The 55,869-nt window shown below is 69.8% G+C and carries 56 protein-coding genes and 3 pseudogenes (2 of these 59 running past the window's edge); 25 read left to right on the top strand and 34 right to left on the bottom strand.

Going from position 1 to position 55,869, the window contains the following annotated elements; genetic code table 11:
• The 4 genes from E1288_RS22075 to E1288_RS22060 all read left to right on the top strand — a co-directional run.
• Positions 1–2,095 carry the 3' portion of a bifunctional salicylyl-CoA 5-hydroxylase/oxidoreductase gene (locus E1288_RS22075; protein WP_132487990.1) on the top strand. 272 nt of this gene lie to the left of the window's left edge, so 2,095 of the gene's 2,367 nt are visible here — the last part of the coding sequence; the start codon falls outside the window, past its left edge; it ends in the stop codon at positions 2,093–2,095.
• Entirely contained in the window at positions 2,092–3,222 is a 1,131-nt protein-coding gene (locus tag E1288_RS22070) for an acyl-CoA dehydrogenase family protein (RefSeq protein WP_132487988.1), read from the top strand. The genes E1288_RS22075 and E1288_RS22070 overlap by 4 nt, the downstream gene beginning before the upstream one ends.
• Before the next feature lie 22 nt (positions 3,223–3,244).
• Positions 3,245–3,445, top strand: coding sequence for a DUF1737 domain-containing protein (locus E1288_RS22065; protein ID WP_132487986.1), 201 nt, complete (start codon positions 3,245–3,247; stop codon positions 3,443–3,445).
• A 149-nt stretch (positions 3,446–3,594) separates the two neighbouring features.
• Positions 3,595–3,939, top strand: a complete 345-nt coding sequence (locus E1288_RS22060) for a hypothetical protein (protein ID WP_132487984.1) — start codon at positions 3,595–3,597, stop codon at positions 3,937–3,939.
• Between the two features lie 227 nt (positions 3,940–4,166).
• Here the strand turns inward: E1288_RS22060 and E1288_RS22055 are convergent, their stop codons facing one another.
• Positions 4,167–4,994 (bottom strand): enoyl-CoA hydratase family protein, encoded by an 828-nt coding sequence (locus E1288_RS22055; protein WP_132487982.1) that lies wholly within the window; start codon positions 4,992–4,994, stop codon positions 4,167–4,169.
• Between the two features lie 175 nt (positions 4,995–5,169).
• On the opposite strand from E1288_RS22055, the gene E1288_RS22050 reads away from it, so the two are divergent.
• Positions 5,170–6,795, top strand: coding sequence for an AMP-binding protein (locus tag E1288_RS22050; protein ID WP_132487980.1), 1,626 nt, complete (start codon positions 5,170–5,172; stop codon positions 6,793–6,795).
• A gap of 119 nt (positions 6,796–6,914) precedes the next feature.
• Here the strand turns inward: E1288_RS22050 and kynU are convergent, their stop codons facing one another.
• From kynU to E1288_RS22020, 6 genes are all read right to left on the bottom strand, one after another.
• Complete coding sequence (kynU, locus tag E1288_RS22045) at positions 6,915–8,156, bottom strand: kynureninase (RefSeq protein WP_132487978.1); 1,242 nt, start codon at positions 8,154–8,156, stop codon at positions 6,915–6,917.
• Between the two features lie 27 nt (positions 8,157–8,183).
• Positions 8,184–8,390 carry a hypothetical protein gene (locus E1288_RS22040; protein ID WP_132487976.1) on the bottom strand — a complete coding sequence of 69 codons (207 nt, stop codon included), beginning with the start codon at positions 8,388–8,390 and terminating at the stop codon, positions 8,184–8,186.
• A gap of 199 nt (positions 8,391–8,589) precedes the next feature.
• The gene (locus tag E1288_RS22035) at positions 8,590–9,444 is read right to left on the bottom strand and encodes a tryptophan 2,3-dioxygenase (RefSeq protein ID WP_132487974.1); all 855 of its coding nucleotides are present in this window, start codon (positions 9,442–9,444) and stop codon (positions 8,590–8,592) included.
• A gap of 216 nt (positions 9,445–9,660) precedes the next feature.
• Positions 9,661–10,929, bottom strand: a complete 1,269-nt coding sequence (locus tag E1288_RS22030) for a multidrug effflux MFS transporter (protein ID WP_132487972.1) — start codon at positions 10,927–10,929, stop codon at positions 9,661–9,663.
• 141 nt (positions 10,930–11,070) lie between these two features.
• Complete coding sequence (locus E1288_RS22025) at positions 11,071–12,078, bottom strand: helix-turn-helix transcriptional regulator (RefSeq protein ID WP_132487970.1); 1,008 nt, start codon at positions 12,076–12,078, stop codon at positions 11,071–11,073.
• 39 nt (positions 12,079–12,117) lie between these two features.
• Entirely contained in the window at positions 12,118–12,621 is a 504-nt protein-coding gene (locus E1288_RS22020) for a nucleoside deaminase (protein WP_132487968.1), read from the bottom strand.
• A 323-nt stretch (positions 12,622–12,944) separates the two neighbouring features.
• Between E1288_RS22020 and E1288_RS22015 the strand changes: the two genes are divergently transcribed.
• Positions 12,945–13,856, top strand: a complete 912-nt coding sequence (locus E1288_RS22015) for a BMP family protein (RefSeq protein WP_207954486.1) — start codon at positions 12,945–12,947, stop codon at positions 13,854–13,856.
• Between the two features lie 97 nt (positions 13,857–13,953).
• Positions 13,954–14,976, top strand: coding sequence for a YncE family protein (locus E1288_RS22010; RefSeq protein WP_132487966.1), 1,023 nt, complete (start codon positions 13,954–13,956; stop codon positions 14,974–14,976).
• Between the two features lie 78 nt (positions 14,977–15,054).
• Here E1288_RS22010 and E1288_RS22005 read toward each other — a convergent pair whose 3' ends face one another.
• Together E1288_RS22005 and tnpA are read right to left on the bottom strand one after the other, a co-directional pair.
• Entirely contained in the window at positions 15,055–15,555 is a 501-nt protein-coding gene (locus tag E1288_RS22005) for a hypothetical protein (RefSeq protein WP_132487964.1), read from the bottom strand.
• 206 nt (positions 15,556–15,761) lie between these two features.
• Positions 15,762–16,180: pseudogene (gene tnpA / locus E1288_RS22000) on the bottom strand (IS200/IS605 family transposase).
• A gap of 24 nt (positions 16,181–16,204) precedes the next feature.
• On the opposite strand from tnpA, the gene E1288_RS48095 reads away from it, so the two are divergent.
• The 4 genes from E1288_RS48095 (at position 16,205) to E1288_RS21985 (ending at position 18,586) form a co-directional block, all read left to right on the top strand.
• Positions 16,205–16,501, top strand: coding sequence for a hypothetical protein (locus tag E1288_RS48095; protein ID WP_207954485.1), 297 nt, complete (start codon positions 16,205–16,207; stop codon positions 16,499–16,501).
• Positions 16,498–17,406, top strand: coding sequence for an RNA-guided endonuclease InsQ/TnpB family protein (locus tag E1288_RS21995; RefSeq protein WP_207954484.1), 909 nt, complete (start codon positions 16,498–16,500; stop codon positions 17,404–17,406). Before E1288_RS48095 ends, E1288_RS21995 begins: the two co-directional genes overlap by 4 nt.
• Before the next feature lie 107 nt (positions 17,407–17,513).
• Positions 17,514–18,062: a TetR/AcrR family transcriptional regulator gene (locus E1288_RS21990; RefSeq protein ID WP_132487962.1), complete on the top strand. Its 549-nt coding sequence runs from the start codon at positions 17,514–17,516 to the stop codon at positions 18,060–18,062.
• 77 nt (positions 18,063–18,139) lie between these two features.
• On the top strand, positions 18,140–18,586 hold the full coding sequence (locus E1288_RS21985; protein ID WP_132487960.1) for a hypothetical protein: 447 nt from the start codon (positions 18,140–18,142) through the stop codon (positions 18,584–18,586).
• A gap of 176 nt (positions 18,587–18,762) precedes the next feature.
• Here the strand turns inward: E1288_RS21985 and E1288_RS21980 are convergent, their stop codons facing one another.
• On the bottom strand, positions 18,763–19,047 hold the full coding sequence (locus E1288_RS21980; protein ID WP_132487958.1) for a hypothetical protein: 285 nt from the start codon (positions 19,045–19,047) through the stop codon (positions 18,763–18,765).
• A gap of 484 nt (positions 19,048–19,531) precedes the next feature.
• On the opposite strand from E1288_RS21980, the gene E1288_RS21975 reads away from it, so the two are divergent.
• Positions 19,532–20,911 (top strand): cryptochrome/photolyase family protein, encoded by a 1,380-nt coding sequence (locus E1288_RS21975; protein WP_328592471.1) that lies wholly within the window; start codon positions 19,532–19,534, stop codon positions 20,909–20,911.
• Between the two features lie 10 nt (positions 20,912–20,921).
• Here the strand turns inward: E1288_RS21975 and E1288_RS21970 are convergent, their stop codons facing one another.
• Positions 20,922–21,923: a LacI family DNA-binding transcriptional regulator gene (locus tag E1288_RS21970; RefSeq protein ID WP_132487956.1), complete on the bottom strand. Its 1,002-nt coding sequence runs from the start codon at positions 21,921–21,923 to the stop codon at positions 20,922–20,924.
• Between the two features lie 110 nt (positions 21,924–22,033).
• Between E1288_RS21970 and hisD the strand changes: the two genes are divergently transcribed.
• From hisD to E1288_RS47105, 3 genes are all read left to right on the top strand, one after another.
• Positions 22,034–23,353 (top strand): histidinol dehydrogenase, encoded by a 1,320-nt coding sequence (gene hisD, locus E1288_RS21965; RefSeq protein ID WP_132487954.1) that lies wholly within the window; start codon positions 22,034–22,036, stop codon positions 23,351–23,353.
• A gap of 27 nt (positions 23,354–23,380) precedes the next feature.
• On the top strand, positions 23,381–24,715 hold the full coding sequence (locus E1288_RS21960) for an MFS transporter (protein ID WP_132487952.1): 1,335 nt from the start codon (positions 23,381–23,383) through the stop codon (positions 24,713–24,715).
• Positions 24,716–25,318: 603 nt separating this feature from the next.
• Entirely contained in the window at positions 25,319–25,480 is a 162-nt protein-coding gene (locus E1288_RS47105) for a hypothetical protein (RefSeq protein ID WP_165968206.1), read from the top strand.
• A 29-nt stretch (positions 25,481–25,509) separates the two neighbouring features.
• On the opposite strand, the gene E1288_RS21955 is transcribed toward E1288_RS47105, so the two are convergent.
• On the bottom strand, positions 25,510–25,920 hold the full coding sequence (locus E1288_RS21955; protein ID WP_132487950.1) for a hypothetical protein: 411 nt from the start codon (positions 25,918–25,920) through the stop codon (positions 25,510–25,512).
• A 339-nt stretch (positions 25,921–26,259) separates the two neighbouring features.
• On the opposite strand from E1288_RS21955, the gene E1288_RS21950 reads away from it, so the two are divergent.
• Positions 26,260–26,673, top strand: coding sequence for a hypothetical protein (locus E1288_RS21950; RefSeq protein ID WP_132487948.1), 414 nt, complete (start codon positions 26,260–26,262; stop codon positions 26,671–26,673).
• 85 nt (positions 26,674–26,758) lie between these two features.
• Here E1288_RS21950 and E1288_RS21945 read toward each other — a convergent pair whose 3' ends face one another.
• From E1288_RS21945 to E1288_RS21935, 3 genes are all read right to left on the bottom strand, one after another.
• The gene (locus tag E1288_RS21945; protein WP_132487946.1) at positions 26,759–29,080 is read right to left on the bottom strand and encodes a heavy metal translocating P-type ATPase; all 2,322 of its coding nucleotides are present in this window, start codon (positions 29,078–29,080) and stop codon (positions 26,759–26,761) included.
• Between the two features lie 32 nt (positions 29,081–29,112).
• Positions 29,113–30,063 carry a hypothetical protein gene (locus E1288_RS21940; protein WP_132487944.1) on the bottom strand — a complete coding sequence of 317 codons (951 nt, stop codon included), beginning with the start codon at positions 30,061–30,063 and terminating at the stop codon, positions 29,113–29,115.
• Between the two features lie 69 nt (positions 30,064–30,132).
• Positions 30,133–30,342, bottom strand: coding sequence for a heavy-metal-associated domain-containing protein (locus E1288_RS21935; RefSeq protein ID WP_132487942.1), 210 nt, complete (start codon positions 30,340–30,342; stop codon positions 30,133–30,135).
• Positions 30,343–30,722: 380 nt separating this feature from the next.
• Here E1288_RS21935 and E1288_RS21930 point away from each other — a divergent pair, with 380 nt between their 5' ends.
• Entirely contained in the window at positions 30,723–31,352 is a 630-nt protein-coding gene (locus E1288_RS21930; RefSeq protein ID WP_132487940.1) for a class I SAM-dependent methyltransferase, read from the top strand.
• Positions 31,353–31,491: 139 nt separating this feature from the next.
• Here E1288_RS21930 and E1288_RS21925 read toward each other — a convergent pair whose 3' ends face one another.
• The 4 genes from E1288_RS21925 to E1288_RS21910 all read right to left on the bottom strand — a co-directional run bounded on the left by E1288_RS21925 (position 31,492) and on the right by E1288_RS21910 (position 34,641).
• Entirely contained in the window at positions 31,492–32,274 is a 783-nt protein-coding gene (locus E1288_RS21925; RefSeq protein ID WP_132487938.1) for a sulfite exporter TauE/SafE family protein, read from the bottom strand.
• Positions 32,275–32,278: 4 nt separating this feature from the next.
• Positions 32,279–32,863 carry a rhodanese-like domain-containing protein gene (locus tag E1288_RS21920; RefSeq protein WP_132487936.1) on the bottom strand — a complete coding sequence of 195 codons (585 nt, stop codon included), beginning with the start codon at positions 32,861–32,863 and terminating at the stop codon, positions 32,279–32,281.
• 26 nt (positions 32,864–32,889) lie between these two features.
• Entirely contained in the window at positions 32,890–34,299 is a 1,410-nt protein-coding gene (locus tag E1288_RS21915) for an MBL fold metallo-hydrolase (protein WP_235883722.1), read from the bottom strand.
• Between the two features lie 72 nt (positions 34,300–34,371).
• Positions 34,372–34,641, bottom strand: coding sequence for a metal-sensitive transcriptional regulator (locus tag E1288_RS21910; protein ID WP_093266475.1), 270 nt, complete (start codon positions 34,639–34,641; stop codon positions 34,372–34,374).
• A gap of 182 nt (positions 34,642–34,823) precedes the next feature.
• Between E1288_RS21910 and E1288_RS21905 the strand changes: the two genes are divergently transcribed.
• Positions 34,824–34,916: a multicopper oxidase domain-containing protein gene (locus tag E1288_RS21905; RefSeq protein ID WP_132487932.1), complete on the top strand. Its 93-nt coding sequence runs from the start codon at positions 34,824–34,826 to the stop codon at positions 34,914–34,916.
• A 26-nt stretch (positions 34,917–34,942) separates the two neighbouring features.
• Here the strand turns inward: E1288_RS21905 and E1288_RS21900 are convergent, their stop codons facing one another.
• The 6 genes from E1288_RS21900 to E1288_RS21875 form a co-directional block, all read right to left on the bottom strand.
• Complete coding sequence (locus E1288_RS21900) at positions 34,943–35,914, bottom strand: M56 family metallopeptidase (protein ID WP_132487930.1); 972 nt, start codon at positions 35,912–35,914, stop codon at positions 34,943–34,945.
• Positions 35,911–36,270, bottom strand: a complete 360-nt coding sequence (locus tag E1288_RS21895) for a BlaI/MecI/CopY family transcriptional regulator (protein WP_132487928.1) — start codon at positions 36,268–36,270, stop codon at positions 35,911–35,913. The genes E1288_RS21900 and E1288_RS21895 overlap by 4 nt, the downstream gene beginning before the upstream one ends.
• Positions 36,271–36,525: 255 nt before the next feature.
• Positions 36,526–37,956: an acyltransferase family protein gene (locus E1288_RS21890; RefSeq protein WP_268951854.1), complete on the bottom strand. Its 1,431-nt coding sequence runs from the start codon at positions 37,954–37,956 to the stop codon at positions 36,526–36,528.
• A 153-nt stretch (positions 37,957–38,109) separates the two neighbouring features.
• Positions 38,110–38,784, bottom strand: a complete 675-nt coding sequence (locus E1288_RS21885) for a response regulator (protein WP_132487926.1) — start codon at positions 38,782–38,784, stop codon at positions 38,110–38,112.
• On the bottom strand, positions 38,781–40,031 hold the full coding sequence (locus E1288_RS21880; RefSeq protein ID WP_132487924.1) for a sensor histidine kinase: 1,251 nt from the start codon (positions 40,029–40,031) through the stop codon (positions 38,781–38,783). Before E1288_RS21880 ends, E1288_RS21885 begins: the two co-directional genes overlap by 4 nt.
• A 213-nt stretch (positions 40,032–40,244) precedes the next feature.
• Positions 40,245–42,047 (bottom strand): FAD-binding dehydrogenase, encoded by a 1,803-nt coding sequence (locus E1288_RS21875; RefSeq protein ID WP_132487922.1) that lies wholly within the window; start codon positions 42,045–42,047, stop codon positions 40,245–40,247.
• A gap of 143 nt (positions 42,048–42,190) precedes the next feature.
• On the opposite strand from E1288_RS21875, the gene E1288_RS21870 reads away from it, so the two are divergent.
• A complete protein-coding gene (locus tag E1288_RS21870; RefSeq protein ID WP_132487920.1) occupies positions 42,191–43,417 on the top strand; it encodes a PucR family transcriptional regulator in 1,227 nt (408 codons plus the stop codon).
• Between the two features lie 84 nt (positions 43,418–43,501).
• Here E1288_RS21870 and E1288_RS21865 read toward each other — a convergent pair whose 3' ends face one another.
• Entirely contained in the window at positions 43,502–43,996 is a 495-nt protein-coding gene (locus E1288_RS21865; protein WP_132487918.1) for a PucR family transcriptional regulator, read from the bottom strand.
• 113 nt (positions 43,997–44,109) lie between these two features.
• On the opposite strand from E1288_RS21865, the pseudogene E1288_RS50400 reads away from it, so the two are divergent.
• The 3 genes and pseudogenes from E1288_RS50400 to E1288_RS48085 form a co-directional block, all read left to right on the top strand.
• A pseudogene (locus tag E1288_RS50400) lies at positions 44,110–44,625 on the top strand (molybdopterin cofactor-binding domain-containing protein); the annotation flags it as partial.
• A gap of 64 nt (positions 44,626–44,689) precedes the next feature.
• Positions 44,690–44,893, top strand: a pseudogene (locus E1288_RS50395) (molybdopterin cofactor-binding domain-containing protein); the annotation flags it as partial.
• Positions 44,894–45,158: 265 nt separating this feature from the next.
• Positions 45,159–46,121: a xanthine dehydrogenase family protein molybdopterin-binding subunit gene (locus E1288_RS48085; RefSeq protein ID WP_328592470.1), complete on the top strand. Its 963-nt coding sequence runs from the start codon at positions 45,159–45,161 to the stop codon at positions 46,119–46,121.
• A gap of 351 nt (positions 46,122–46,472) precedes the next feature.
• On the opposite strand, the gene E1288_RS49870 is transcribed toward E1288_RS48085, so the two are convergent.
• From E1288_RS49870 to E1288_RS21825, 8 genes are all read right to left on the bottom strand, one after another.
• Positions 46,473–46,601, bottom strand: coding sequence for a hypothetical protein (locus E1288_RS49870; protein ID WP_268951853.1), 129 nt, complete (start codon positions 46,599–46,601; stop codon positions 46,473–46,475).
• Positions 46,602–46,645: 44 nt separating this feature from the next.
• On the bottom strand, positions 46,646–47,161 hold the full coding sequence (locus E1288_RS21855; RefSeq protein ID WP_132487916.1) for a nuclear transport factor 2 family protein: 516 nt from the start codon (positions 47,159–47,161) through the stop codon (positions 46,646–46,648).
• Entirely contained in the window at positions 47,158–47,913 is a 756-nt protein-coding gene (locus tag E1288_RS21850; protein WP_132487914.1) for an SDR family NAD(P)-dependent oxidoreductase, read from the bottom strand. Before E1288_RS21850 ends, E1288_RS21855 begins: the two co-directional genes overlap by 4 nt.
• A 27-nt stretch (positions 47,914–47,940) precedes the next feature.
• The gene (locus E1288_RS21845; protein ID WP_132487912.1) at positions 47,941–48,711 is read right to left on the bottom strand and encodes an SDR family NAD(P)-dependent oxidoreductase; all 771 of its coding nucleotides are present in this window, start codon (positions 48,709–48,711) and stop codon (positions 47,941–47,943) included.
• A 210-nt stretch (positions 48,712–48,921) separates the two neighbouring features.
• Positions 48,922–49,740 (bottom strand): SDR family NAD(P)-dependent oxidoreductase, encoded by an 819-nt coding sequence (locus E1288_RS21840; RefSeq protein ID WP_132487910.1) that lies wholly within the window; start codon positions 49,738–49,740, stop codon positions 48,922–48,924.
• A complete protein-coding gene (locus E1288_RS21835; protein WP_207954481.1) occupies positions 49,733–50,239 on the bottom strand; it encodes a nuclear transport factor 2 family protein in 507 nt (168 codons plus the stop codon). Before E1288_RS21835 ends, E1288_RS21840 begins: the two co-directional genes overlap by 8 nt.
• Positions 50,206–51,093, bottom strand: coding sequence for an LLM class F420-dependent oxidoreductase (locus E1288_RS21830; protein WP_132487908.1), 888 nt, complete (start codon positions 51,091–51,093; stop codon positions 50,206–50,208). The genes E1288_RS21835 and E1288_RS21830 overlap by 34 nt, the downstream gene beginning before the upstream one ends.
• Positions 51,094–51,494: 401 nt before the next feature.
• Positions 51,495–53,090, bottom strand: coding sequence for an AMP-binding protein (locus E1288_RS21825; protein ID WP_132487906.1), 1,596 nt, complete (start codon positions 53,088–53,090; stop codon positions 51,495–51,497).
• A gap of 213 nt (positions 53,091–53,303) precedes the next feature.
• Between E1288_RS21825 and E1288_RS21820 the strand changes: the two genes are divergently transcribed.
• The 3 genes from E1288_RS21820 to E1288_RS21810 all read left to right on the top strand — a co-directional run.
• A complete protein-coding gene (locus tag E1288_RS21820) occupies positions 53,304–53,942 on the top strand; it encodes a TetR/AcrR family transcriptional regulator (RefSeq protein WP_132487904.1) in 639 nt (212 codons plus the stop codon).
• Between the two features lie 770 nt (positions 53,943–54,712).
• Positions 54,713–55,453, top strand: coding sequence for an SDR family NAD(P)-dependent oxidoreductase (locus E1288_RS21815; protein WP_132487902.1), 741 nt, complete (start codon positions 54,713–54,715; stop codon positions 55,451–55,453).
• Between the two features lie 10 nt (positions 55,454–55,463).
• Positions 55,464–55,869, top strand: partial view of an alpha/beta hydrolase gene (locus E1288_RS21810; protein ID WP_207954480.1) — the 5' portion only. It continues 539 nt past the right edge of the window; 406 of the gene's 945 nt are visible here — the first part of the coding sequence; it begins with the start codon at positions 55,464–55,466; its stop codon lies off the right edge, out of view.

Here is a 55,869-nt window from a genome sequence, read left to right as displayed (position 1 = left end):
CGCCGCGATGAGCCGCAAGCGGCTGCTGCGCATCCTTCAGGAGCGGTGCCGCGAACTGGGCGTGGCGCTGCACTTCCAGGCCGGGGCGCCGGACGTCGAGCGGCTGTCCGCCGACTACGACCTGGTGGTCGCGGCCGACGGCGCGAACTCGGCGGTGCGCGCCCGGTTCCCGGAGACCTTCCGGCCCAGCGTGGAAACCGGGCGCTGCAAGTACATCTGGCTGGGCACCGACCTGGTCTTCGACGCGTTCAAGTTCGTCGTCCAGGACACGCCCCACGGCATCATGCAGCTGCACGGCTACCCCTACAGCCGCGACGCCAGCACCTTCATCGTCGAGATGCACGAGGACGTCTGGCAGCGCGCCGGATTCGCCGACTTCGCCGCCTCGGCGTCGACCAGGCCCGGCGACAGCGACGAGAAGTCCATCGAGCTGATCCAGGAGCTGTTCGCCGACGCCCTGGCCGGTCACGAGGTCTTCGCCAACAACTCGAAGTGGCTGAACTTCCGGACCGTGCGCTGCGACTCGTGGCGGCGCGGCAACGTCGTGCTGCTCGGCGATGCTGCGCACACCGCGCACTTCTCCATCGGCTCCGGCACGAAGCTGGCCATGGAGGACGCGCTGGCGCTGGTGGCCTGCCTGCACGAGCAGCCCTCGATCGACGCGGCGCTGGAGGCGTACGAGGCGGAGCGACGTGCGGTGGTGACCTCCACGCAGCGTGCGGCGCAGGCCAGCCTGGAGTGGTTCGAGAACATCGGCCAGTACGTGCACCAGGATCCCGAGCAGTTCGCCTTCAACCTGCTCACCCGCAGCCGCCGCGTCACCTACGACAACCTGCGGCTGCGCGACCCGGAGTTCGTCGCCGGGATCGACGCCTGGTTCGCCGGCGCGGGCGAGGTCCGGCCGCCGATGTTCCAGCCGGTGCGGCTCGGCCCGCTGGAGCTGCCCAACCGGGTGGTCGTCTCGCCGATGGACATGTACAGCGCGGTCGACGGGGTGCCGGACGACTTCCACCTCGTGCACCTCGGCAGCAAGGCCCTCGGCGGGGCCGGGCTGGTGATGACCGAGATGGTGTGCGTGTCCGAGCAGGGGCGGATCACGCCGGGCTGCGCCTGCCTGTGCACCCCGGAGCAGGAGGCGGCCTGGCGGAGGGTGGTGGATTTCGTGCACGGGAACACCGCCGCGAAGATCGGCGTCCAGCTGGGGCACTCGGGCCGCAAGGGATCGACGAAGCTGATGTGGGACGGCATCGACGACCCGCTGGACGAGGGGAACTGGGAGGTCGTCGGCCCCTCGCCGCTGCCGTACTCGGCGGCGAACCAGACGCCGCGGGAGCTCACCGCGGCCGAGCTCGCCGACATCAAGCAGCAGTTCGTCGCCGCCGCGCAAGCCGCCGCACGGGCCGGGTTCGACGTGCTCGAACTGCACTGCGCCCACGGCTACCTGCTGTCGTCCTTCATCTCCCCGCTGGCCAACCAGCGCACCGACGAGTACGGCGGATCCCTGGCGGGCAGGCTGCGGTTCCCGCTGGAGGTCTTCGACGCGGTCCGCGAGGTGTGGCCGGCCGACCGGCCGATGACGGTGCGGATCTCGGCAACCGATTGGCACGAGGGCGGGGTGGACGCCGACGAGGCGGTGCGGGTCGCGCGCGCGTTCGCGGAGCACGGCGCGGCGGGCATCGACGTCTCCACCGGACAGGTGGTCAAGGCCGAGCGCCCGGCGTTCGGCCGGAGCTACCAGACGCCGTTCGCCGACCGGATCCGCAACGAGGTCGCGCGCGAGCACGACATCGCGGTGATCGCGGTCGGCGCGATCTCCTCCTACGACGACGTCAACTCGCTGCTCCTGGCGGGCCGGGCCGATCTGTGCGCGGTCGGCCGGACCCACCTCTACGATCCACAATGGACTCTGCATGCGGCGATCGAGCAGGACTACGACGGCCCCGGTGCGGCGTGGCCGAAGCAGTTCCGGGCCGGTCGGCGCAAGCCGCAGACCGGGCGCACCGACGGACCGAAACCCCGCCTGGAGCTGATCCGCAGCGGCGGCCGGGGCACCGCTCATGCCCGCTGGAACCCCGCCGAGGAAGGGACGGAATGAGTACCTTCGCACTCACCGCGCAGCAGCGAGAGTTCGTCGAACAGGTGGGCCGGGTCGCGGCGGAACAGCTGCGGCCCGTGGCCGAGTCCGGCACGCCCGGCTCGGTCAACCGGGACCTGATCAAGGCGATGGGGGAGCAGGGCCTGCTGACGAAGCTCTTCCCCGGCGGCGCGGGATCGCGGGAGGCGGCCTCGCTGGACCTCTGCCTGCTGCGCGAGTCGCTGGGACGTGTGTGCACCGAGGCCGAGACCGCGCTGGCGCTGCAAGGGCTGGGCAGCTACCCGGTGCTGCAGTCCGGCCAGGACGAGCAGGTGCGGCGCTGGATCCCGGCGGTCGCGGCCGGGGACGCGGTCGCGGCGTTCGCGCTCACCGAGCCGGACGCCGGGTCCGACGCCGCCGCGCTGGAACTGGCCGCCGAGCCGGACGGCGACGGTTGGCGGCTGACCGGGGAGAAGATCTGGATCTCCAACGCGCCGGAAGCCGACTTCTACGCGGTGTTCGCCCGGACGACGGCCGGTGCCGGGGCCAGGGGTGTGAGCGCCTTCGTGGTGCCCGCCGACCGCCCGGGGCTGTCCGGCGAGCATCTGGACATGATCAGCCCGCACCCGCTCGGCCGGCTGACCTTCGACGGGGTCCGGGTGCACCGCGCGGAGCTGCTGGGGGAGCAGGACCGGGGCTTCCGGGTGGCGATGCGCACGCTGGACCTGTTCCGCCCCAGTGTCGGCGCCTTCGCGGTGGGCATGGCGCAAGCGGCCCTGGACGCGGCGGTCGAGCACGCCGGAGCGCGCCGTGCCTTCGGCGGAACGCTCAAGGACCTCCAGGCGGTGTCGCACCCGCTGGCGGAGATGGCCACCCGGACCGAGGCGGCCCGCCTGCTGGTCTACTCGGCGGCAGCGGCCTACGACGCGGGCGAGCAGAACCTGGCCGGACGCTCGGCGATGGCGAAGCTCTTCGCGACGGAGACGGCCCAGTACGTGGTGGACGCGGCGGTCCAGATCCACGGAGCGCGAGCGCTCCACAAAGGACATTTGCTCGAATACCTCTACCGAGAGGTCCGAGCGCCCCGGATCTACGAAGGAGCCTCGGAAGTCCAACGCACCATCATCGCCCGCGACCTCTACCGCTGATCCCGGCTGAGATGATGACCGCATGAGCGCACCCCCGGATGGATTGCCGGTCTACCGAGTCCTGACCGGCCCCGATGACGCGACGTTCTGCCGCCGGGTCAGCGAGGCGCTCGCGCTCGGCTACCGCTTGCACGAAGGCCCTGCCGTGACCTTCAACGGCGAACGCGTGATCGTGGCCCAGGCACTGCTGTGGCCGGGTGCCGGCGATGAGCCTGCCGACTAGCGCTCCGGATCGTGACTGGGGCCGTCAGCCGCCTTGCCACACCGGGGGCGCTCGGCGTTGAAGGCGGCGTGGAACTCCGCGTAGTCGGCCGTCTTCAACCGCGGTTTTAGGCCCTGTCCGGCGGATCATGGCGTCGTAGGCTTCAGGACATGCACAGCACCCTGACGGAGCACGCCCGGTGTCTCTACGGAGACGAGTACCGACCCACGCCGGAGTGCGACCAGGAACACCGGGAGCACTACTTCGTCGAGGAGCTGACCTTCGCGGACGCGGACGAGATCCTCGCCATGCTGCGTGGGCTCAGTCCACACGGGGTTGACGGCCAGTTGCCGGTCTGGGTCCGGAATCTGGCCTATCGGCTGGTGTTGTTGCAGCGGCCGGACCAGCCGGCGCTGATGCGCGAGGCTGCCGAGAACCTGTGGCTTCACGGGCCGGACTGGGACGACGTCGCGGCAGACCTGGAGAGGCGGGCCGATGCCCTGGAAGCCGGCTGATCATGGCTTGAGCCGGAGACGGATCGACAGTGCCGTGGCAGACATAGGCGCGCTTGTCGAACCTCGTGGCCATAGCCCGGAAGTTTTCAGGGCATTGCTTGATTTGAACGTGCTATGGCATTCATCGATCGTCGCCAGCATTGACGCAGTGCCCGGACCTTGCGTGCTGCTGTGATAGCTCGTGTCAGCGAGTGATAGCCCTTCACGCATGGCCGGGGCGTGACTCGTCAGCGACCCTGCCACTCCGGGGGGCGCTTGGCGTTGAACGCGGCGTGGAACTCCGCGTAGTCCGCCGTTTTCATCAGCAGGGCCTGGGTTACGGCTTCTAGTTCCAGGGCTCCGGAGAGGCTCATGTCGAGTTCCCGGGTGAGCAGTTCTTTGGTCTGGGCGTAGCCCTGGAACGGGCCGGTGGCCAGGCGTCGGGCCAGCGCGGCCACCGCTTCGTCCAGCTCGTCGTCCTCGACGAGTTCGCTCACCAGGCCGTAGCGTTCGGCCTTCTCCGCGTCGATGGTGTCGCCGAGCATCAGCAGCTGGGTGGCGCGGCCGAGGCCGACCAGGCGGGGCAGCAGGTAGGCCGAGCCCATGTCGGCGCCGGAGAGGCCGACCTTGGTGAACAGGAACGCGAACTTCGCCGAGCGGGACGCGATGCGGAAGTCCGCCGCCAGGGCGATCACGGAGCCCGCGCCGGCCGCCATGCCGTGCAGCGCCACGATGATCGGGATCGGGCACTCCCGCATCGCCTTGATCACCGCGCCGGTCATCTTGGTGAACTCCAGCAGCCGGTCGGCGTCCATCTTCAGCGTTTCGCCGATGATCTCGTTGACGTCGCCTCCGGAGCAGAACGCCCGCCCTTCGCCGCGCAGCACGAGCGCCCGCGTGTCGCCGCGCTGCGGGAGCTCGGTCAGCAGGTCGCGCAGGTCCGCGTACGCCTCGAAGGTGAGCGCGTTGAGCTTGTCCGGCCGGTCGAAGGTGACGGTGGAGACGCCGTCGGCGTGCTCGAAGCCGAAGTGCTCCCACTCGGCGGTGATGGGGGCCGATCCGCGGAACGGGCTCATGGGGGCGTCCTCCCTGGGCGTGCCGGATGTCGGGAGCGTATCACTGAAATTTGACTGCCGTCATCAATGCGACATGTTTGACGAGGAGTATGGCGAGATATTGACTGTCGTCACATCAAGTGAATACTTGGGGCGAATCGCGTGGCCCCTGTCGTCGTTGGAGGGAGCGCTGCCGATGCAGCCCTCGTCGCAGTTATCGGTGTCCGGGCACGTCGACACGTTCTGCCGGGACAACCTGCCGCCGCGCGAGCAGTGGCCGCAGTTCCGGTTCGAGCTGCCCGAGCTGGCGTACCCGGAGCGCCTCAACTGCGCCGAAGTGCTGCTGGACGACGCGGTGGCGCGGTGGGGGCCGGACCGACCGTGCCTGGTCACGCCGACCGAGCGCTGGACCTACGGGGAACTCCAGCGGCGCGCCGGCCAGGTGGCGCAGGTGCTCGCAGAGGATTTCGGCCTGCAGCCGGGCAATCGGGTGCTGCTGCGCGGCCCGAACAACCCATGGCTGGTGGCGAGCTGGTTCGGCGTCCTCAAAGCCGGTTGCGTCGCGGTGACCACGATGCCGCTGCTGCGCTCCGGCGAGATCGGCCAGCTGATCGAACTCACCCGCCCTGCCCTGGCGCTCTGCGATCACCGCTTCGCCGCCGAGCTCCGCGACGCGACCCCCGGGGTCGTGATCGCGACGTACGGCGTCGACGCGGACGGAAGCCTGGACCGCCGCTGCGCGACGAAGACTGGCGAGTTCACCGCGGTGCAGACGGCCGCCGACGACGTCGCGCTGCTCGCGCCCACCTCCGGCACGACCGGAAAACCCAAGGCCACCATGCACTTCCACCGCGACGTGCTGGCCAATGCGGACACCTTCGCCAGGCACGTGCTCAAGCCCGACGCCGACGACGTGTTCACCGGAACCCCGCCGCTGGGCTTCACCTTCGGGCTGGGCGGCCTGGTCGTGTTCCCGATGCGCGTCGGGGCGTCGTCGCTGCTGCTGGAGAAGGCCGGCCCGGACGACCTGGGCGAGGCGATCGCCGAGCACGGCGTCACGGTGCTGTTCACCGCGCCGACTGCCTACAAAGCGCTGCTGTCGGCGGACCGGGGCGCGGACCTGGCGACGCTGCGGCGCTGCGTGTCGGCCGGGGAACACCTGCCCAAGGAGGTGTGGGAGGCGTTCCACGCCCGGACCGGCATCAAGATCATCAACGGCATCGGCGGAACCGAGCTGCTGCACATCTTCATCTCGGCCGCCGACGACGACATCCGGCCGGGCGCCACCGGCAAGGCGGTGCCCGGGTTCGAGGCGGCGGTCCTCGACGACGACGGCGAACCCGTGCCCGATGGTTCGGTGGGGCGCCTCGCGGTGCGCGGGCCGACCGGCTGCCGCTACCTCAACGACGCCCGGCAGCAGCAGTACGTCCAGCACGGCTGGAACATCACCGGCGACACCTACGTCCGCGACGGCGACGGGTACTTCTGGTACCAGGCGCGCAACGACGACATGATCATCTCCGCGGGCTACAACATCGCGGGCCCAGAAGTGGAGGAGGCGCTGCTGGGGCACCCCGACGTGGTCGAAGCCGGGGTGGTGGCGTCGCCGGACGAGCAGCGCGGCTCGATCGTCAAGGCCTACGTGGTGCTGCGCGACGGACTGGTGGGCGACGCGGACAAGGCCGCCGAGCTGCAGGACTTCGTCAAGCAGCGCATCGCGCCGTACAAGTACCCGAGGGCGATCGAGTTCCTGGAAGCTCTGCCCCGCACCAGCAACGGCAAGCTCCAGCGCTTCGTCCTCCGCGAGCGCGCCCGGGCCTGACCGCCCGTCTCCGGACTAGTTCTGCGCGGCCGCCACCTGGACTCCGTCCTCCGCAATTTCCATTGAAATCGAACCTTCGATTTCAATGGAAATTGCGGATCCGGGTGCAAGGGCAGGAACTAGGCGCCGAGGCGTTCGTCGAGGATCTGGTGCAGTGCGGAGAGGCCATTGTGGACTTCGACGAAACCGGTGCTCAGCGGGGCGAGTCCGATGCGGATCCCGTCGGGCGCGCGGAAGTCCGGGATGACACCGCGGTCCCAGAGCTGCTCGGTGATCTCCCGGAAGTCGGCCCGTCGCACGGTGATGTGGCTGCCGCGGCGCTCGGGTTCGCGCGGTGACGCGAGCTGGACGCCCCGGTCGAACAGCCATGCCTCCGCCAGTTCGAGGGCGTACTGGGTCAGCAGCGACGACTTCGTGCGGACCGCCTCGATCCCCGCTTCTTCGAGCATGTCCAGGCTGGCGAGCAGGGGGAGCATCGCCAGGATCGGGGGCGTGCCGCTGAGCATCCCGCGGATGCCGTCGGCGGGGCGGTAACCCGGGCCCATCTCGAAGGGTTCGCGATGTCCCATCCAGCCCCAGATCGGCTGCTGCGTAGATCCGTGGTGACGGTTGTTGACATAGCCGAAGGCGGGAGACCCGGGCCCACCGTTGAGGTACTTGTAGGTGCAGCCGACGGCGAAGTCGGCGTCCCACGCGTCGAGCTCAACGGGTACCGAGCCAGCCGAATGGCAGAGGTCCCACAGCACCAGCGCGCCCGCCCGGTGCGCGGTGCGGGTGATCGCTTCGGCGTCGGCCAGGTAGCCGGAGCGGTATGCGACGTGGCTGAACACGACCAGCGCGGTGTCCGGGCCCACCGCCGCGGCGACCTGTTCGTCGGTGATGCCCGCCGCCGGGTCGGTCTCGATCCACTTGAGGACCAGGTCGCGTTCGGCGGCGATGCCTTCCAGGACGTAGCGGTCGGTGGGGAAGTTGTCGGTGTCTAGGACGATTTCGCGGCGGCCGGGCCGGGCGGCGACCGCGGCGCGGGCGAGCTTGTAGAGCATGACGGTGGTGGAGTCGGCCACGACGACCTGTCCGGGCTCGGCGCCGAGCGCGGCCTTGCCGAGGCGGTCGCCGACCGCGACCGGCCAGTCGAGCCATTCGTCGGTCCAGCCCCGGATCAGGCGCTGTCCCCACTGCTGGTGGATGAACCGGTCCATGCGTTCGGGGAGCGCGCGGGCGGGGCGCCCCAGGGAGTTGCCGTCGAGGTAGGCGACGACGTCCGCGCCATCGGGGGTCAGGAACCGCTCCCGGAAGCCGCGCAGCGGGTCGGCTTCGTCCAGCGCATGCGCCTTCTCGAGGAGGTCGGTGCGGTCGGGCATGGCGTTCTTCCTCTGCTGGTGGTCGAGTCAGGTCGTGGGCGACAGGTCGAGAACCCGGGCCGTGCACAGGGAACCGGCGAACCGGGGCGGCCGGCGATCGAGACCGCTCGGCACCCAGCGGGGCGGCGCGGGACTGTCGAGATCGGTCATCGCGGCCAGCACGTTGTCGGGTGGGCCCCGCACCGGGATGCAGGACGACCTTGATGGCCCGAGCGCCGGACCGGTGCTGCTCACCCACGGCGGCTTGGGCGTCGAACACCGAACGCACCTCCCGGAAACTACCGGGCGGTGCCCAGGACCGGTCGCTGGGATACCCGCCCGGCGCGGTCAGGAAGGCTCCGACGGCTCGGACCTGCGGCAACTCCGGATCGCGATGGCCCCACCAGGCGGAATCGGCGATCACCCAGTCCTCTTCGCCGCTGGGCACCGTGGGTTACCGGGTGATCTCGGTGCGCACCGCGTACAGCTCGGGGAAGAAGGTCAGGTCCAGGGCGTCGCGGAGGAAGGGCACCCCGCTGGACCCGCCGGTGCCCCGCTTGAACCCGATCGTGCGCTCCACGGTCTTGAGGTGCCGGAAGCGCCAGAACTGGAAGTTCTCCTCCAGGTCCACGAGTTCCTCGCAGGCCTCGTAGGCTTCCCAGTTCTCCTCGGCCGACTCGTAGATCTGCCGGAAGACGGGCACGAGCTCGGGCGCGTAGGTGTGCGCGCGGCTGATGTCGCGCTCCAGCAGCGGCGCGGGGATCGGGTACCCGCAGCGGGAGAGGTGCCGGAGGAACTCGTCGTAGATGCTGGGGCGCCCGAGCAGCCCGGACAGCAGGGCGTGGGCGCGCTCGTCGTGGCGGAACACCTCCAGCATCTCGGCGTTCTTGTTGCCGAGGATGAACTCCACGGCGCGGTACTGGTAGGACTGGAATCCCGATGACCTGCCGAGGAATCCGCGGAACTGCGCGAACTCCGTCGGGGTCAGGGTCGCCAGCACCGACCACTGCTCGGTGAGGGTGTGCTGGATGTGCTTGACCCTGGCTAGTCCCTTGAGAGCGGGCTGCAACCGGTCGCCCGCCAGGTGCTCGCACGCCGTCCGCAGCTCGTGCAGCACGAGCTTGAGCCACAGCTCCGCCGCCTGGTGCTGGATGATGAACAGCAGCTCGTCGTGGTGCTCGGGTTCGCTGACGGGCTGCTGGGCACCGAGCAGCTGGTCGAGGTTCAGGTACTGGCCGTAGGACATGGCGGTGCGGAAATCCCTGACCACCTCGTCCTCGATGGGACGGGTGTTCGTCGCATCGACCATCGGTTCTCCTCACGCCCCGCCCGAGCGGGCGGAGCCGACGCCGGTTCATGTCGCATCCTATACGAACGTCACGAACAGACAATACTCGTTCGAGTCGGCGACAGGTGCCCTGAACAGCGTCCGGCGCTGTTTCGGATGGCGCGTTCGGGGCGTGGCCGTGCGGGACGCAGCGCGGCGATTTCGCGCGAAATCGCCGCCGATCTCAGGTGCCGGGAGTCATCGGGATGGGCCGGGCGAAGCTTGATCCAGAGTGGACAATTCGGGTGGTTCGCCATGGCCCTGCCACGGCCGGGCGAGCGTGATCAGCGCCGACGCGGAGACGAGGACGAAGCCCAGCACCACGACGGCCATCGACATGGCGGTAGTGCTGCCCAGGACGCCGGGCAGGGGCGCGGCCGCGGCGGCGAGCACGAACTGGGCGCCGCCGAGCAGGCCAGAAGCGGCTCCGGGGGCGTCGCCGCCGACCGCGAGGATGATGGTCGTCGACGCGGGCAGCACCACGCCGAACCCGGAGGCCAGGCCGAACAGGCAGGCCCAGGTGACCGGGAACGTGCTGATGCCGACGGCCAGCAGCGCGACCAGCGTGATCGAGGCGGCGACCGTGACGACCACCCCGATGACGAGCAGGGAGTTGAGCCGCACGCGCCCGGCCAGCCGTCCGAACACCGCACCGGCCACTGTGGTGCCGACGGCGTTCGTGGCGAAGACGAGGCTGTAACCGGTGGGGGACAAGCCGTAGACGCGCTGGAAGACGAAGGGTGAGCCGGTGATGTAGGCGAACAGGGCGGCCAGCCCGCACCCCATGACCAGGAGGTGCCCGACGAGCTCACGCCGCCGGAGCAGTCCGCCCATGGCGGTGAGCGCGGGCCGCAGTCCGCCGGTCCGGCGCCGCTCGGTGGGCAGCGACTCGGGAACCCACGCCCAGACGGCGGTCATCAGCACCAGGCCGGTCGCGGCCAGCGTCACGAACACCAGGCGCCACGAGCCGACGCCGAGGACGAGGCCACCGGCGAGCGGTGCCAGCACCGGCGCGGTCATCGCGATCACGCTCAGCGTCGAGAGCTTGCGGGCCGCGCCGGGGCCGGTGAACAGGTCGCTGATGACGGCCCGCCCGATGACGAGCCCCGCACTGCCTGCGACCCCTTGCAGCAGCCGGGCGACGTCGAACACGACGATGGTCGGGGCGAACGCGCAGACCAGGGACAACGCGGTGAACAGGCCGGAACCGGCCAGGAGCAGGCGTCGCCGCCCGGTCGCGTCGCTGACCGGGCCGAGCACCACCTGGCCGACGGCGAGCCCGACGAGGCACGCCGTCAGGGAGAGCTGGACGGCCGCTCCCGAGGTCGCGAACGAGGTGACGATCTGGGGGAAGGCCGGCGCGTACATGTCGGTGGCGAACGGCGATACCGCCGAGAGTCCACCGAGGACGATGATGAGCCGCCCCGCCCCTGCACGCGGGGAAGTGGCTTCGATGCTGGCGTTCATCGGTCTCCAACGGAGGATGTCTGCTACGGGGAAACGTGACGGCCGGTGCGGCCGCTACGCGTCACATCGTTGGAGCCGGGGCGATGCCGTGGTGTGGAGCGAGGTGCCCGCGCATGTGGAGCGCGGTGCTTTCCTCGGTCGTCAGGAGTGCGCCTGCCTGAACCGCGCGGGGGTGATGCCCCGGTCGCGCCGGAAGGCGTAGCCGAAGTTGGTGGGCGAGGAATAGCCGACCTCGTGCCCGATCCGGGCCACGGGCCAGTCGGTCTCGACGAGCAAAGCGGCGGCCCGGTCGAGGCAGCGGCGTCGGTGGTACGCCATCACCGATGTCCCGTACAGCGCGCGGAATCCGGTCGTGAGACGCCGGACCGACATCGACGACGCGCGGGCGAGATCGGCCAGCGTCGGCGGCGCGTCGCGTCGCTGCCAGAGCAGCTCGGGAACGCGGCGCAACGCGGCCACCTCGTGGTCGTCCAGAACGAAGTCCCAGGAGTCTGCGGGCGGCGGGGTGACCGCGAGCCCGTCGATCAGTGCGGCCAGCGCCGCCACGACCCGCGATTCCAGGAACAACAGGCGACCCGGCGACGAGCGCCGGTGCACGAAGATCTCCTCGAGCGGTCCGGCCACCGCGCGCAGAGCGGCGGACCGGCCCAGATACCTCTCGCGCGCGACCTCTTCGGGCCCGGTGGCCGGTAGGGCGTCCGCGCCGCCGAGGTAGGACTCCAGCCCGCTCCAGGTCCCGGTGATCGACACCGCCCGGTATCGCTCGCCGTCGCCGTGTGCGACGGCGCCCCCGGTGGCGCACCGGGGGCTCAACGCCACCGAGCCGGCGTGCAGCTCGCCGATGCCGGCGTCGGTTTCGCTGACGCGCATGCGCCCGTCGACGCAGTGCTCCAGCTCGAAGTGGTCGCCGGGGAACGCGTACCCGACCTGGTGCCCGCCGGTGAACGCGACGTCGTAGCGGACGATGTGGAAACCGCTCCGCAACGACGTCACCTCGATCGTGCCGTCACCGACCTCAGGGCGAAGCCGATGCCGGACGGTGCCATCGCGGCTCTCGTCGGTCTGAGCGATCGACGAGTAGTACGCCGCGCAAGTCCGGTCCAAGGCGGTGGAACCGGCCGCGCCGGAGATCAGGTGAACCCGAGCCACGAACCCACAGGTTAGTCCGCCCTTACCTGGGGGCGGCTGTCAGCTGATGCGGTGCAGGCGTGCGTGCAGGTGCCGGACCTCGTCGGTCAGCTCCGGGTCCGGCCCCGCCACCGGGACGTTCGGTGCGATCGCGTTGACCGGCAGCGCGGCGACCTCGCCCGCCCCGATGCCCCACTCGCGGTGCCATGCGGTCAGCTGCTCGGTGCTCGTCGCGTAGACGATGCGCCCGAGGCCGACCCATGCGTGGGCGGCGCTGCACATCGGGCAGTGCTCGCCGGAGGTGTAGACGGTGCTCTCGCGGCGCTCGGCGGGGGAGAGGTGCTCGGCCGCCCAGCGCGCGATCTCGAACTCCGGGTGCCGGGTGGCGTCGCCGTCCTTGACCCGGTTCCGGTCCTCGAAGCGGACCGCGCCCCGGGAGTCGACGAGCACGGAACCGAACGGCTCGTCCCCGGCCTCCAGCGCCTCGCGCGCGAGTTCGACGCAGCGCCGAAGATGCGCGTGGTCGTCCGCCGTGATGGTCTGAGTTCCCTCCGCTTCATGCATCGGTCCACCTTAGCACATTTTGGTATACCAACATTCCGGGGAATGTGGCCACCAATGGCGGAACGGCATTTGTTTCGCGCGGGTTTCGACTTCGGATAGGCCAATCTCGCAGGCTGGGACGGTTCGTTCATGCCCTCTCGAATCGCTTTCGTTGGTATACCTTCCTGCTCGTTCGTGATCTAGAAGAGGCGGATGAGATGCGGGTTGTTCCGAAGGTGATCGTGAGTGCAGTGGCTACTGCGGGGATCTTCGCGGCGGGGGCGTGTGGCGCCCCTGCTGTCTCTGACCGCAACGCTCCCGAATCAGGGCCCGCCGAGGTTCGCGTGGGGCTGCTGCTGGCCGGGCCGACCCACGACGGCGGGTTCATGGAAGCCGGCTACAACGGCGCGAAGCGGGCGGAGCAGCAGCTGGGCGCCCAGATCACGGTCGTCGACCGGGTGGCGCCGCGGCAGCCCGAACTGGAAGCGGCGATGCGGGACCTGGCCCGCGGCGGGGTCGACCTGGTCGTGGCGCAGGGCGGGCAGAACAACGCCGCCGCGAAGGTGGTGGCCGCGGAGTTCCCGCAGACGACGTTCGTGGTCACGCAGTCCGACGTCACCGGCCCCAACCTGGCGAGTTACGAGGTCCTGCAGGAGCAGTCGGCCTGGCTCGCCGGTGCTGCCGCCGGGCTGCTCACGAAGTCCGGCGTGGTCGGCCACATGTCGGGGATCCGCCCGGTTCCAGGGCTGAAGGGCCGCGCGGCCTTCGTCGACGGCGTCGCGCACACCAATCCCGCGGCAAGGGTGCTGACCAACTTCTCCGGCGACCAGGACGACATCCCCCTGGCCCGCCGCATCGCCACCGCGGAACTCGACGCGGGTGCGGACTACATCTTCACCATGCTCAACGCCGGACGCCCCGGTGTCGCCGAGGCCATCAGGGCGACCGGAAAGGGCCGCCAGTTCGGCAACGTCCGCGACTTCACCGCCGACGACCCCGCGGTTTTCGCCGGCTCCGCCGTCGCCGACTCGGGCGAAGCGGTCTTCCGGGCCATCGGCGACTTCGCCCACGGCAGATTGCACGGCGGCGAGAATGTCCGGATCGGCCTGGAATCCCCCGAAGCCGTCCGCCTCACCCTCGCCCCCGACGTCCCCGACCACGTGCGCGCCGAACTGGACCGGCTCGGTCGGCAGATCGTCGACGGCGAGGTGGAGGTGAAAACGACCTACACCGGACCGGAGTTCCCGAATCCGTAAGCCGGATTCGGCCGATCGCACCCACGCGCATCGGGCGTCCCGGTGATTTTTCGGCGGCTTCCGTTCCGGAGTTCCGCGCGGATGTGAAGATCGGCGCATGGTGACCCGGCGTGCGGTGATCAAGGGAATCGGAAACGCCGCGGCGGTGGCCGCGGTGGCTCCTTCCGCGATTCGAGCAGCGCCGCCCGGGGGCGATGTGTTCGCCGTGGTCGAGAAGAGCGGCCATGCCGTGAGCTTCTACGAAACCTCCACCGGGCGGCGGCAGGATTCGATCGCGCTGCCGCAGTATCCGCACGAACTCGCGGCGGACTCCGGACGGCGATGGGGCTACGTCGGTCACTACGGCGTCCGGATGTCCTCCGACACCGGGGAAGGCGGCGCCGCGGTCTTCGTGCTGGATCTGGCCGCGCGCAAGCTGATCCGAACGGTGGATCTCCGGCCGTTCAACCGGATTCACGGTGTGGGCATGGACGCGCGGGACCGCCTGTACGCGCTGAGCGAGGCGAAGGCGACGTTGCTGGGCTTCGACGATCCGTCCACCGACCAGGAGCCGACGCGGGCGGTGCCGACCGATGGCATCAAGACGCACCTGTTCGCGATCAGCCAGGACGGCGAACGCGCCTACGTGACGGGGCTGCTTTCGCACACGGTCAGCCTGGTCCGGCCGTACGACCCGGTCTCGCGACCCGTCGTGATGACGCCGGGCGAGCGCCCCGAGGGGCTCTGCCTCAGCCACGACGAACGCACTTTGTACGTCGGTGCCCGGCGCAGTCAGAGGTTGGTGGCGTTGGACGCGCAGCGGATGACCGTGCGCACGACGGTGTCCGTGCCAGGCGATCCGCTGCGCGTGTACGCACGCCCCGACGGTGTCGTGCTGGTGACAGATATCGCGGACAACAGCCTCACCGCGTTCACCCCGGACCTGCGGCGGCTCTGGTCCCTGAAGTTGCCGGGCACGCCGTCGGCGGTGTCGTTCCACCCGAGCGTGGAGTTGGCTTACGTCTCGCAGCTCGGAGAAGCCGATCAGGTCAGCATCGTGGACCTGGAAAGCAGATCGATCGTCGGCGGCTTCAGCACCGGGCGCGAACCGGACTCCTCGGTGTTGCTGCCGGCCACCTGACGCTCACCGGGCCGGGCGCGTTGCCCGAGCCGTACTCGCCCGTGCTGACCAGCACCGCTGCTACTACGCGCACCAGGACTAACGGCCTGCGTGGAAGCGGTCCACGGCGTGCTGGAGGAGCCGAATCATCGCCGGCACGTGCGTGTGCTCGGCGGCGGCCCAGCGCGTCCGCGCCTCGTCCGTCTCCTGCTGGTTGAAGTAGGCGAACACCAGGGCGCCATCCGCGCGCTGAACGACTATTTCGGGGAGCAGTCCGATGGCGGACCCCGCCCCGAGCAGCACGTGGTCCGGGGTGCGCTGCCGCACCTGCCAGCCGAGCACGTGGTCGTCGGACGGGATCGGGCCGAGCCGCACGCCGAGCGCGCCGAACCCGTTCGTCATGGCCTCCCGCATCGCCGTCGGGTGGTCTTCGAGGGTCGCGCGAGCCCACTGCTCGGCGGTCCGGTCGGCCACGCCGTCGAACTCGGCGATGACGGCGTTCTGGTAGTCGATCCGGGCCAGCGTGCAGAGAGCGAGCGCTCCCGGTGGTACCTCGATCTCGCGCACTGCGGCCGAAGTCTGCGTCGTGGGCTCAACCATGGCTGCTCCTCCACGGGAAGTCGAAGCGGTGGTGGACCTTCGCGGTCTCCACCATCCATTCAGTACTGTATGGATGACGCTAGTGGTGCCGGGAAGGCAGCGTCAACCCCGGCGCGGGGGCGATGCTTCACCGGAGAAACGTAGTGCGGGTGCCCCGCTTTTTAGGGAAGGGAGGAAGGGAATCGACTCTGCGTTTGAGCCGACACTCAGACGCCGGGACGGGCGTGCCGTTCGATGTACTGGTGCACCATGGAAATCGGTGCGCCGCCGACCGACCCGGCAAAGTACGAGCCCGACCACAACCGGGCGCCTCTCCAGTAAGCGAACCGCAGGCCTTCGTACTCCTTGTGCAACAGCCGGGAGGATACTCCCTTGAGGGAGTTGACCAGTTTCGACACCGCGACCTTGGGTGGGAAGCTGACCAGTAGTGCACGTGGTTGGCTTCGCCGTTGAACTCTTCCAACTCGGTTTCGAAGTCGCCGCACACCTCCCGCATGATTTCTTCTATGCGGGTCAGGTGTGCGTCGGTGAACACGGGGTGCCGGCACTTCGTGACGAAAACCAAGTGGGCATGCATGAGGAAAACTACGTGTCTGCCTGTACGGAACTCGCTGTCGGTAGCCATAAACCAAATGTTACGGTGATCCACATGGCGGCAACAGTGAGGACCGAGGAGGCCGGGCGCGCTCGGTACACCTATCGGCTTCGCTTATCGCCGGCCTCCCGGCATGTGCTGCTGGCCGAGTGGGATCGGTGCCGGTGGGTGTGGAACCAGTGCGTGGTCACCTCCCGTCAGGCGCACCGTGCGGGCGAGGAATGCGGTCCCGCGCACCTGGACAAACTGCTGACCGGATGGCGGAGGGAACACGACTGGCTGAGTGCCGGCGGTTCGGTTCCGCAGCAGCAGATCGTCCGTGACTTCGCCAAGTCCCGTGCCAAGGCGTGAAGGACGTCAAGGCCCGGTTGCCGATGCGGCAGCGGGCGGGGATGCCGAAGTTGAAGAAAAAGGCGCTGGCGCGTCCTAGCTTGAACTACACGCTGCGCGGGTTCCGGATCAAGGACGGCCGCCTGCACCTGGCGGGTGGCGTCGTGTGCACGGTGGTGTGGTCCCGCGAGCTTCCCTCCACACCGTCGTCGGTGCGTGTGTACCAGGATGCCCAAGGGCACTGGTATTGCTCGTTCGTGGTCGCGACCGAGGTGCAGTCGTTGCCCGAAACCGGTCAGGTGATCGGCATCGACTGGGGTGTGACCGAGACCGCTACGACCACATCCGTTGCCCACGATCTTCCGCATCTCGAGCACGGCAAGCGCGCGGCGGTGAAGCTGGCCCGCTACCAGCGGATGATGGCCCGGCGTCGGCCGGCGAAGGGCAAACCCGCTTCAAAGGGGTACCGCAAAGCCAAACGCCAGGCCGCGAAAGCGCACGCGAAGGTCGCCCGCCAGCGTCAGGACACGGCCCGTAAATGGGCCATGCGCGTGGTGATTGACCACGATGCGATCGCGGTGGAGGATTTCCGCCCGAAATTTCTCGCGAAGACCACGATGGCCAGGAAAGCGGCTGATGCTGCGATCTCGGCCACGAAAAACGAACTGATCATGATGGGGCGCAAGCACGGCCGGCTGGTGGTGCTTGTCGATCCGAAGCACACGACGATGGACTGCGGACAGTGCGGGGCGAGAACCAAGCACGCGCTGCCGCTGTCGGAACGAACCTATACCTGTACCGCGTGCGGACACGTCTGTCCGAGAGACAAGAACTCCGCGCGTGTGATGCTGGTCCGGGCTGGGCTGTACCCGGCTGGTGTTGAGGGCGGAAGACCTCCCGAGGCGCTGCCTCGGGAGGCTGCCTGAGCCAGGAATCCCCACTACGCCTGGAGACGAGGGACGAAGAATCCCCCGCCTTCAGGCGGGGGAGCAGTCAATTGACTGAGCACGCGAGACCGAACAGGAGCAGGTCAATGGCGCCACCGACTCGCACCCCGCCGAGCACGTGGATCGAAGCTGGTCTGAAGGCCCTCGCGGGCGGCGGACCGGACGCGGTCCGGATCGAGCCGCTGGCGAAGGAGCTCGGCGCCACCAGAGGCAGCTTCTACTGGCACTTCAAGGATCGCGGCGCGCTCCTCGAAGCGATGCTGAACACCTGGGAACAGCGCAGCATCGACGAGGTGATCGACCAGGTGGAGACCGAGTGCGGAGACGCGAGGGACAAGGTCCGCAGAGCGGGCATGCTCACCTTCTCCGACGAACTGGTCCCGATCGACCTGGCGGTCCGGGACTGGGCCCGGTACGACCCGGCGGTCGCCGAACGACTCCGCCGAGTCGACAACCGCCGCATGGACTACGCCCGCGAACAGTTCCGAAAGTTCTGCACCGACGAAGGCGACGTCGAAGCCCGCAGCCTGATCGCCTTCTCCCTCGCAATAGCCAAGCACCTGCTGGCGGCAGACCACGGCCCCCGAACCCGAACAGAAGTCCTCCACCTGGCCTCCGCCCACCTGCTCGCCTGATCACCGCGAACGACGAGGAAGCCGTGATCCACTTCGGTGACAAGTGGCTGTTGCCGCGCTGTACGAAAGGGTGCTGAATGGAGCTCATCAAGGTCGAGTGGAATCCGGAGCAGGGAGGGTTCTGGATCGATCCCAGTGCCTACGTCGCGGAGCTGCCGAAGCTAGTCGATGGCCTGCCGAAGGGGGCCCGCGCCTTCGCGTCGGATCCCGATCACTACCGCTTCGGAGGTCCTAGGTGCATCAAGGACCTCGAGCTGATCGGTGCGTCCTGGGCCGGTGATGGCGACACGCGCTTTGAGGTCCGCTTCGGCCCGAACGAGTGGAAGCACGACACGGGTCTCGTGATCAGGTATGCGCAGGTGTCGGACCTTCATCTGGCTGCACCAGGGGCGAGCGTCGACGATCTGGGGCCGGTTCTTCTCGACGAGATCCTGCCTGCGAAGCATGGGTGCAGTCACGAGATCGTGTTCATAGGAGGCACGCTCTCGATCTCCTGCGCCGATCTCGATGCCCGCTGGGAATAGGGTGGAGTACCAGCTTCGGAGGGCGTGAATCGACTCCCGGCCCGCAGCAGGTGCCCCGGCGCGAACGTTCCGTGTGAGTGCGTCGGAAGGAATATGACAACGACGCGGTGGACGTGGAGGAATATGTCCGCTGGGCCGGAACGGCCGAGACTCTCGTTCGTGGTGTCGACCCAGCCTCAGGCTGCGTCGTTCTGGTCCCACCAGGAGTCGGCTGTGTCGTCGGTCCACTCGGCGAGGCGCGTTCCGATGTGGCCGGGGAAGTCCTCGAGGGCGTTCAGGCGCCGGCTGATCTCCGCTTGGACGACGAGCGCTTCGCGGCGGTGCCGTTGTACGAGGTCCCAGCACTGCTGTTCGAGCGCGTGGTTCATGCAGAGCTCGGCGAGCTTGACCCGACGATCAAGTTCGTCCAGGGGGCAGGAAGTCAGTGACTCGGTGTGGGATTGCAGGATGAGCTGGGACATGGTCACACACCCCGATTCGTCGGCGGATGGCTGTTTCGGTCGTGCTATCCACTGTGACGCCCGACACCTGTGCCGCGTACGGGGTGAACTACTCATGACACGTCCGCATTCGGCCTGAGTAGTGCGCCGGGCCGCAGACGCTCGATGGGTGGGCGGACGGTCCGGCCCCCAGGGGGCTGCCGGATGAGTCGAAGACCCGGAACATGTTGCCGTCAGACACGATCACGATCGAAGTCGATGAGCACGAGTGCGCGATTCAAAAGTGGATCGCGGCAAGTTCCTGCGGTCTGAGGTCATTCTCTCGGCGGTCGACCTGGGGAGGCGCGCCAAGTGGTCAGCGCGGTTTGGGCCGTTGGCTGTGGGCGGGAGTCGGAAACAAGTCCCTTCAGTCAATTGATCACTAGTTGCATAGGTTTTGAACAGATTTATCCTGGGCTCGGCCATCGTCGGCCTGCGGTGGGCCGACCGCTGCGAGTCAGGTCGAGTGCGGGGGTACCTGGTGGGGAACGCCGGGGTTTCGATCGCCCTGTTCACTCGGGACCTCCGGGTGCACGACAATCCCGTGCTGTCCGCGGCCGCCGCGGCGGCTCGGGTCGTTCCGCTGTTCGTGCTCGACGAAGCGATCATCGGCAGCGACCACCCGTGCCCGAACCGGGCGGCGTTCCTCGCCGAGAGCCTGGCCGACCTCGATGCGGGACTTCGCGAGCTCGGAGGCCGGCTCGTCGTCCGCCGCGGTTCGGTGGTGGCGGAGGTCAGCCGGGTCGCGGAGGAAGTCGGTGCCGACGAGGTGCATGTGGCCGCCGACGTCAGCGGCTATGCCCAGCGTCGCCTCCAGGCGCTGCACCGCGCACTGTCGGCGGAGGGCCGTGACCTGGTGGTGCACGAGGCCGTGATCACCGCGGTACCAGCGGGAGAGGTGACGCCCCAGGGCAAGGACCACTTCGCGGTGTTCACCCCGTACTACCGCCGCTGGTCGACGGCGCCGAAGCGCCGCCCGCTCGGACCACCCAGCCGCCTGGCGATGCCCCGTTTGAGCGCAGGGCGGATTCCCTCGGCAGCGCAGCTGTGCGCGGGTGAGACCTCGCCCGACCGGCCCGTCGGAGGGGAAGGCACGGCGCGACGCTTGTTCGACGAGTGGACCCGGTCGGTGCGCGACTACGCGGACGACCACGACGATCTGGCGGCGGACAACACGTCGCGGTTGTCGCCCTACCTGCACTTCGGCTGTCTGTCCCCTGTGGAACTTGTCGACCGGGTCGGCACCGGCGATCCCGGCGCCGAAGCATTCGTGCGGCAGGTCGCCTGGCGCGATTTCCACCACCAGGTGCTGGCTGCTCGACCAGCGGCCTCGCAACACGACTACCGGTCTCGAGGCGACCGGTGGCGCCACGACGAGCGCGCGCTGGAGGCGTGGAAGCAGGGCCGCACGGGCTACCCGATCATCGACGCCGGCATGCGCCAGCTGGCCCGCGAAGGCTGGATGCACAACCGGGCCCGGTTGATCGCCGGAAGCTTCCTCACCAAGACCCTGTACATCGATTGGCGTTGGGGAGCCCGGCACTTCCTCGATCTGCTGGTCGATGGCGACATCGCCAACAACCAGATGAACTGGCAATGGGTCGCGGGCACCGGCACCGACACCCGCCCCAACCGCGTCCTCAACCCGTTGGCGCAGGCGAAGCGCTACGACCCGAACGGCGACTACGTGCGCCGCTACGTACCGGAGCTGCGCGGCATCGACGGCGGCGCCGTGCACCAGCCCTGGCGTCTCGACCCCGACATCCGACGGCGGTTGGACTACCCGGAGCCGATCGTCGACCTGGATGAGGGCGCCGAGCGCTTCCGAACCGCCCGCCGGGCATGAGGCGCGCCGGTCATCGCGTCGTGGTGTGCGCGGTGGAGCCGCGGATGACGAGTTCGCTGGGGAACTCCTTCTTCCTGGGGGGCAACGAGCGGTCGTCGACCCGCTCCAGCAGGAGGCACACGGCGGTTCGTGCCATCTCCGCGATCGGTTGCCGGACCGTGGTGATGTCGTAGGAGTCCCACGACGTCAGCGCGATGTCGTCGTACCCGATCACCCACACGTCTTCGGGGACGCGCCGGTTCAGGGACACGGCTCCGTCGACCGCGCCGAGAGCGGTCAGGTCGTTGGCGCAGAAGACCGCCGTGGGCGGGCTTTCCTGGGCGAGCAGTTCGCGCATCGCCGACCTGGCGACGTCGTGGGCGAATCCGCCCTGGGCCGTGAGTTCTTCGGCCAGCGGCCGACCGAGTTCCGCCAGGCGGTCGCGGAATCCGCGCTCCCGGTGGCGGGCCGTGCTCGGCAGCTCGGGGCCCCGCAGGAAGCCGATCCGGGTGTGCCCTGTGGTGACCAGGTAGTCGGCGACCGCTCGGCCGCCGGCGATGTTGTCGGTGGTGACCTGGTCGCAGTCCAGCGAATCCAGCCCGCGGTGCAGCAGCACGATCGGCTCTCCCCGCCGGAGCGCGTCGGCGAGCTGCTCGGACCCTTCGGTGACGGTGGTGAAGATCAGGCCGTCGACGGTGCCTTCGTCCAGCGCTCGCAGGGCGCTTTCCCCGCCGGGGTCGGGTGCGTTCCACAGCACCATCCGCTGACCGGCCGCATCCAGCGCTTGGCCGACCGCTTCCAGCAACTGCGGGTAGAAGGGGTTGGTGATGTCGGCGACCACGACGCCGACGGTCGAGGTGCGCCGGGTGCGCATGGTCCGCGCCGCGGCGTGGGGCCGGTAACCGGCTTGCTTCATCGCGGTCAGGACGCGTTCGCGGGTTTCCGGCGCGACCTTGTCGCTGCCCTGCAGGACCCGGGACACCGTCATCTGCGAAACGCCGGCCAACTGCGCTACGTCCCGGCTGGTGACCACCGAGCACCTCCAAGGGCTGGATCGAGTGAGTTCGAACTGCGGGTTTACGTAAACATGCTACCGGTCTACAGTGCGATGTGTACGTAAACATGCGAAGGGATCACGGCACCATGGCTTTCGCGCTCAAGGCCCCGGCCACCAGCTCGGCGGCGACCACGACCTCGTTGCCCGACGTGCAGGAGAAGGTCGAGGCGATCGTCGCCGACATCCGCGCCCGCGGTGACCAGGCGGTTCGCGAGTACTCGGCGAAGTTCGACAACTGGCAGCCCGAGTCGTTCCGGCTGTCGTCCGCGCAGATCGAGGAGATCGTTTCGCGGGTTCCCCGGCAGGTCATCGAAGACATCGAGTTCGTCCAGCGGCAGGTTCGGGCCTTCGCCGAGCGGCAGCTGGCGTCGATGCAGGAGTTCGAGGTGGAAACGCTGCCCGGCGTCCACCTGGGGCAGAAGCACATCCCGGTCGCCGCGGCCGGCGCGTACGTGCCGGGCGGTCGTTACCCGCTGCTGGCCTCGGCGCACATGACGATCCTGACGGCCAAGACCGCCGGGGTACCGCGCGTGGTGGCCTGCACGCCGCCGATCCGCGGCGAAGTGCCGGACGCGACCGTGGCCGCCATGCACCTGGCCGGGGCGGACGAGATCTACCTGCTCGGCGGTGTGCAGGCGGTGGTGAGCATGGCGCTGGGCACCGAGACCATCGCGCCGGTGGACATGCTGGCCGGTCCCGGCAACGCCTTCGTCGCGGAGGCCAAGCGGCAGCTGTTCGGGGAGATCGGCATCGACCTGTTCGCAGGCCCCACCGAGGTCCTGATCGTGGCCGACGAGACCGCCGACCCCTTCGTGGTGGCGGTGGACCTGCTGAGCCAGGCCGAGCACGGCCCGGACTCGCCGGCGGTGCTGATCACCACCTCGGAAGCGCTGGGCCGCTCGGTCATCGAGCACATCGACGGCCTGCTACCGGAGATGCCCACCCGCGACAACGCCGCGCCCGCCTGGCGCGATCACGGCGAGGTGCACGTCGTCGAAAACCTCGACGAGGCTTACGAACTCGCCGACACCTACGCCAGCGAGCACGTCCAGATCCTGACGGCGCAGCCCCGCGAGGCGCTGGCGAAGATGCGCAACTACGGTGCGCTGTTCCTGGGCGAGGGGACCTGCGTGTCCTACGGGGACAAGGTCATCGGCACCAACCACGTGCTGCCCACCCGCGGCGCCGCCCGCTACACCGGGGGGCTCTGGGTCGGCAAGTACCTCAAGACCGTGACCTACCAGGAAGTCACCGACCAGGCCTCCAGCGCGAAGCTCGGCGAGGTGTGCGGGCGCGCGGCCCGCGTCGAGCTGTTCGAGGGCCACGCCCGATCCGGCGATGTCCGGGCCGCCAAGTACGGCGGCGCGCAGCTGCCCTGGGCGCCCGACGCATTCGCCCGTTCCTGACCAGCCACACCGAAAGGCGCACCGCGCATGTCCTCCAACGCAACGACGCGTGCTGGGGTCCCGTCGGCTTCGAGAACGTTGACGTCCAGCACCATCGGCAGCGTCATCGAGTGGTACGACTTCACCATCTACGGCACCGCTGCCGCGCTGATCTTCAACCAGCTGTTCTTCAGCAACATCAGCCCGGCCGCAGGCACGCTGGCCGCGTTCGGGACCTTCGCGGCGGGCTTCATCGCCCGCCCGCTGGGCGGATTCGTGGCCGGCCACTACGGTGACCGCCTCGGCCGCAAGGCGACCCTGGTGATGACCCTGACGTTGATGGGCGCGGCCACCACGCTCATCGGTCTGCTGCCCACCTACCAGCAGATCGGCATCTTGGCCCCCGCGCTGCTGGTGCTGCTGCGGCTGGTCCAGGGCTTCGCGGTCGGCGGCGAGTGGGGCGGGGCGGTGCTGATGGCCGTCGAACACGCGCCGGACGGCAAGCGCGGCCGATACGGCGCTTGGCCGCAGACCGGTGTGTCGGCCGGGCTGCTGCTGGGCACCGGGGTGTTCAGCCTCGTCTCGCTGCTGCCGGAACCGCAGCTGATCAGCTGGGGCTGGCGGATCCCGTTCCTGGTGAGCATCGTGCTGGCCCTGGTCGGCCTGTACATCCGGTTCCGGATCACCGAGTCCGAATCCTTCGTGGCGGCCACCGAATCCGGCGGACCGTCGCGCCGGCCGCTGGTCGAGGTGCTGCGCACCCACCCGAAGCAGATCCTGATCGCGATTGGCGTCCGCTTCGCCGAAGGCGGGAACTACTACGTGTTCACCGTTTTCATCCTCACCTACATCACCCAGCAGCTCGACCTGCCGCGCCAGGCCGGGCTGACCGGGGTGATGCTCGCGGCCGCGTTGAACATCGCCGCGCTGCCGCTATGGGGTGCGTTGTCGGATCGCGTAGGCCGCCGACCGGTTTTCATCGGAGGTGCGCTGTTCATGGCCGCCTACGCGTGGCCGTTCTTCTGGCTGATCGACACCAGGTCGCCGGCGCTCATCGCGCTGGCCCTGGCCATCGCGCTCGCGGTGCCGCACGGAGCGGTTTTCGCGCCCATCGCGGCGTTCTACACCGAACTGTTCGAGCCGCGCGTGCGGTACAGCGGGGTGTCGATCGGCTACCAGATGGGCAGCGTGCTGCTGGGCGGCTTCACCCCGCTGCTCGCGACGTCGCTGATCCTGTGGTCCGACGGAGCCTCGTGGAGCGTGGCGGCGCTGGTCGCCGCCGGGGCGCTCATCGCGGCGGCCTCGATGTTCGTCGCCCCGGAAACCTTCCGCCGCAGCCTCGCCGCGCCCCGGAACGCGCCGGAGCGGCGAGTCGGTGCGTGAACGGCTGCCGTTGTTGACGAGGTAGCGGGCTGGTCTGCCGCGTTGCCGTCGGGATCCCCGACACTGCGGCAACGCGGCAGATCCTTCGAACCTGCCGAGCGGCCTGGCCGCCGCGCTCGGATCCACACGTCGACTGCACGCTTTCTGATTTCCGAAATCGGTTGAAGCAGAAGGGTTTTGCTGTTCTGTCCGCCCAGCCAGGAGTCCAACTGGGACTCCTCGGTCGGGCAGGCGATTTGCGCTGCGGAGCTTCACGCGGATCAAGGAGCTGTTCGCCGCGGGCAAGCCCGCGCGGCTTCGGCGGCCGTGTCGGCCTGGCGAACCTGTCACAGTTCGGGCAGCCGGCAACGAACTGCGGCGTGCCGGAGTGGACGTTGGTGGCATTGGGTGGCACTGCGGTGTTGTTCGGATCCCGGTGCAGGTCGACTCGGGTGTGACGACGAGCAGCCGTTTCGAGCGGGAGGCCGCCGGAGCCATGACGTCTCCAGCGGCCTCCCAGGAACACCGATCGACCAGCAGGTTCAGCCCTGTGCGGGTTGCGGGACCGCGCTCAACCGGCTGTTCCGTTCGAGCGTGCTGATGCCGGCGGCGCAACACAGGCCGATGACCGCCATGCCCAGCCAGGGCAGCATGGCGAACCCGGACGATCGGGCGATGTCCAGCGCGCTGCCGGTCGGATCGCTGCGCGTTCAGGCGCAGTGCAGGAAGGCGTGCCGGTCCGGCGTGACCAGGAGGACCTCGGTCGCGCTGGGAAAGGCACGGTGATCGTGATCAGCGTGGAGAGCGAACGCTGATCACGTTCGTGAGGTGCACGAGGAGGCGAGGATCTGACGGCCGCTCGGCGGTAGTGCCGGGTGCGAGGAACTCGCGAGCGAAATCCGCCCGTGGTTGCTGCGGGGGAAGGGCGGCCACGCCTCCGGTTCCGGGGTGGCCGTGTTCAGGAACGGCGAGATGTCCCGTGCTGAAAGCCCGCAATGCGAGTCGATCGGGCCGTGCTGCGTGGTGCCGTCGTCGCCTGGGTGCCGGCTGTCGTCGCACTCCTGGCTTGGGAGGTTCGAAGCGTTGGCGCCCGCATGGACGGCGGCGGAGTGCGCTGGGTCGAGTCCGATCACCACATGCGTGGCGAGGAACGCCGTCAACACCAAAAGCGCGATGCACGACCAAGCCCCGCCAACGTGGCGGACGGTGAACGGCTGGGCTCGCACAGTGACGACTGTAGCGCGTGCTGCCGGTCGCCACTCGGCGGGGTTGGCATTGGCGACGGAACGTCGATGACGTGTTCTTTCTTGTGCAGCAACGCTATCTGGTGGCTGGCGTGCTGTGTCGATAGTGGATGCCGAAGCACTCTGGATTTACTACTAGGTGAGGTAGTAGTTTGGGTACTAACATGAATAGTAGACAAGTGTTCGATCGTCGAGTAGGTCCTCCCGGGTTGCGGGGAGCCCACATCGACGACTCGAGTGCAGGCTCGCCGGGCGGCTGGGGCCATGTGTCCCGACCGGCCGCCGGCGAGAGCCCGTAGAGACGAAGGAGAGCGGTCCAGCGTGGCTTTGCGCCAGTTGAAGCGTTCGATGCGGAGTGCGATCTCGGCCTCCGCGGTGGCCGTGGCGGCAGTGTCGGTGGCCTTGCCCGCAGTTGCGCAGCCGGCGGATCCGGCGAGCGGTTCCGCCGAGATGCGGCGCTACGAGCAGCTGAGCGAGGATGCGAGCAAGGCGAACGAGGACGTTCTCGTCGCTCAGGACGAACTTGACAGGAAGCAGGCCGAACTCGACGCCGCGAAGGCGCAAGTGACTGCGGCCAGGAGCGTTGAGCAGCAGAGCCGGGCGGACGAAGCGCGCCTGCGGGGCCGGGTCGACGAGCTTGCGGGTGCGGCATATCGCGGCTCAACGGGCTCTCGGCCTTGCTCGCCAGCGAGAATCCCGATGCGTTCCTCGACCGTGCCACAGCTCTCGAGGTGATGGCCGCGGACAACAACGAAGTGTGCGGTGCGAAAAGCTGAACGGGCCACCACGTCCTGCGTGGTGGCCCGTTCAGCTCGGGCGGTCAGTTGCGCCCGGGCACCGGTTCCCGCCGGTCGATGACCGGGGCGAGGTCGGCCGGGTCTCCCGCGGTGCTGCGGAAGCCGCGCAGCCGCAGGCTGTTGCTGACCACGAACACCGAGCTGAACGCCATCGCCGCCCCGGCGATCATCGGGTTCAGCAGTCCCGCTGCGGCCAGCGGGAGGGCGGCCACGTTGTAGGCGAAGGCCCAGAACAGGTTGCCCTTGATGGTGCGCAGGGTGCGGCGGGACAACCGGATGGCGTCGACGGCGGCGCGGAGGTCGCCGCGGACCAGCGTCAGGTCGCTGGCCTCGATGGCGACGTCGGTGCCGGTGCCCATGGCCAGGCCGAGGTCGGCCTTGGCCAGGGCCGCGGCGTCGTTGACGCCGTCTCCGACCATCGCCACGACCTTGCCCTCGCCCTGAAGGCGGGTGACCACGTCGACCTTGTCCTTCGGCAGCACCTCGGCGATGACCTCGTCGATGCCGACCTGCTCGGCCACGGACCTGGCGACGGCCTCGTTGTCGCCGGTGAGCAGTACCGGCGTCAGGCCGAGCTCCCGCAGCTGCGCGATGGCCTGCGCTGAGGTGGGCTTGACCGTGTCGGCGACGACCAGCACCGCCCGGGCCTGCCCGTCCCAGGCGACCGCCACCGCGGTGCGGCCTTCTGCCTCCGCAGCGGCCTTCGCCGCGGCGAGCTCCGCGGTCAGCGGCTGGCTCCACTCCGCCAGCAGCGCCGAGCGGCCGACCAGCACCGCGTGCCCGTCGACGATGCCCTGCACGCCCAGGCCTTCCACGTTGGTGAAGTCCTCCACCGCGGGCAGCTCGCCCACCGCCCGCTCCGCGCCGCGCGCGATGGCGCGGGCGATGGGGTGTTCGGAGGCGTTCTCCAGCGCCCCGGCGATCCGCAGGACCTCGTCGCGGTCGGTGCCGGCGGTGAGGTGGACGTCGATCAGTTCCATCTGGCCGGTGGTGACGGTGCCGGTCTTGTCCAGGACGACGGTGTCGATGCGCCGGGTGGACTCCAGCACTTCCGGGCCCTTGATCAGGATGCCGAGCTGCGCGCCGCGGCCGGTGCCGACCAGCAGCGCGGTCGGGGTGGCCAGGCCCAATGCGCACGGGCAGGCGATGATCAGCACCGCGACGGCGGCGGTGAACGCGGCCGCCAGCCCGGTGCCCGAGCCCAGCCAGAACGCCAGCGTTCCCACCGACAGCGCGATCACGATCGGCACGAACACCGCCGAGATCCGGTCCGCGAGCCGCTGCACGGCGGCCTTGCCGGTCTGCGCGTCCTCGACCAGCTTGGCCATCTGGGCGAGCTGGGTGTCCGAACCGACCCGGGTCGCCCGCACCACCAGCCGACCGCCGGCGTTGACGGTGGCACCGACGACGTTGTCGCCGGGACCGACCTCGACCGGGACGGATTCGCCGGTGAGCATGCTGGCGTCGACCGCCGAGTTGCCCTCTTCGATCACACCGTCGGTGGCGATCTTCTCGCCGGGCCGGACGACGAACCGGTCCCCGACGGCGAGTTCGCCGGTGGGGATGCGGACTTCGCGGCCGTCGCGGAGCACCGCGACATCCTTCGCGCCGAGTTCCAGCAACGCCCGCAACGCCGCACCTGCGCGCCGCTTCGACCGCGCCTCGAAGTAGCGCCCGGCCAGGATGAACGTCGTCACCCCTGCTGCGACCTCCAGGTAGATCGAGCCCGCACCATCGGTGCGCTGGATGGTCAGCTCGAAGGGGTGCGTCATGCCGGGCGTGCCCGCCGTGCCGAACAGCAGCGCGTACAGGGACCACAGGAACGCCGCGATGGTGCCCATGGAGACCAGGGTGTCCATCGTGGCCGCGCCGTGGCGCAGGTTCGTCCACGCCGCCTTGTGGAAGGGCCAGGCGCCCCACACCAGCACCGGTGCGGCCAGCGTCAGCGAGATCCACTGCCAGTAGGTGAACTGCAGGGCCGGGACCATCGCCAACGCGATCACGGGCACGGACAGCACGACCGATGTGATCAGCCGCTGCCGCAGGGTCCGGGTCGAGTCCGCTTCCTCGTCGTCCCGCTTGGTCGCCGGGCCGCTGTCCTGTTCGGTCCTGGGCAGGGTCGCGCCGTATCCTGCGGCCTCGACCTCCGCGATGAGTTGTTGCGGGTCAATGCCTTCCGGGACGCTGACCTTCGCCTTCTCGGTGGCGTAGTTGACGGTCGCCGCGACGCCGTCGAGCTTGTTCAGCTTGCGCTCGATGCGCGCCGCGCAAGAGGCGCACGTCATGCCGGAGATCGAGAGTTCGAGTTCGTTGGTGACTTGCGGGGGTCGTTCCGTGGCGGTCATGCCGTTCTCTCCTTGCTGCTCAAGCTCTTCGGTCAGCCGTCATGGCCGGCGTGGCCGTCACCGCGCTGGGTTTCCGGGGTGGTGCCGCCTGCGGCGTCCACGGTGAACTCCGCGGTGCGCACGACGCCGTTGTGCTGGAAGTCCAGGAACAGCCGGTAGGTACCGGCGGTGGGTACTTCCGCGACGAAGTCGATCTCCGGGCCGGGTGCCGTCCTGCCGTCGCCGGGCGCTCCCTCGGGGTGCACGTGCAGGTAGGCCAGGTCGCCTTCGCGCAGTGCCACCAGGTGCCCGTAGGCGGACAGGTACGGCTGCAGGTCGGTGACGGGTCGGCCGTCCTTGGCGACCGCGAGCCGGACGGGGGAGGCCTGGCCGGGGACGAGCTCACCGTCCAGCTGGACCCGGTAGCCGTCGACCTCTGCGACCCGGGAAGGAGCGAAGTCGCGCGGTTCGAAGGCCCCGCCGGCGGCGATGTCGGTGCCGAGGGTGGCCGGAGCGGCGCCGGTCGGGGTGAAATCGGCGAAGACCCGGTAGCTGCCGGCTTCGGGCAGGTTCAGCGGGACGGTCCAGGTGCCGTCCGCGGCCATCTCCGGGTGCAGGTGCTGGAATCCCGCGGTGTCGCGGCGCACCACGATGAGGTGCATCCGCTTGTCGTGCTCGACGTCGAACCCGGTGACCGCGTTGCCGTCGGGGCCGAGGATGCGGAAGGAGAAGGGCTCGGTGGTGCCGGTGTCCTGCGTCGTGTCGGTGGGCGCGAGGGTGTAGCCGCCCCTGGACGACGTCAGTCCGCCGGGCAGGGCGGTCTCCGCGACGGTGCCGCTGTGGGTGTCCCCGTGCCCGGCGACCTCACCGCCGGGCATGTCGCCGTGACCGCTCGGGGCGGACATGGCGGTGAAGGAACCGACAGCGGTACCGGCCGCCCAGGCGCCACCGGCGACCAGGGCGAGCGCCGCACCGTAGGCGGAGAGCTTGCCTGCTGTGTTCATGATGATTCCTCGCTGTGCTGGCCGGGCCGGGAGCCCGGGCTGGGTTCCCGGCCCGATCGGGGGTGGAGGTCAGCTGGGGGCCAGCTCGTAGCTGGCCTCTTCGACGGCGGCCAGCACGTCGGCGTCGCTGATCGCGTCGGCGCTGGTCACGGTGACGGAGCCGGTGGGCAGGTCGACGGCCACGTCGGAGACGCCGCCGATCTTGCCGACCTCCTCGGTCACCGACTGCACGCAGTGCCCGCAGGTCATGCCGACAACGGTGTAGGTGGACTCGGCCATCAGGAGCTCCTCGGTGTCATGTCGTTCGGTTCGTCGCCTCTACCCCCAGGGGGTATTGCCGACATCAGATTTATACCCCCTTGGGGTATGTAGGTCAAGCCTGAGTCGCGATGAGGAATGCGCGTGATGGGGTCGGGGAAGGTGTCGGAGCTCGGCGGCCGGGGGATCTCGTGGCTTCGCGGTCCGATCGCCGGCTTCACACTGCCCATCTGATCCGGCGCTCCGCGTGCGTCCGATGTGGATTCCAGAGATCGGGGCGCGCGGACTCGCGCCGCTCCCGGATGGAAATCGGGTACGACTTCCTGTGGGCGCTGCCCGGTCGTTGGAAGTAGTTTGGCCGTGTCAGTCGGTGCTCACGTGCGACCGGGACGGAGACTGTTATGCCGGGCAAGGCGAACCTCGATCGGCTGCGGCGTTATTGGGACCGGCACTCCCGCGGTTACGACCGCCAGATGGGGTTCATGGATCGGAAGTTCTTCGGCGACACGAGGCAGTGGCTGTGCGGGCAAGCCGAAGGCGAGGTCCTCGAAGTCGCCATCGGTACCGGGCTGAACCTCGGCTGGTACTCCGACGACGTGCGACTCACCGGGGTCGATCTGAGCCCGGGCATGCTCGACCACGCGCGCCGTCGTGCGGAAGAGGCGGGCCGGGAGGTGGCGCTGAGCATCGGCGATGCCCAGCGGCTCGAGTTCCCGGACGCCTCGTTCGACACCGTGGTCTGCACGTTCTCCCTGTGCGCGATTCCAGATGATCGGGTGGCCGTCGGGGAGATGAAACGTGTTCTGCGGACGGGCGGGCGGTTGCTCCTGGCCGACCACGTGGTGAGCACGTCGTGGCCGGCCCGGGTCGTGCAGCGGCTGCTGGAAGTCGTCACGATCCCGGTGGGCGGGGAGAACTTCCGGCGTCGCCCCATCAAGCACGTGCAGGCCGCCGGGTTCAGCATCGAGCAGCATGATCGTTTCAAGCTGGGGATCGTCGAGAGGCTCGTCGCCCGCAAGCCGGCGGCCTGATCCGCGCGCTCCTGCTCGACAACGGACGGCCGCCCACCGAACGACGCAGCTCGCTCGCAGCTGCTCGTCGCTGACGAGGTTCAACGAACGAAAAGCGCCGCATCGCTGTGAAGCCCGGTCCGGATGCCGTGCTCGGCCCTCAGCCTGCGGTGGGCAGATCGAGTCCGGACGAGACGCCCACGCCAAGCGCGACGGCCAGCACGACGCAGGCGAACGCGCGGCGGACGGTGGTTGCCGGGAGGCGAGCCGCGAACCTGCCTGCGGCCACCGATACGAGCATCGCAGTACCGGCGAACGCGATCAGCACGCCCACCTCGATGCCGCCCGCGGTGCCGATGTGCGCGAGCAGCCCACTGCTCGCGTTGATCAGCACCACCACCAGGGAGGTGGCCACGGCTTGCGGCGCGGCCAGGCCGAGCAGCACGGACAGCGCCGGGACGACGATGAAGCCGCCGCCGACGCCGAACAGCCCGGTGAGCACGCCGACGCCGGCTCCGGCCGCTGCCGACTTCGGCAGGCAGCGGCGGTGATCGATACCGCCATCCGGCATCCGGCACGCGCCCGTGTGCTCGTCGTTGCCGGTGAACATGCGCACGGCCACGACGACCATGAGCGCCGCGAAAGCCAACAGCAGCCAGCGCTGCGGGAACTCCCGGCCGAGCGCCGTGCCGGCGAAGGTCCCAGGCAGGCCGGCGGCGCCGAACACCAGCGCCACCGGCCACTGCACGGCGCGCAGCCGGGTCCGGGACGACAACGCACCGATGGACGACGCGGCCACCACCACCAACGCGGTCGGGATCGCGGTGCTCAGCGGCTGCCCGACACCGTAGACGAGCGCCGGGACCGCCAGGATGGAACCACCGGCGCCCAGCAGGCCCACGGAAAGGCCGATCACGGCGCCGAAAACGATGGCCAGCAGCATCGCTTCAGCGGGCCGGTGCGTCGTCCGCGGTCAGCGCCGCGAGCAGCGTCGGCGCGTCCTGCGCCGGAGTCCGGTTGTACGGCAGCAGCGAGAGCACCCGCGCCATCGCGCAGGTGTTGCTCAGCGCGGAGAACGTCAGCCCGCCACCGATGAATCCGGCCAGCCACTTCATCTTCGGGGCGACAACGCTGCCCAGGACGCCGGTCAGCACCAGCGATCCGGCGACCAGCCGCACCTGGCGTTCCATCGCCCACTTACCGGTTCCGCGCGCGACCGGGGCGCCCTGCTGGTCCCACGCGTTGATGCCGCCGGCGAGGACGGTCGGCCGGCCCAGCCCGGCGGCGGCGAGCAGGGTGCGGGCGTCCTCGGCCCGGACGCCGGAACCGCACACCAGCACCACCGGGTCGTCGTGCCCGGCGGCCAGGTCGGCTTCCCGCAGCAGATCGAGCGGCACGTTGTAGGAGCCGGGGATGTGCGCGGCGGCGAACTCGCCAGGCGTGCGAACGTCGATCAGCCGCGCCCGGGGTTCGCTTTCGAGCAGTGCGCGAGCACGGGAAACGTCTACAGTGGATGATAACGAGCCGGTCATGGTCCTCCTTCTGGTGAAATGTGTCGTCATGCCGCGGTGACCAGGGGAACCCCGGCCGGGCCCGCGGCGGCGAACGCGTCGTCGACAACGACTGCGGTGCGCCCGGCGGATTCCAGCAGCGACGCCGCGGCGGTCGCCCGGTATCCGCTGCCGCAGTGCACCCACACCGATCCGGCCGGGATCTCCGGCAGCCGGTCCGCCAGTTCGTAGAGCGGGATGTGCACGGCGCCTTCGACGTGCGAGGCGCGCCATTCGTTGTTGGTCCGGACGTCCAGCACGACGTCGGCGCTCGGGAGCTCGCCGGGTGCGCCGGCCAACGCGGTGGCCAGTTCGGCGAACGTGGCGGTCGGGGTGCTCACCAGCTGGGACTCGTCGGCGGCCAGCTCGGCGGGCTGCCCGGTCGCGGCGGCGGCGAAGTGGTCGATGCCGATGCGGGCGAGCTCCCGCTGCGCGTCGGCGACCTGCTCGCTCGACTCGCCGACCAGCGTGATCGGCGCGCCCCAGTCGATCATCCAGCCCAGCCAGGTGGCCATCGGCCCGTCCAGGCCGAGGCTGATCGTGCCCGCCAGGTGCGTGTCGACGTAGGCCTTGCGGGACCGCAGGTCGATGACCCATTCGCCGCGCCGCAAGCGTTCGGCGAGGTCTGCCGGCGTCGCCTCGGCGGGTGCGCGCAGGTCCAGCGGCTCGGGGCCGGCGATGTTGCGCGTCCCCATGTGCGCGTAGTAGGCGGGGTAGGCGTCCAAGCCGGCCAGGGTGGTGTCGACGAAGTCCTGCTCGGCCAGCGACAACGCCGGGTTGGCCGAACGCTGCTCGCCGATCGTCGACGAGTCGCCGTCGGCCTGGGTCGCCGAGCAGAAGCTGCCGAATCCGTGCGTGGGCCAGATCTGGGTGCCCTCCGGCAGCAGGTCGGCGAGCTTCCGGACCGACCTGTGCTGGTGCCGGGCGAGATCTTCGCTGTGCTGCTCGCCGAGCAGATCGGTGCGCCCGGTCGTGCCGTAGAGCAGGGATCCGCCGGTGAACACGCCGACCGGTGCGCCGTCGCTCTCCAGCACGTACGAGAGGTGGTGGAAGGTGTGCCCGGGCGTGGCCACGACGCGCACCCGGAAACCGTCGGCGACGTCGAGCAGGTCGCCGTCGCGCAGCGGGCGGTGGGTGAACGGCGCGTCGTCGGCCGCGGCGATGCCGTACTCGGCTCCCGTCAGCCGGGCGAGCTCCAGGCCGCCGGAGACGTAGTCGTTGTGGACGTGGGTTTCCAGGATCAGCGTGATCCGCGTGCCCAGCCGGCCGGCGAGGGCGATGATGCGGTCCACGTCGCGCTGGGGGTCGATCACCACCGCGCGCCGCCCGTCGGTGGCCAGGTAGCTGCGGTCGCCCAGCGACGAGGTTTCGACGACCTCGACGCGGAGCCCGGCGAGTCGTGAGGGCGCTGCTGTCACTTCGATTCACCTCCGATACCCCGGGGGGTATGGTCGGGCGCACCTGTGCGCGGGGCGAAGTCGTGCCGGTTGTCAGGCGAGGGCGAGGAAGAGCCGTTCGAGCTCCTGCTCGGTCATCGGGGGTTCGTCCCCGTTGTCCCGCGCCTGCTGGCAGTACCGCATGCCGCTGGCCACGATCTTGAAGCCGGCGCGGTCCAGGGCACGGGAAACGGCGGCGAGCTGGGTCAGCACCGCCGCGCAGTCGTCGCCTTCTTCGATCGCCTCGATGACGCCGGCCAGCTGGCCCTGCGCCCGCCGGAGGCGTACCAGGGCGTCGCCCAGGAGTTCGGGTTTCATCTGCATGTCTCTCTCCTCCCGTGCCGACCATACCCCGGGGGGTACCCCGATTGGGCAGGATGTGACGGGACGCACGGCGGCCGCTCGGCGTCCGGACGGTGCGGCCGGCCTCGAGCAGGCCGGCTATCCCGGGCCGATATGTACTATCGAGCTTAGTAGTTGTCTGCTCGTGGTTCCGGAAAGTCGCAATGGCGGACAACCCCGGCCAGTGGATGATCCACTGCCACGACGTCTACCACGACGAAGCCGGAATGATGACGACGATGTCCTACCAGGCTTGAGAAATCGCGGGTTCCGCCGGTGCGGCTCAAATCTCGAACAGGATGGGGCACGTGATCATCGCGAGGCTGGCGAGGATGCCCAGGCCCGCGAGCGCCGGGAGGAGTGCGGCGGTCAGCCCCGCCATGCCGGAGGCCAGCGCGCGCCTGGCTCGTGGTGCGCAGGGCCCCAGGAATTCGAGGTGGTGCAAGCGGAGGACGACGGCGCTGTCGGCCATGCCCAGGGCGTGCTGGGGAGTGGCCGGGCCGCCGTGCCAACCCGACATGATCAGCAGGGCCGAGTGCACGGAGCCGGCACCGTGCAGACGCGCCGCGGCGCGATCGGCGGCCAGTTCGACGGCCGTGCGCACCAGGGCGGGGGAGTGGCGCATCAGCGGGATCCACGGTGCCGAACGAGCGAGGGCTTCGGCCAGGCCGACCAGCATGTGGTGGCGCCCGTGGAGGTGGGCGCGTTCGTGCTCGATGACCGCGGCGGCGTCGCCCGCGCAGAGTTCTTCCCGGACGCCGTCGGTGGCGACCACGAATGCCGGCGTTCCGGCAACGCTGTAGGCCAGGGGCTTCGGGTGCGGCAGCCACATGGTGGGGAACGGGCCGGCCTCGGGCTGCGCGGCGACCCGCAGCAGTTCGGGCTGCCGCTGGTGCGTCCGGCGTTGCCGCCGAACGTGGTGCATCAGCCTGACGCTGACGAGCAGCAGCAGGCTGGCGAGACCGAGCAGGAGCAGCAGTGCCGTCACCGCGTGGAACCGCGGGACCGCACCGTGTTGCACGGCGGTCAAGCAGTGGTGGACCAACTCCATGAGCAGGGATGTGGGCCCGTGGGCGGGCAGCAGGACCACGACCAGGGCGGCTACGACCGTGAGGAACGTCGTCGCCACCAGCGCGCCCCAGGTCGCCAGCACGACCTGGGGATCGATTCGCCGCGCCATCATCCGGTCCAGCAGGCCGGGGGAGTAGCCGACGACGATGCCGACGCCGAGGAGCAGGGCGAACGCGAGGATCATCGCCGGGGCCGCCGCCGCAGGCCCCGGCGCAGGGCGGCCGTTTCGTCTTCGGACGCGGACTGGGCGAAGTGCAGCAGGACGGCCTCCGGGTCACCGCTGGATTCGAGCAGCTCGCGCATGGCCCGGGCCGCTGCCGCTTCGCGGGCCTCGGCCGGGGTGTAGAGGTATGCGCGGTTGTGCAGCTCCCGCTCGACCCACCCCTTCTTGTGGAGGTTGTCGAGCACGGTCATGACCGTCGTGTAGGCGAGATCGCGCGTGTTGTTGAGTTCCGCGAGGACTTCGCGAACGGTCATCGGCTCCGCGGACTGCCACAGCACGTCCATCACGGCGCCTTCGAGCTCTCCCAGACCCTGCATGCCGAACCTCCTGCTCCTGCGGCCGAGGATACGGGTTCGCCCCCTGCGGAGCGGATCCGCGCCCGCCACGACCGGGCCCTGCGGCGGGTTCAGGTGCTTGTCGAGCGAGGCCGGCGGGAGGGGGTGTTCCGGTCCGGTCTGCCAGGGGACTGGATGATCACCACGTTCTACGGCGTGCTGCACAGTGCGGCCGGTGAGATCGCGTCCGGCCGCATGGACCCCGATGACGCTGCGCGCTGCATCGCGGCGACGCTGCTAGCGGCTTTCACGTCCCCGGGGGATCCCGTGCCGCAATTGGACAGTGCCGACTCCGCCGGCTGACGGAACGTCCAGCGCGAGTCCACAATGGACGTGTCCAGTGACGTCGGTCTGATCGCGGTCGTGCACGCGCTCATGCGTCCTGGCGACCGGAGGACGCTTCGAGGAGTGCTGCAGGCGCAGCGCTACCAGGAGCAGCAGCGCAGCGATCGTTGCTGAAACGGTGGTGAATCCTGCGACCAGCACCGTGACGATGGCCGTGATGGCGATGACCACACCGGCTGCGGCGAGCCCGGGCGTGCGACGAGGAGGCCCGGTGGTCCCGCGCTCGAATCGGCCCAGCCGGCCGGCGAGCGGGATGAGGACCAGTGCGATCCCGGCCAACCACGGGCCCCGGGTCAGCCACCACGCGGCGCCGAGCGGCTCCGGCCAGGGGAATCCCAGCACCAGCAGCACTGCGGCGAGCAGCACCAAGGCGGGCATGTGCCAGAGGTAGATGGTCAGCGAATGCTTGCCGATCACGTCGACGGCGGCGCGCAGGCGCGGCCGTCCCATGAGCACCGCGAGGCGAGCGGTGATGAGCGACAGCAGGCACACCTGGACGACGCCGAGCAGCACCAGGTTGATGGTCGGCGGGTTGAGGTTGGCCAGCATGTCGGCCGGGTAGGGCCCGGTCGTCGTGCCGGTCAGCAGCAACGCGAACGCGCCGAACGCCACACCCAGCAGCAGGCTGTTCGACCGGAACCGGAACCAGCCGTCGGCGTACCAGAACCCGATCTGCTGGATGGCCAGCCAGACGAACGCGAGGTTGCCGAACCCGATCGCCGGCGAAGCGGTGGCGATCGACAGCACGTCGACGCCGAGCGCGAACGCGACGAGCAGCGCAAGCGTTGCCCGCGGCGCCCGTTCGTGCAGCCGGCACATCAGCGGGACCAGCGCGGACGTCCCGAGGTAGACGCCGATGAACCACATCGGCTGGCCCATCCGGAACCCGAGTTGTGCGAGCAGGTCCGGCGAGACCCCGGCCGCGCTCGCCAGCGCCAGCGCGCCTGCGATCGCCGCGAAGGCGATCAGCGCGGGCCGGGCGAGCCGGGTGAGGCGGGTCCGGACGAAATCGGCCGGCGTCGCACCGGCGTCGCGCATTCGGCGCCACTGCGTGATGCCGGCGAATCCGCCGACCACGAAGAACAGGGGCATCACCTGGATGATCCAGGTAATCGGGGTGAACCACCGCTGGTTCTCCAGGGCGTTCGTGATCTGGATGCCCGACGCGCCGACCTCGATGCCCGCCATCATGGCGTGCAGGACGACGACCACCACCAGGCAGGCCGATCTGACCAGGTCGAGAACTCGGTCGCGGGATGGTCCTGGGCCGACGGGCGGTGCCGGTGCCGGTGCCGGTGCAAAAGGTGTGCGCAGATTGGCCACTGTCGCTTCTCCCGTGAAAAAGTCCGGACGAATTCCGGACCGGAAAAAGCGTATGAATTCGGCGGCCGTGATCGCGTCCGTCCTGGGAGCGCTTTCAGGACCCCTACCGCGGTAGGGGGTGGGGCGACCACTACCTCCCCGGTACTGGGTCCATCACGTGCCGGTGGCGGAGACCAGGCCGCATTCGTAGGCGGCGATGACGGCCTGCACCCGGTCGCGGACCCCCAGCTTGCCGATGATGCGGCTGACGTGGCTCTTCACGGTCTGCTCGGAGATGAACAACGCTCCGGCGATCTCGCTGTTCGAAAGCCCTTGCGCGACCAGGACCAGCACCTCGCGCTCCCGTTCGGTGAGCGCCGCCAGCCGCGGTGCGGTGGTCTGGCGCGGCGGGGCGGACCGGGCGAAGTGCTCGATCATCCGGCGTGTGACCGTCGGTGCCAGCAGCGCCTCGCCACCGGCGACCACGCGCACCGCCGAAACCAGATCGGCAGGCAGCGCGTCCTTGAGCAGGAAGCCGCTGGCCCCCGCCCGGATCGCTTCGTAGACGTAGTCGTCGATGTCGAAGGTTGTCAGCATCAGCACGCGGGGCACGTGCCCGACATCCGCGGGCGGGTGCATCAGCTGTCGCGTCGTGTCGATCCCGTTGAGCACCGGCATCCGCACGTCCATCACGACGACGTCCGGGTGGCGGCTGTGGCTGATCTCGATTGCGCGCGCGCCGTTCTCGGCCTCGCCGACCACCTCCATGTCGGGCTGGGCGTCGAGCAGGGCGGCGAACCCGGCTCGCACCATGGCCTGATCATCGACGACGATCACCTTGATGGTCATTGGTCTTCCCGCTCCTGCGAATCGTTTCCAGCCGTGTGCAGCGGGAGAACCGCTCGTACCTCGTAACCGCCATCGTCGAGATGTCTGAAGTGGACGCTCCCGTCGACGATCGCGGCCCGTTCCTGCATGCCGACGAGACCGTGTCCACCGCCCTGCACAGGGGTCACCGCCCGGTCCGGGGCGCTGTTGCGCACGGTGATCGCCAGCTCACCGCCGGAGCGGGCGAAACGCACCTCGGTGCGCGCGCCGGGGGCGTGCCTGGTCACGTTGCTCAACGCTTCCTGCACGATGCGGAACGCCGCGATGCCCGCGATCTCGCTGCCCGTCCCGTCTTCCAGCAACTCCGTGCCGTGCGCGGAAACGTCCACGCCTGCGCGGCCGGCGCTGTCGATCAGCTCTGGAATGCGGGCCAAACCCGGCTGCGGTACCAGCTCGCCGCCGGTCTGGCCGTTGCGCAGCACGCCCAGCACGCTGCGCATCTCGCCCAACGCCTGCCGGGACGCCGCCGCCATCTCGTCGAATTCCGTGGCGAGAAGCGGGTCGAGGTTCGGGTGCCGGTACTGCGCCGTTGTCGCTTGCACGTTGATCAGCGACATGCTGTGCGCGATCACGTCGTGCAGCTCGCGGGCGATCCGCGTCTTCTCCTCGGCTATCACGCGCTTGGCGTGCTCGTCGGCGCTGAGCCTGCGTTCCTGCACGAGCTGCGAGGAGATCTGCCGCCACTGCCGGACCACCAGCGCGCCGCCGAACACGCCACCGGTGATTGCGCCGAACAGGAAGAGGTTCCCCACCACAGCATTCGCCGGCACGCTCTGCGGCACGAGCACGGCAGCCCCGACGGCTGCCGCGACGCCACCGAGCCAGCATCGCAGGCCGGCAGGCCACGCCTGGTGCACGCCGAGCACGCTGATCACCAGCCCGTGACCGATCAGCGTCGTCACCGAGACCGGCCAGATGGCAGCGGGATCGTCGCTGCGGGCCGCCATCGCGAGCAGGAACACGGCCGAACAGGAGATGACGGCCGCCGGCCGCGGGTAGAAGAGCGCGATGCCGATCGATCCGGATTGGGCGATGCTGAGCAAGAACGCCAACACCAACGGCATCCCGAGCGCCACGGCGTTGACGGGGACCGCCACGGCTGCCAGCGCCAGCGCGAGAAGACCGAGCGCGGCCGAAACCCAGACAACGGGCTTCACCTGGGGGCGCGGCTGCTCATCCGGATCGCGCCTGCGCTTGGACTTCGCCATCGGAGGAGGTTCAACTCCACAGGTCGTAGAGATCTTCGACGAGCCTACCCGCTGCGCAACGCCGGTCCGGCACTCGACCGCGATGCCCAGCAGCAGCGGGCCGAAATCCTCGACCGGCGACAGCACACGCCCCGAACGCGGTCGGCCGGAGCTGAGCGCTGATGGGGGCGGCTAAGGTCGCCCCCATCAGCGCTTCAACGGCCTGCCACCGGGTCAGGCCGTTGCCGCGGCCGCGGCCCGGCCCGCTTGGCGGCCGGAGAACAGGCAGCCGCCGAGGAAAGTGCCCTCCAGCGCGCGGTAGCCGTGGACCCCGCCGCCGCCGAAGCCCGATACCTCGCCCGCGGCGTACAGCCCGGGGATCGGGACGGCTCGCGCGTCCAGGACCCGGCCGGACAGGTCGGTCTGGAGGCCGCCGAGCGTCTTGCGCGTCAGGATGTTCATCCTGATGGCGATCAGCGGACCGGCGGCCGGGTCCAGGATCTTGTGCAGGGGCGTGGTGCGCGCGAGGAGATCGCCGGAGTAGGCCAGCGAGTTGCGGATCCCCATGATCTGTTCGTCCTTGGTGAAGTTGTTGTCCACCTGGCGGTCCCGCATGACGATCTGGCGCTCCAGGTCGCCGGGGTCCACGAGGTCCGCACCGGCCAGCCGGTTCATCCCGGCCACCAGCTCCGGCAGGGTTCGCGCGACGACGAAGTCCTCGCCCCGGTCCTGGAACGCCTTGACCGGTGGCGGAGTCGAGTTCAGCAGCCTGCTGGCCAGGTAGCCCGCCAGGTCCTTCCTGGTCAGTTCCGGGTTCTGCTCGGAACCGGAGAGGACGAACTCCTTGTCGATGATCCGCTGGTTCAGCACGAACCACGAGTAGTCGTAGCCGGTGTCCTTGATCAGCTTGAGCGTCCCGAGGGTGTCGTAGCTCGGGATGCCGGGATTCGGGAACCGGCGGCCGCGTGCGTCGAACCACAGCGAGGACGGCGCGGCGAGCACCCGGATGCCGTGGTCGGGCCAGATCGGGCTGTGGTTGGCCAGTCCCTCCGTGTAGTGCCACATGCGGTCGCGGTTGACCAGCCGGGCACCGGCCCGCTCGCTGATGGCCAGCATCCGGCCGTCGACGTGGGCCGGAACGCCGGTCACCATGCGCTTCGGCGGCGCGCCCAGCCGGTCCGGCCAGTTCTGCCGGACGAGGTCCTGGTTGCCGCCGATCCCGCCGGAGGTGACGATCACCACCGGTGCGTGCAGTTCGAAATCGCCGATCCTGGTGCGGGAACTCGGCGTGCCGCGCGGCGCGTCGCTGGGCTCCAGGACACCGCCCCGCACGCCGTCGACGACGCCGTTGGTGATCGTGAGCTCGTCCACCTGGTGGCGGAACCGGAACGAGACCAGGCCTCGCGCGGCGGCCTCGCGCACCTTCTTCTCGAACGGCTCCATGACACCGGGACCGGTGCCGAGCGTGAGGTGGAAGCGGGGGACCGAATTGCCCGGCCCGTCCGCGAGCTGGCCGCCCCGCTCGGCCCAGCCGACGATGGGCACCCACCGCACACCCATCCCGTGCAGCCAGGACCGCTTCTCCGTCGCGGCGAACTCCAGGTACGCCTCGGCCCAGCGGGCAGCCCAGTAGTCCTCGCCCAGCGGATCCTCGGTGCCGCGGTCGAAACCGGCGTTGCCGAACCAGTCCGCGCGGGCCAGTTCCAGCGAGTCGTGGATCCCCGCCAGCCGCTGCTCCGCGGAGTCGATGAAGAACAGCCCGCCGAGCGACCAGAACGCCTGCCCACCAAGACTGGCCTCGGGTTCCTGGTCCAGGAGCAGGACCTTGCGACCCGCGGCCGCCAGCTCCGCGGTGGCCACCAGACCCGCCAGGCCGCCGCCCACGACGATCGCGTCGGCATCGGTGCCGGAGGCGGTGCGCGGCGCGGCGGCTGCGGCAGCTGTGGCAGCTGTGGGCAAGGCCGCGCTCACTGCGGCCGCACCGCCGGTGATGAGCACGGATCGCCGGCTGATCCGGCCGTTCCCGCGAGAGTTCATAGCATCCCCTGTTGCCGTTCGATCTTCCCTGACGATGTGCGGCCGACCGCAAGTTACCTCTGGGTAAGGTTCTGGTCACCATGCTGGACCCCGCACGAGGGGAGTGGTGGTGGTGAGTTCTCCAGTCTTGGGAGGTCATCGTTGTGATCGAATCCAACGCGGTCCCGCTCGAGCTCCGCTGGCGCGGCGAACCGCTCCACCAGGTGCTCGCCGCCGCCGCGCCCGCGCTGGTGCCCGCCGTGCTCGCGCAGGTGATCGCCGAACTGCCCGCGTACGCCGAACTGCCGGAGGAGGAGCTGCGCGGGGACATCACGCGGATCATCGAGCGGGGCATGGCGATGGTCGGGCGGATGTTGCGCAACGGCGGCGCCCCCGACCCGAAGTCGCTGACCGACCTGCGCGAGGACATCCTGCACCGGGCCGAAGAGGGCGTGCCGATCGAGGCGGTGCTCAACGCGCACAACGTGGGTGTCCGGGTGGCGTGGGAGCACTTCAGCGCGCAGGCCCGGCCCGAGGACATGCACGCCCTGGTCGGGGTGGTGGACCTCGTGCTCCGCTACCTGCGCGAGATCACCTCGGTGGCCTCGTCCGTGTACTTCCAGGAGCGGGACACCTTCCTGGCCGATGCGCATGCCGCGAAGCAGGACCTGCTGGCGGCGTTGCTGACCGGGGGCGACTCGATCGACGCGGCGGCCAGGCTGGGCATTCGGTTGGCCGGCAGCTATGCGGTGCTCGACGTGGAGATCGCCGCGCATCCGGACGAGTCCGCGCCGGGCACCAACGCGGATGTGGCGCGGTGGCGGAAACTCCGCCGGTTCCGCGCGGAACTGGAACGCCGGTCGCCGCAACCGCTGCTGTCCCGGCTCAACAAGCACGGCGGGGTGGTGCTGCTGGCCCGCGACGACGCGGCCGATCCGGACCGGCGTGTCCACGACCTGGTCCTGGCCGCGGGCGCGGCGGCGGGCGCCGACGTGACGGTGGGCGCGGTATCGGCGTCCGTCCCCGGCATCCCCGAAGCCGCGCGGACCGCGCACGAGTTGCGCCGGCTCGCGGTGGCCGGGCGTCCACCAGGGGTCTACACGCTCGACGAACTCGCGCTGGACTACCAGCTCACCCGCCCCGGTCCGGCCCGCGACGTGCTGGTGGGAAAGCTCCGCGCGATCGAGGACGAGCCCGACCTGCTGGAAACGCTGCGCACCCACCTCGGTACGGGCCTGAACCGGCGTCGCACCGCCCGCCGACTGCACGTCCACCCGAACACGGTCGACTACCGGATGCGCAAGGTCGCCGAACTCACGGGCCTGAACCCTGCCGATCCAACGGACGCGGCGCACCTGCGAGCCGCCCTCATCGCCCGCACCCTGCACTGATTCCCAGCCACGCCAGGCGGTCCGCACTCCGAGCAGATCGCGCTCCACGGCCACACCGACCCGGCTGGGGCAGCCAACGACGCTCTACCCTGTTTCGGTCGTGTGGGCCGGAAGCTCCCTCTTCGACTGCTGGTGGAGGATGAGGGCGGCCTGCAGGTCGATTCGGTCGTGCAGGTTCGCCACCCTGCGACCGGTGAGCGCTTCGACCCGTTCGATCCGGTAGTGGACGGTGTTGACGTGCATGGTGGCCGCGGTGCGGGTCCACGACGCGCCGCTGTCCAGGAAGGTCTGCAGGGTCTCCAGCAGTCGGGTGCCTTTCGCCGCGTCATACCTGGTGATCGGGCCGATCGTGGCTGACCGGAAGGCCTGCGCCACGGGTGCTGGCAGCCCTTCCAGCAACGTGCTCAGGGTCGTCATCTCCGATGTCGCGCACACTCGCGGCTTCGTCGAGGCCGGCCGCGTTTCGGCGGTGCCTGCGGCATAGCGCGCGCTGGCCAACGCGGGGACGAGCTCGCGAGGCTCAACGCTCGGGCCGAGGCCGACAGCGATCGTCTGGTCGTCGTCGACGAGCCCCTGCACGGTCGGCAGGTACGCGGCGATTTGCCGGGCGAGCTGCTCCGGGGGTGTGGCGGTGATACCAACGGACTCCGATCCCGGCGGCCATCGCCGAGGAGGCCTGCCGCCTGATCGAGGTGACCTACGAAGTCCTGCCGGCGGTCTTCGATCCGGAGCTCGCCCGGTCTCCGGGTGCCCCGGTGCTGCACCCGGAGCTCGCCGGCAGCGATCAGCCGGACGACGAGCTGCCCGCGGACGTGACCCGCAATCTGGTCGCCTCATTGCACGACGGCGTCGGCGGCGACGTGGACCGGGCGCTCGCGGAGTCCGATGTCACGGTCGGAGGCGAATGGCGGACCCAACGGGTCTCGCATGCGCAGCTGGAAACCCACGGCAGCCTCGGCTGGCTCGACGACGACGGCCGGTTGGTGATCCGCACCAGCTCCCAGGTCCCATTCCTGACCCGCCGCACCCTGTGCCGGTTGCTCGATCTGCCGGAGGAGGAGGTGCGGGTGTTCACCAAGCGGGTCGGCGGCGGTTTCGGCGGCAAGCAGGAGATGTTCGCCGAAGACCTCGTCGCGCTCGTGGTGCTGCGCACCGGCAGGCCCGCGATGTACGAGATGAGCCGGCCCGAGGAGTTCCAACGCACCTCGGTTTCGCCACCCGTTCCGGGTCAAGGTCGTCCTCGGCGCCGAGCGGAGCGGCAGGCTCACCGCGATCAAGCTGGACGTGCTCGCCGACACGGGTGCCTACGGAAACCACGCGCCGGGCGTGCTCTTCCACGGCTGCGCCGAGTCGATCAGCCTGTACAACGCCCCGGTGAAGCGGGTCGACGCGGAATCGGTGTACACCAACAACATCCCGTCCGGGGCCTTCCGCGGATACGGCCTCGGCCAGGTGATCCTCGGCGTCGAGTCCGCAATGGACGAACTCGCGCTGGCCCTCGGCATCGACCCCTTCGAGCTGCGGCGCATCAACGCGGTCCGCAACGGTGATCCGCTCGTGGAAGCACATCCCGCCGACGACGGGCTCGTCTACGGCAGCTACGGCCTGGACCAGTGCCTGGACATCGCCCAGAGCGCGCTCGCCCGCGGCAACGGTGTGCCCGCCCCGGAAGGCGAGCACTGGCGGACCGGCGAGGGCATGGCCGTGGCGATGATCGCGACGATGGCCCCCCCGCGGACACATCTCCAAGACGACGCTGTCGGTGCTGCCGGACGGCACCTTCACGGCCGGTGCCGGAACCAGCGAGTTCGGCAACGGGACCACGACCGTCCACACCCAGATCGTGGCGACGACCATGTCGACCGACCTGGACCGCGTGCGGCTGACCAACTCCGACACCGACGGAGCCGCCTACGACACGGGAGCGTTCGCGTCAGCGGGCACCACGGTGGCGGGAAAGGCGTTGCACGCGGCCGCGGTCGCACTGCGCACTCTCCTGCTCCGCGCCGCCGCGGAGATCACCGGCACCGATCCGGCGGACTGCTCGTTGTTCGCCGATGGCGTCCGGACACCGGAGCGGGTCGTCGGCTTCCCCGAAGCCATCCGCGCTTGCCCGGCGGCCAACCGGGACGGTGACGGCGCGTTCGCGAGAGGGGAGGAGCGCGGCGAGTTCCGGTCGCTGGCCTGGAACGTGCAGGCGTTCCGCGTGGCGGTCGACATCCGCACCGGTGCGGTGCGGATCCTGCAGTCGGTGCAGGCCGCGGACGCCGGCACCGTGATGAACCCGGAGCAGTGCCGCGGCCAGGTGGAGGGCGGCGTCGCCCAGGCCATCGGCACGTCGCTGTACGAAGAGGTCATGGTCGAGGAGGGGAACCTGCTGACCCCGGTGCTGCGCACCTACCGGATCCCGCAGATGGCCGACGTCCCGGAGACCGAGGTGCACTTCGCCAAGACCTTCGACGACCTCGGACCGTTCGGGGCGAAGTCGATGAGCGAGAGCCCGTTCAACCCCGTCCCGGCGGCCCTGGGCAACGCCATCCGCCGAGCGGTCGGCACCCGCCCCCACGAGACACCGTTCTCGCGCGACCGAATCTGGCGAATGCTGAGCAACCCGGACGAGATGCCGAGCTGGTGCGCGCCCGTCCACGTGATCGACCGACGGGAAGAACCTCGCACGGTCAGTGCCAGTGCGGATCTTCGATGACAAGGAACCGAACCGCCCGCACAGGACCGGCGGGGCGCGGTCGGCTGAACCCCATGGCTCCGGTTCCCGCCCCGGAGCTCGGTTTCTCGGAACCGCTTCGCCAGCGGTTTTTCTCTGCTGTCGAAGGAAAATCAGCGTGACCGGTGCCGGTCGCTCCGATCACGCCGCGGTCGGAGCTGCATGATCTCGCCGATCCCGTCCTGCCGGCCGTGAGGGCGGTGCCGGAACTTTCAGGAGGGTGTGGCTCGGTCGCTGGTGGGGTGCACGAGATCGATGTACTCCTGCGGCAGCTGGTCGAACGACAGCTTTGGTAGTGACGCTACGGCTCGCCGAAGCCGCGGTGGCCGTTGATCAGGACGGGGGTGCGGAATTCCACACCAGCCGCTTGCGCGCGACCTCCGTTTCCAGATCGACGCCGTACTTGCGTGCGTAGTTCGCCGACACGGCTTCGACCTTGTTGACCAACTCGTCGAGGTTCACGCCCGCAGCCTAGGCACGCGGGTGCTCACGTTTCCGGCGCCGCGTCAGCCATCCTGGATGCGCCGGGCCAGCACGTAGTACGGATCGTCCGCGTCCCGGCTCCCGCGCGGTCCGTTGCCTTCCGGGGCGAGTTGTGCGCCCACCGTCGAGTGCGTCCACTCGCGCACCGCGAACCGCTCGACGATCGCCCATCGCCCGTCGCGCTCGGCCATGTGATCGACGTAGCGGAAGCCGCTGATGAAGTTGCGCCGCGGATCCGATTCCGGCGATCCCCAGTGGACGGCCGTCCCGTACGTCTCGGCGACCGCCTGGTCACCGTGCAGCTCGCAGAGGTGGTTGCCGACGATGTGCATGGTGCCGGTGAAGCCGCTGAGCAGGGGACGCACCCACTCGACGTATTCGTCGACCGTGCCGTCGAATCCGGTGTGGTGGTCGATGCCGCCGAGGTGGTAGGCCGAGCGCACCAGGTCGAAGTCGAGCCGGTCGATCCCGCGGCAGTAGCGCAGCACGACCTCGCGGATCCGCTGCCCGTCCAGCAGTTCGGTCAGCGGATCGGTCACTGGGTCACCGTCCAGCCGCCGTCGACCGGCAGCAGGACGCCGTTGATGTAGGAGGCGAGCGGGCAGAGCAGGAACAGCGCGGCCCACGCGATGTCGTCACCGGTCGCCATCCGCTTCATCGGGTTCTTCTCCAACGACCGCTGCCCGACATCGCTCTGCACGAAGCCCTGCAGCCGCGGGGTGTCGGTCATGCCCGGGGCGACCGCGTTGCTGCGCACCTCGGCGTTCCGGTAGGTGGCGAGATGCCTGGTGTAGCCGGCGATCCCCGCCTTGGCGGCGCAGTACCAGGGCGAGTCCGTGCCGATGAGGTTGCCGGCCAGCGACGAGACGTTCACCAGCGCGGCACCCTGGGGAACCCCGCCGGCGAGCCAGGTCTCGGTCATCAACCGGACGCTGCCGACCGCGATCCGGACGCCCTCGTCGAAGTCGAGGTTCCCGGCGGAGGAAGGCCCAGCGTTGTTCACCAGGTAGCGGATCTCGCCGAGGCGACGACTCTCGGCGAAGCCCCGCTCGACCTCGGCCGGCGCGGAGACGTCGGCGGTGACCGCGACGGCCTTGCCGCCGGACGCGGTGATCCGGTCGACGGTGGCGGCGACGGCGCTCTCGTCGAGGTCCCAGGCGGCGACGGCGAGCCCCAGCTCTGCGGCACGGAGGGCGACGGCCTCGCCGATGCCGCTCCCGGCGCCGCTGACCAGCAGGACGTCTCCAGGGGTGAAACCGAGGTCGATGGTGTGCTGAGCGGTGTTCGGCACGGGTGCTCCTCGAAGGGTAGTCGGTGGTCAGACGCCGTATCCGCCGTCCACGTCGAGCTTCTGCCCGGTGATGAACTTCGCGCGGTCCGACGCGAGGAAGCACGCGGCTTCCGCGATGTCCTGGGCGCTGCCGAAGGCGCGCAGCGGGATGTTGCGCTTGGTGACCTCCAGCGCCCGCTCGTCGAGGTCGCCGCTGGCCATCAGCTCGGCGGCCATGCCGTCGGTCAGCATGCCGGGGCCGACGCAGTTCACGCGGATCCCGAACCGGCCCTCCTCGGCGGCGAGCGCCCGGGCCGTCGCCTCGACGGCGCCCTTGGGGCCCGCGGACAGCCCGTCGCGGACCGGGTAGCGGTGGGTGGCCGCAGTGGTGATCGCGACGATCGAGCCCCTGCTGGCGCGCAGCGCGGGCAGCGCGGCGTGCACGACGTTGAAGAACGCCTCGGCCTCGGCGGCGAGGTGTTTGGCGAAGTCCGCCGGTTCGACCTTGGAGAGGTGGACCTGCGGGATCAGTGGACCTGCCGCGTGGACGAGCGTGTGGATCGCGCCGAAGCGTTCGACGACGCTGTTCAGGTAGACCTTGCTCTGCTCGGCGTCGGTGAGGTCGAGCCGGTCCGCTGCGGTCGCCCCGCCGCGCTCGGCGAGCTCCGCGACCAGGCGCTCGGCGGCCCGCTGGTCGCTGCGGTAGGTCAGGGCGACCCCGGCGCCGCGTTCGGCGAGCATCCGGCAGATCGCGGTACCGAGACCGCCGGTCCCGCCGGTCACCACCGCGACGCCGCGCCTGTCCTGGAAATCCGTCACGATCGGCCTTTCCGTTGTGGTGCCCAAGGGGTTGTTTCAGATTGGTGCGCGGGCATGTGCGGGACGTGGTCGTCTGGGGGCAGGGCGCCGGTTTCGCGCGAAAGCGGCGTTCCCCGTGAGGCGTGTTGGCGGTTTCGCGCGAAACCGCCGCCTGTCAGGCACCGGGTGTCTCCAGGACGAGCCGGGCGGAGCCATTCCGAAATGTCCTCTCTAGGGATTGTTCGGGAAGTTGGTCCAGCCCTTGCCGTCGGCGCGGCCGTACCAGCCCGAGGCGGCCAGCGTGCCTCCGTCGACCGGCAGGGTGTGGCCGGTGATGTAGCAGGCCTCGTCCGAGGCGAGGAACTGCACGGCCGCGGCGTAGTCGTCCGCGTCGCCGAAACGGCCGAGCGGGACCCAGGTCCGGATCAGCTCGGGATCGCGGCCGCGGAGCATCGCGGCGGCGGGAGTCTGCGGGGTGTCCGCGAGATCGGGCGCGATGGCGTTCACCCTGACGCCGTGCTGCCCGACCTCCACCGCCAGGCTCTTCGTGAACGCCGAGACTCCGGCGTTGAACGCCGAGTAGGCGGCCTTGCCCGGAATGCCGCGGAAGGCCTCGACGGTCGAGTTGTTCACGATGGCGCCGCGACGCTGCTCGATCATGGTCGGCAGCAGCGCGTGGGTCATGGTGAACACGTGGTGCAGGTTCAGCTCGTAGAGCCGGCGCCACTGCTCCGGCGTCGATCGCACGAACGTCCAGGACGTCGGGCGGAAGTCCCCGACGTTGTTGACCAGCACGTCGACCCGGCCGTCTCCCGCGGACAGCGCCGCCCCGGCGGTCTCGGCCACCACGTCGTCGTCGGTGATGTCGCCGACGACGACCACGCAGCGACCGCCGGCGGCCTCGATCTCCAGTTGCGCGGCGCGGGCGGCGTCGCCGTCCAAGTCGTTGAGCACGACGAGGTCCCCTGCGCGGGCGAACCGGCGGCTGATGGCGCCGCCGATCCCGAGCGCACCTCCGGTCACAACGCAGATCCGTGGTCGGTCAGTCATCTTCGCTCCAGGAGGGGACGCGCGAGCGGCGTGGTGTTCGGGTCTCGATCCAGTCGATGGACAGCTCCCGGTGCGCGAACACCCACGCGCCGTCCTGCCTGCGGTAGCCGTCGGCGTAGCGCAGGTGCCACACGACGTTGATCGGCTCGCCCGACGACCGCTTGCCCAGGTGGTGGGCGATGCACGCGATGCGGCCGGTCGCGGTCCGCCCGTCGCCGTCGAAGACCTGACCGACGATCGCGTGCTGGGTGAGTTCGAAAGCCTCGACGGCGCGTAGTGCGCCGGCGATCGCCGATCGGCCACTGTGGACGTCGGATGGGCCGAGCTCGGCGGGCGGGGACGGCATCGCCAGCACGGCGTCCTCGGTGAACAGGGCCGCCGCCGTGGCGAACGCGCGGTCGTCCACGGCGGCCGCGTAGCGGGCGACCAGGTCGGCGAGCTCCACCCGGTCGGCCGTGCTGAGCATCATCGCCCGGCCAGGCCGAGCCGCTGCGCGCACGCGGAGAGCTCGTCCTTGACCGCGGCCAGGTCGGTGGTCGGCGTGGGCTGCAGCACGATCCGGCTCGCGCCCCGCGCGGCCAGCGACTCGGCTTTCTCGGTGGTGATCGCCGAGACGAGGTGCCCGAGCGTGACCTCAAGCGCGTCGGGATCGCGGTCCGCCGCTTCGGCTTCCTGCCGCATCAGGTCGATGAGCTGCTGCAGTTCGGCGCCGCCGACGCCGAGCGGCTGCAGGCCGTCGCCACGGCGTCCCGCTCGCCGCGCGGCCGCGCGGCTGTGCCCGCCGATGTGGATGGGGACCCCGCCGGGCCGGACCGGCTTCGGGTAGGTCATCGCCCCGGCGAAGGAGAAGAACCGGCCGTCGTGGTCGACACCGGTCGGCGACCGGTCGGCCCACAGCTTGCGCAGCACGTCGATCTGCTCGTCGGCCCGCCGCCCCCGGGTCTCGAACTCGGCCCCGCACGCCTCGATCTCCTCCCGCATCCAGCCCATGCCGACGCACAGGCGCAGCCGGCCGCCGGAGAGCGCGTCGAGGGTCGCCGCTCGCTTGGCCAGCACCACCGGATGGTGGTTGGGCAGCACGAGCACGCCCGTGGCCAGCTCGATGCGGGTCGTGTGCGCGGCGAGGAACATCAGCAGGTCCAGCGGATCCGGGATGTCGCAGTCGTCGGCCAGCTCCATCTTCCCGGAACTCGCGTAGGGGTAGACGCTGGAGTACCGGCTGACCACGACGGCGTGCTCGACCGCGACGATCGATTCGAACCCGCATGCCTCGGCGTGCCGGGCGAACTCGCCCATCCAATCGGGCCGGGCGGTGACGCCGGCCGCCACCGGAGCCATTACGGCGTATCTCATAACGGAATCCTACGAGAGCGAGACGAGAATACAAACCTAGCGTTTGCTTGTTTATGTGGTTACGATGGCGCGCGCTCCGGCATCGCCGCGCGCATCGCGGTGCTATGCCCAATGTGGACTGTTGCGGGGAAGGGGTCCGCTTTCCTGTGGCGCTCACCCGGCGCGCGGTGAGCCGCCGAGCGCAGATCACCCGCCGTCGGTGAGAATTCGACGTCCACCCGGGCGACGCTACATTTCTCGCGAAACCGCGTACCACCTGCGAAAACGGTGCGGTGCGGCCACGGGGAGTGAGGGGTGTGTCGTCACCCTGGGACGGCGCAATTTCTCGCGAAATCGCGTTCGTGCGATCGGCGAGGTTCAGGGCCGGGTCGGCGGCTGGTGACCGCTGCCGACCCGGCGCGTCACGCTTCCTTCGCCGCGGGGCGGAGCTTGGTCTTGAGGATCTTGCCGCTGGCGTTCTTCGGCAGCTCGTCCCGGACGACGATCTCCCTCGGCACCTTGAAGTTCGCGAGCCGAGCCCGGCAGTACTCGATCAGTGCGTCCTCCGTCGGCCTGCTTCCGCCGCGCGGCACCACGAACGCAAGGGCGACCGAGCCCATCCGCTGGTCGGGCTTCGCCACGACGGCAGACTCCGACACCTCCGGGTGCGTGGCGAGGACGTTCTCCACCTCGGCCGGGTAGACGTTGAACCCGCCGACGGTGAACATGTCCTTGATCCGGTCGGTGACCTGCAGGCACCCGTGCTCGTCGAGACGGCCCACGTCGCCGGTGCGCAGCCACCCGTCGGCGTCGATGGTCTCGGCGGTGGCCCGCTCGTCCTCGAAGTAGCCGAGCATGACGTTGCGGCCCCGGATCAGGATCTCGCCCTCGTCGCCGGCGGGCACGTCGTCGCCCGCGGGGTCCACGATGCGGAGCTCCATCCCGTCGACGGGCGGGCCGGTCGTCTCCGCGATGTGCGCCGGGTCGTCGTCCGGGAGGGACTGGGTCACCACGACCGCCTCGGTCAGGCCGTAGGCCTGGCTCACGGACGTGAAGCCCAGCTCGTCGCGCATCCGCTGGAACAGCGACTTCGGCACCGTCGCGGCCCCGGCGACGGAGAACCGCAGCGACGAGAGGTCGTACTCCGCCAGCCGGGGGTGGTTGAGCAGGGACGTGAACAGGGTCGGCGCGCCGGGCAGCACCGAGATCCGCTCCGCCTGGATGAGTTCGAGCAGCTCGTCGGCCTGGAAGGTGGCGACCGGGTAGATCGTGCTCCCCGCGGTGATCGCGGTGATCATGCCGGCCTTGTAGCCGAAACCGTGGAAGAACGGGTTGACGATGGCGTAGCGGTCGGCCGTGCTCAGCTCGGCCCGCTCGGCCCAGACCCGCGCGACGTCGATCGTCTGCCGGTGCGCCGTGAGCACGCCCTTGGGGACGCCCGTGGTGCCCGAGGTGAACATGATGTCGCAGATGTCGTCGGGCGTCACCGCTGCGACCATCGCCTCGAACCGGTCGTGGTCCACCGAGCGGCCGCCGGAGATGAAGTCCGGCCAGCCGAGCACGCCGTCGGCGGGCTGCCCGCCCAGGTCCACCACGGTGTGCAGGTGGGGCAACCCCGGGATGGGGCCGTCCCCGGCCTGACCAGGCGATTCCGCGGCGGCGGTGCGGAGCATCCCGAGGAAGTCGATGTCCAGGAACCCGTTGGCGAGGACGAGCGTCGAGGCGCGGGAGCGGGCTAGGACGGTCGCCGCCTCGTGGCCCCGGTAGCGGCTGTTGAGCGGGACGACGATGGCACCGATGGACTGCGCACCCAGGAGCGCGAGGATGAACTCCAGCCGGTTCGGCGCCCAGATGGCCGCGCGGTCGCCCCGGCGCAGGCCGCGCGCCGCATACGCGCGCGCCGTCTCGGTCACGAGCCCGGCCAGCTGTTCGTAGGTGACCCGGATGTCCCCGTCGACGACGGCAGGTTGGTCGGGATGCCGCCGTGCGGCCTCCGCGACGAGGAGGGGGATCGTCATCGGGGGGTTCACCGTGCCCACGCTCTCCTTCGAGACGACCAAATGCTTGCTAGGTGATCCTAGCGGCGGGTGCGCCCGCAGACCAGGCCTTGTGCGGTGCGGGACCGGCGTGCCGCGGCAGGCAGTGGCGGGTGCGCGGGCGCGGCTGTGGCAGACTGTCGACCAAACGCTTGTTGTTGTGGGGGAATCGCGGTCTGCGGGAAGGAAGGCGAGATGGCGACGAGGACCCGGCCGGGGTCGGCCAAGCGAGGTGCGGCCTCGGCAGGAGGCGGCAGCGGCTCCGACCGGCGGAGCCAGCTGCTGAGCATCGCCGCGACGCTGTTCGCCACGAGAGGGTACGCCGAGACCACCGTCCGGGACATCGCCGACGAGGCGGGCATCCTCTCGGGCAGCCTCTACCACCACTTCAGCTCGAAGGAGGCGATGCTCGACGAGATCCTGCGGGACTTCCTGTCCGCCCTGCGCGACCGGTTCCGCAAGATCGAGCAGGACAGCGTCGACCCCCGCGCGGCGCTCGACGAGCTGATCGTCGCGTCCTTCGAGGCCATCTCCGCGACCCCGCACGCGGTCGCGCTCTACCAGGCTCAGGTGGTGGCGCTCGCCCGCCAGCCCGGCTTCGAGTACGTCGGCGAGTTCAGCCGGGAGATCGAGAAGATCTGGCTGCGGTTGCTGGTCGCCGGGCAGAAGGCCGGGATCTTCCGCGCCGACGTCGACATGAACATCACCTACCGGTTCATCCGCGACACCGTGTGGTCGTCCGTGCGCTGGTACCGCCCTCGCGGCAAGTACAAGCCGGAGGCCATCGCCAAGCAGTACCTCCACGTCCTCTACGGCGGCCTCCTCGCGAGCTAGCTGCGGCTGTCCGCCCGGACACCCTCGCGGATCGGTCGCAGCTCCTCGCCGATGGGTCGGCTCCTCCCGGCTTGGGCCGGAAGGGGCGTCAGCCGACTCGTCGCCGCCCGCCCGCCGCGCGTTCGGCCGTCTTCGACGGCTTCGTCTTGCCGCGACGAGTTGCGGATCCAACCGCCAGAACGGTGACGTCGCTGCGGACGAGCCCATCGTGACGGCGTCGTCCACGAACGCTTATCGGGATTGAGTCGACCCAGACAATTGCGGCGTCGCGAAAGCGGCCGCCCGGCGGCTCGCCGAGAACCTCGCGGTCGAATGGGCGGATCGCGGCGTCCGGTAGAACGCCATCGCGCCCGGGCGCGCGCTGACCCCATGGTCCAGGAGATGGTCGACCGGGGCTGCGATACCGGGGCCACCCGCGCCCACGCTCCGCTGGGCCAGCTGGCCCGTCCGCGCTATCGAGTTCCTGGTCCGGGAAGATCCTTTCGCCAACGGGTTCTGCCTGTCGGTCGACGGCAGTGGGGAAGTGTGGCGGAGCCGAGTCCTGTGGCATCCGGGCGGTGCATGCCGTTGCTGGACGCGGAAGTGGGCCTCGTCGACGCCGTCGATTTCTACGGCCCCCGGCAAAGCTCTGTGCGAGTTCCCCGGATCCGGCCCGCTTGATGCCGTAGATGCCGTGGATTGGTACGGACGACCTCGCTCCATTCCCCGGGAGAGTGTATGGTCCACCACACCAAGCGCTTGCTCGGTGATCGGCACGAGGGATGTGGGATGTGACGGAGCAGCTGGTGGACTTGCGGGACAAGGTCGTGTTCATCACCGGTGCCGCACAGGGGCAGGGCGCCGAGCACGCCAGAACGCTGGCGCGGCTCGGGGCCGACGTGGTGCTTGCCGACCTGGACGAGCGCGCGGTTGCTGCGGTCGCTGCGGAGATCGAGGCGAAGACCCTCGCCCTGGAACTGGACGTGCGGAGCAAGAGCGCGTGGGACGAGGCGATGCGGCGCACTCGGGCCGAGTTCGGCCGGGTCGACGTGCTCGTCAACAACGCGGGGTTCTACGGAGTGGCCCCGCTGGCGGCGCTCGAGGATGACCACCTCGTGCGGGCGCTGGACGTCAACCTGGTCGGGCCGATCCTCGGGATGCAGGCCGTGCTCCCGCTGATGCGCGACCGGGGCGGCTCGATCATCAACGTCGCCTCGATCGCGGGACTCACGGGGTTCGCCGGTGGGATCGGGTACGGCGCCTCGAAGTGGGGGCTGCGCGGGGCGAGCAAGTCGGCGGCCAAGGAGCTCGGCGAGTTCGGGATCCGGGTCAACTGCATCTGCCCCGGCGCGATCGACACCGCGATGATCTCCGACGAGACCAGAGCGGGCGGCGGCGCGGTGGCGAACCAGCCGATCCCGCGGGTCGGTGCGCCCGCGGAGGTGTCCGCGCTCGTGGCGTTCCTGGCCGGCGACGCAAGCAGCTACTGCACCGGGCAGGACTTCGTGATCGACGGCGGCCAGACGATCTGAGGAGGCGAACGTGTTCGACGCAGAGGTCGCGGCGGTCATCCGGTCGCTCGACGCGGGATTCCCGAAGGTCGAGGAGATGACCGGGGCGGAGGCGCGGGCGGCGATCGCGGCGCGGCGGCAACCGGTGCGCAACCGGGATGATGTGGCGCGCACCGAAGACCGCGAGATCCCCGGACCCGGGGGCGGTGTGCCCGTCCGCCTGTACTTCCCGCACCGGCGCGGTGACGAACCGTTGCCGGTCGTCGTCTTCTGCCACGGTGGCGGGTTCGTGTTCTGCGACATCGAGTCGCACGACGCGTTCTGCCGCGAGCTGTCGGGACGGACGTCGTCGGTGGTGGTCTCGGTGGACTACCGGCTCGCGCCCGAGCACAAGGCGCCGGCCGCCGTCCTCGACGCCTATGCCGCACTGACCTGGG

This window comes from Saccharopolyspora elongata, from assembly GCF_004348985.1.
Classification (GTDB): Bacteria; Actinomycetota; Actinomycetes; order Mycobacteriales; family Pseudonocardiaceae; genus Saccharopolyspora; species Saccharopolyspora elongata.
The sequence above is the reverse complement of the archived record's forward strand: the minus strand, read 5'-3'. Positions and strand labels throughout refer to the sequence as shown.

Bases quoted from the DNA above. Each gene is read 5' to 3' on its own strand.
- E1288_RS21905 (WP_132487932.1), top strand. From the start codon at position 34,824: ATGGCGGACAACCCCGGCCAGTGGATGATCCACTGCCACGACGTCTAC.
- E1288_RS22035 (WP_132487974.1), bottom strand. From the start codon at position 9,444: ATGGTCGATGCGACGAACACCCGTCCCATCGAGGACGAGGTGGTCAGG.
- hisD (WP_132487954.1), top strand. From the start codon at position 22,034: ATGGCTTTCGCGCTCAAGGCCCCGGCCACCAGCTCGGCGGCGACCACG.
- E1288_RS21830 (WP_132487908.1), bottom strand. From the start codon at position 51,093: ATGAGATACGCCGTAATGGCTCCGGTGGCGGCCGGCGTCACCGCCCGG.
- kynU (WP_132487978.1), bottom strand. From the start codon at position 8,156: ATGCCCGACCGCACCGACCTCCTCGAGAAGGCGCATGCGCTGGACGAA.
- E1288_RS21935 (WP_132487942.1), bottom strand. From the start codon at position 30,342: ATGGCCGAGTCCACCTACACCGTTGTCGGCATGACCTGCGGGCACTGC.
- E1288_RS21900 (WP_132487930.1), bottom strand. From the start codon at position 35,914: ATGATCCTCGCGTTCGCCCTGCTCCTCGGCGTCGGCATCGTCGTCGGC.
- E1288_RS22050 (WP_132487980.1), top strand. From the start codon at position 5,170: ATGCAGCCCTCGTCGCAGTTATCGGTGTCCGGGCACGTCGACACGTTC.
- E1288_RS21930 (WP_132487940.1), top strand. From the start codon at position 30,723: ATGCCGGGCAAGGCGAACCTCGATCGGCTGCGGCGTTATTGGGACCGG.
- E1288_RS22070 (WP_132487988.1), top strand. From the start codon at position 2,092: ATGAGTACCTTCGCACTCACCGCGCAGCAGCGAGAGTTCGTCGAACAG.
- E1288_RS21940 (WP_132487944.1), bottom strand. From the start codon at position 30,063: ATGAACACAGCAGGCAAGCTCTCCGCCTACGGTGCGGCGCTCGCCCTG.
- E1288_RS21880 (WP_132487924.1), bottom strand. From the start codon at position 40,031: ATGGCGAAGTCCAAGCGCAGGCGCGATCCGGATGAGCAGCCGCGCCCC.
- E1288_RS48095 (WP_207954485.1), top strand. From the start codon at position 16,205: ATGGCGGCAACAGTGAGGACCGAGGAGGCCGGGCGCGCTCGGTACACC.
- E1288_RS21910 (WP_093266475.1), bottom strand. From the start codon at position 34,641: ATGCAGATGAAACCCGAACTCCTGGGCGACGCCCTGGTACGCCTCCGG.
- E1288_RS21920 (WP_132487936.1), bottom strand. From the start codon at position 32,863: ATGACCGGCTCGTTATCATCCACTGTAGACGTTTCCCGTGCTCGCGCA.
- E1288_RS21825 (WP_132487906.1), bottom strand. From the start codon at position 53,090: ATGACGATCCCCCTCCTCGTCGCGGAGGCCGCACGGCGGCATCCCGAC.
- E1288_RS21960 (WP_132487952.1), top strand. From the start codon at position 23,381: ATGTCCTCCAACGCAACGACGCGTGCTGGGGTCCCGTCGGCTTCGAGA.
- E1288_RS22020 (WP_132487968.1), bottom strand. From the start codon at position 12,621: ATGCATGAAGCGGAGGGAACTCAGACCATCACGGCGGACGACCACGCG.
- E1288_RS21840 (WP_132487910.1), bottom strand. From the start codon at position 49,740: ATGACTGACCGACCACGGATCTGCGTTGTGACCGGAGGTGCGCTCGGG.
- E1288_RS21985 (WP_132487960.1), top strand. From the start codon at position 18,140: ATGGAGCTCATCAAGGTCGAGTGGAATCCGGAGCAGGGAGGGTTCTGG.
- E1288_RS22030 (WP_132487972.1), bottom strand. From the start codon at position 10,929: ATGAACGCCAGCATCGAAGCCACTTCCCCGCGTGCAGGGGCGGGGCGG.
- E1288_RS47105 (WP_165968206.1), top strand. From the start codon at position 25,319: ATGACCGCCATGCCCAGCCAGGGCAGCATGGCGAACCCGGACGATCGG.
- E1288_RS21980 (WP_132487958.1), bottom strand. From the start codon at position 19,047: ATGTCCCAGCTCATCCTGCAATCCCACACCGAGTCACTGACTTCCTGC.
- E1288_RS21820 (WP_132487904.1), top strand. From the start codon at position 53,304: ATGGCGACGAGGACCCGGCCGGGGTCGGCCAAGCGAGGTGCGGCCTCG.
- E1288_RS22010 (WP_132487966.1), top strand. From the start codon at position 13,954: ATGGTGACCCGGCGTGCGGTGATCAAGGGAATCGGAAACGCCGCGGCG.
- E1288_RS21945 (WP_132487946.1), bottom strand. From the start codon at position 29,080: ATGACCGCCACGGAACGACCCCCGCAAGTCACCAACGAACTCGAACTC.
- E1288_RS21925 (WP_132487938.1), bottom strand. From the start codon at position 32,274: ATGCTGCTGGCCATCGTTTTCGGCGCCGTGATCGGCCTTTCCGTGGGC.
- E1288_RS21875 (WP_132487922.1), bottom strand. From the start codon at position 42,047: ATGAACTCTCGCGGGAACGGCCGGATCAGCCGGCGATCCGTGCTCATC.
- E1288_RS22055 (WP_132487982.1), bottom strand. From the start codon at position 4,994: ATGAGCCCGTTCCGCGGATCGGCCCCCATCACCGCCGAGTGGGAGCAC.
- E1288_RS21895 (WP_132487928.1), bottom strand. From the start codon at position 36,270: ATGCAGGGTCTGGGAGAGCTCGAAGGCGCCGTGATGGACGTGCTGTGG.
- E1288_RS22065 (WP_132487986.1), top strand. From the start codon at position 3,245: ATGAGCGCACCCCCGGATGGATTGCCGGTCTACCGAGTCCTGACCGGC.
- E1288_RS21885 (WP_132487926.1), bottom strand. From the start codon at position 38,784: ATGACCATCAAGGTGATCGTCGTCGATGATCAGGCCATGGTGCGAGCC.
- E1288_RS22005 (WP_132487964.1), bottom strand. From the start codon at position 15,555: ATGGTTGAGCCCACGACGCAGACTTCGGCCGCAGTGCGCGAGATCGAG.
- E1288_RS22060 (WP_132487984.1), top strand. From the start codon at position 3,595: ATGCACAGCACCCTGACGGAGCACGCCCGGTGTCTCTACGGAGACGAG.
- E1288_RS21990 (WP_132487962.1), top strand. From the start codon at position 17,514: ATGGCGCCACCGACTCGCACCCCGCCGAGCACGTGGATCGAAGCTGGT.